The sequence below is a fragment of the Lawsonibacter sp. LCP25S3_E2 genome (genome assembly GCF_052117285.1).
In the GTDB taxonomy this organism is placed as follows: domain Bacteria; phylum Bacillota; class Clostridia; order Oscillospirales; family Oscillospiraceae; genus Lawsonibacter.
Window position 1 is genome coordinate 1 of sequence record NZ_JBQKJL010000012.1, and the last position, 57671, is coordinate 57671.

General features: G+C 58.1%; 49 protein-coding genes and 1 pseudogene (1 of these 50 running past the window's edge). 37 read left to right on the forward strand and 13 right to left on the reverse strand.

The genetic code is table 11. From position 1 onward, the window contains the following. Nucleotides 1–255 precede the first annotated feature (255 nt). The 5 genes from ACTQ3R_RS11005 to spoIIP all read right to left on the reverse strand — a co-directional run bounded on the left by ACTQ3R_RS11005 (nucleotide 256) and on the right by spoIIP (nucleotide 7938). Complete coding sequence (locus ACTQ3R_RS11005; RefSeq protein WP_441779366.1) at nucleotides 256–1347, reverse strand: GerAB/ArcD/ProY family transporter; 1092 nt, start codon at nucleotides 1345–1347, stop codon at nucleotides 256–258. 18 nt (nucleotides 1348–1365) lie between these two features. After that, nucleotides 1366–2445: a Ger(x)C family spore germination C-terminal domain-containing protein gene (locus tag ACTQ3R_RS11010; RefSeq protein ID WP_441779365.1), complete on the reverse strand. Its 1080-nt coding sequence runs from the start codon at nucleotides 2443–2445 to the stop codon at nucleotides 1366–1368. Then, entirely contained in the window at nucleotides 2442–3950 is a 1509-nt protein-coding gene (locus ACTQ3R_RS11015; RefSeq protein WP_441779364.1) for a spore germination protein, read from the reverse strand. Before ACTQ3R_RS11015 ends, ACTQ3R_RS11010 begins: the two co-directional genes overlap by 4 nt. Before the next feature lie 59 nt (nucleotides 3951–4009). After that, a complete protein-coding gene (locus ACTQ3R_RS11020) occupies nucleotides 4010–6661 on the reverse strand; it encodes a cation-translocating P-type ATPase (protein WP_441779363.1) in 2652 nt (883 codons plus the stop codon). 101 nt (nucleotides 6662–6762) lie between these two features. Continuing rightward, nucleotides 6763–7938, reverse strand: a complete 1176-nt coding sequence (gene spoIIP / locus ACTQ3R_RS11025; protein WP_441779362.1) for a stage II sporulation protein P — start codon at nucleotides 7936–7938, stop codon at nucleotides 6763–6765. Nucleotides 7939–8145: 207 nt separating this feature from the next. Between spoIIP and miaB the strand changes: the two genes are divergently transcribed. After that, the gene (gene miaB, locus ACTQ3R_RS11030) at nucleotides 8146–9558 is read left to right on the forward strand and encodes a tRNA (N6-isopentenyl adenosine(37)-C2)-methylthiotransferase MiaB (RefSeq protein ID WP_441779361.1); all 1413 of its coding nucleotides are present in this window, start codon (nucleotides 8146–8148) and stop codon (nucleotides 9556–9558) included. On the opposite strand, the gene ACTQ3R_RS11035 is transcribed toward miaB, so the two are convergent. Further along, a complete protein-coding gene (locus ACTQ3R_RS11035) occupies nucleotides 9551–9811 on the reverse strand; it encodes a hypothetical protein (RefSeq protein WP_441779360.1) in 261 nt (86 codons plus the stop codon). The two genes, miaB and ACTQ3R_RS11035, sit on opposite strands and share 8 nt — an antisense overlap. 96 nt (nucleotides 9812–9907) lie before the next feature. Between ACTQ3R_RS11035 and ACTQ3R_RS11040 the strand changes: the two genes are divergently transcribed. From ACTQ3R_RS11040 to ACTQ3R_RS11095, 12 genes and pseudogenes are all read left to right on the forward strand, one after another. Continuing rightward, complete coding sequence (locus tag ACTQ3R_RS11040; protein ID WP_441779359.1) at nucleotides 9908–10117, forward strand: helix-turn-helix domain-containing protein; 210 nt, start codon at nucleotides 9908–9910, stop codon at nucleotides 10115–10117. A gap of 205 nt (nucleotides 10118–10322) precedes the next feature. Next, nucleotides 10323–12929 (forward strand): DNA mismatch repair protein MutS, encoded by a 2607-nt coding sequence (gene mutS / locus ACTQ3R_RS11045; protein WP_441779358.1) that lies wholly within the window; start codon nucleotides 10323–10325, stop codon nucleotides 12927–12929. Between the two features lie 24 nt (nucleotides 12930–12953). Then, nucleotides 12954–15014 carry a DNA mismatch repair endonuclease MutL gene (mutL, locus tag ACTQ3R_RS11050; protein WP_441779357.1) on the forward strand — a complete coding sequence of 687 codons (2061 nt, stop codon included), beginning with the start codon at nucleotides 12954–12956 and terminating at the stop codon, nucleotides 15012–15014. A gap of 27 nt (nucleotides 15015–15041) precedes the next feature. Continuing rightward, entirely contained in the window at nucleotides 15042–15704 is a 663-nt protein-coding gene (locus tag ACTQ3R_RS11055) for a hypothetical protein (protein ID WP_441779356.1), read from the forward strand. A 61-nt stretch (nucleotides 15705–15765) separates the two neighbouring features. Continuing rightward, a complete protein-coding gene (miaA, locus tag ACTQ3R_RS11060) occupies nucleotides 15766–16707 on the forward strand; it encodes a tRNA (adenosine(37)-N6)-dimethylallyltransferase MiaA (RefSeq protein ID WP_441779355.1) in 942 nt (313 codons plus the stop codon). Nucleotides 16708–16757: 50 nt separating this feature from the next. Beyond that, nucleotides 16758–16994: an RNA chaperone Hfq gene (gene hfq / locus ACTQ3R_RS11065; RefSeq protein ID WP_441779354.1), complete on the forward strand. Its 237-nt coding sequence runs from the start codon at nucleotides 16758–16760 to the stop codon at nucleotides 16992–16994. A 41-nt stretch (nucleotides 16995–17035) separates the two neighbouring features. Next, nucleotides 17036–18304 (forward strand): annotated as a pseudogene (locus ACTQ3R_RS11070) (HlyD family efflux transporter periplasmic adaptor subunit); the annotation flags it as partial. A gap of 34 nt (nucleotides 18305–18338) precedes the next feature. Continuing rightward, a complete protein-coding gene (locus ACTQ3R_RS11075) occupies nucleotides 18339–19049 on the forward strand; it encodes a YggS family pyridoxal phosphate-dependent enzyme (protein ID WP_441779353.1) in 711 nt (236 codons plus the stop codon). A 47-nt stretch (nucleotides 19050–19096) separates the two neighbouring features. Next, entirely contained in the window at nucleotides 19097–19564 is a 468-nt protein-coding gene (locus ACTQ3R_RS11080) for a cell division protein SepF (protein WP_441779352.1), read from the forward strand. Nucleotides 19565–19608: 44 nt separating this feature from the next. After that, nucleotides 19609–20349, forward strand: a complete 741-nt coding sequence (locus ACTQ3R_RS11085; protein WP_441779351.1) for a DivIVA domain-containing protein — start codon at nucleotides 19609–19611, stop codon at nucleotides 20347–20349. 171 nt (nucleotides 20350–20520) lie between these two features. Continuing rightward, nucleotides 20521–24024 (forward strand): transcription-repair coupling factor, encoded by a 3504-nt coding sequence (gene mfd / locus ACTQ3R_RS11090; protein ID WP_441779350.1) that lies wholly within the window; start codon nucleotides 20521–20523, stop codon nucleotides 24022–24024. An 86-nt stretch (nucleotides 24025–24110) separates the two neighbouring features. Beyond that, nucleotides 24111–25373 (forward strand): peptidylprolyl isomerase, encoded by a 1263-nt coding sequence (locus ACTQ3R_RS11095; protein WP_441779349.1) that lies wholly within the window; start codon nucleotides 24111–24113, stop codon nucleotides 25371–25373. Between the two features lie 90 nt (nucleotides 25374–25463). On the opposite strand, the gene ACTQ3R_RS11100 is transcribed toward ACTQ3R_RS11095, so the two are convergent. Further along, nucleotides 25464–26039, reverse strand: coding sequence for a xanthine phosphoribosyltransferase (locus ACTQ3R_RS11100; RefSeq protein ID WP_441779348.1), 576 nt, complete (start codon nucleotides 26037–26039; stop codon nucleotides 25464–25466). A gap of 173 nt (nucleotides 26040–26212) precedes the next feature. Further along, on the reverse strand, nucleotides 26213–27469 hold the full coding sequence (locus ACTQ3R_RS11105) for a dicarboxylate/amino acid:cation symporter (RefSeq protein ID WP_441779347.1): 1257 nt from the start codon (nucleotides 27467–27469) through the stop codon (nucleotides 26213–26215). Between the two features lie 311 nt (nucleotides 27470–27780). Here ACTQ3R_RS11105 and ACTQ3R_RS11110 point away from each other — a divergent pair, with 311 nt between their 5' ends. The 14 genes from ACTQ3R_RS11110 to ACTQ3R_RS11175 all read left to right on the forward strand — a co-directional run bounded on the left by ACTQ3R_RS11110 (nucleotide 27781) and on the right by ACTQ3R_RS11175 (nucleotide 41576). Continuing rightward, on the forward strand, nucleotides 27781–28587 hold the full coding sequence (locus ACTQ3R_RS11110) for a ParB/RepB/Spo0J family partition protein (protein ID WP_441779346.1): 807 nt from the start codon (nucleotides 27781–27783) through the stop codon (nucleotides 28585–28587). 197 nt (nucleotides 28588–28784) lie between these two features. Next, nucleotides 28785–29537: a ParA family protein gene (locus tag ACTQ3R_RS11115; RefSeq protein WP_441779345.1), complete on the forward strand. Its 753-nt coding sequence runs from the start codon at nucleotides 28785–28787 to the stop codon at nucleotides 29535–29537. A gap of 49 nt (nucleotides 29538–29586) precedes the next feature. Next, nucleotides 29587–30480 carry a ParB/RepB/Spo0J family partition protein gene (locus ACTQ3R_RS11120; protein WP_441779344.1) on the forward strand — a complete coding sequence of 298 codons (894 nt, stop codon included), beginning with the start codon at nucleotides 29587–29589 and terminating at the stop codon, nucleotides 30478–30480. Next, entirely contained in the window at nucleotides 30473–31039 is a 567-nt protein-coding gene (locus ACTQ3R_RS11125; RefSeq protein ID WP_441779343.1) for a hypothetical protein, read from the forward strand. The genes ACTQ3R_RS11120 and ACTQ3R_RS11125 overlap by 8 nt, the downstream gene beginning before the upstream one ends. Nucleotides 31040–31111: 72 nt before the next feature. Beyond that, nucleotides 31112–32413, forward strand: coding sequence for a serine--tRNA ligase (gene serS / locus ACTQ3R_RS11130; RefSeq protein ID WP_441779342.1), 1302 nt, complete (start codon nucleotides 31112–31114; stop codon nucleotides 32411–32413). A 226-nt stretch (nucleotides 32414–32639) separates the two neighbouring features. Continuing rightward, nucleotides 32640–33008, forward strand: coding sequence for a hypothetical protein (locus tag ACTQ3R_RS11135; RefSeq protein WP_441779341.1), 369 nt, complete (start codon nucleotides 32640–32642; stop codon nucleotides 33006–33008). Nucleotides 33009–33030: 22 nt separating this feature from the next. Next, nucleotides 33031–33738, forward strand: coding sequence for a 16S rRNA (guanine(527)-N(7))-methyltransferase RsmG (gene rsmG / locus ACTQ3R_RS11140; RefSeq protein ID WP_441779340.1), 708 nt, complete (start codon nucleotides 33031–33033; stop codon nucleotides 33736–33738). Nucleotides 33739–33846: 108 nt separating this feature from the next. Next, the gene (locus ACTQ3R_RS11145) at nucleotides 33847–34581 is read left to right on the forward strand and encodes a nucleotide-binding protein (protein WP_441779339.1); all 735 of its coding nucleotides are present in this window, start codon (nucleotides 33847–33849) and stop codon (nucleotides 34579–34581) included. A gap of 39 nt (nucleotides 34582–34620) precedes the next feature. After that, the gene (locus tag ACTQ3R_RS11150; protein WP_441779338.1) at nucleotides 34621–35037 is read left to right on the forward strand and encodes a methylglyoxal synthase; all 417 of its coding nucleotides are present in this window, start codon (nucleotides 34621–34623) and stop codon (nucleotides 35035–35037) included. A gap of 470 nt (nucleotides 35038–35507) precedes the next feature. Next, nucleotides 35508–36875, forward strand: coding sequence for a histidine--tRNA ligase (gene hisS, locus ACTQ3R_RS11155; RefSeq protein ID WP_441779337.1), 1368 nt, complete (start codon nucleotides 35508–35510; stop codon nucleotides 36873–36875). Nucleotides 36876–36905: 30 nt separating this feature from the next. Then, entirely contained in the window at nucleotides 36906–37424 is a 519-nt protein-coding gene (locus ACTQ3R_RS11160; protein ID WP_441779336.1) for a hypothetical protein, read from the forward strand. A 155-nt stretch (nucleotides 37425–37579) separates the two neighbouring features. After that, nucleotides 37580–39394 carry an aspartate--tRNA ligase gene (gene aspS, locus ACTQ3R_RS11165; RefSeq protein WP_441779335.1) on the forward strand — a complete coding sequence of 605 codons (1815 nt, stop codon included), beginning with the start codon at nucleotides 37580–37582 and terminating at the stop codon, nucleotides 39392–39394. Between the two features lie 142 nt (nucleotides 39395–39536). Next, nucleotides 39537–40397: a fumarylacetoacetate hydrolase family protein gene (locus tag ACTQ3R_RS11170; RefSeq protein WP_441779334.1), complete on the forward strand. Its 861-nt coding sequence runs from the start codon at nucleotides 39537–39539 to the stop codon at nucleotides 40395–40397. A 6-nt stretch (nucleotides 40398–40403) separates the two neighbouring features. Then, nucleotides 40404–41576 (forward strand): glycoside hydrolase family 3 N-terminal domain-containing protein, encoded by a 1173-nt coding sequence (locus ACTQ3R_RS11175; RefSeq protein ID WP_441779333.1) that lies wholly within the window; start codon nucleotides 40404–40406, stop codon nucleotides 41574–41576. A 140-nt stretch (nucleotides 41577–41716) separates the two neighbouring features. Here the strand turns inward: ACTQ3R_RS11175 and ACTQ3R_RS11180 are convergent, their stop codons facing one another. Beyond that, entirely contained in the window at nucleotides 41717–42559 is an 843-nt protein-coding gene (locus tag ACTQ3R_RS11180; protein WP_441779332.1) for a helix-turn-helix domain-containing protein, read from the reverse strand. Between the two features lie 596 nt (nucleotides 42560–43155). Here ACTQ3R_RS11180 and ACTQ3R_RS11185 point away from each other — a divergent pair. From ACTQ3R_RS11185 to ACTQ3R_RS11230, 10 genes are all read left to right on the forward strand, one after another. Further along, nucleotides 43156–43380 carry a phosphoribosylglycinamide formyltransferase gene (locus ACTQ3R_RS11185; RefSeq protein WP_101691721.1) on the forward strand — a complete coding sequence of 75 codons (225 nt, stop codon included), beginning with the start codon at nucleotides 43156–43158 and terminating at the stop codon, nucleotides 43378–43380. 1 nt (nucleotide 43381) lies between these two features. Further along, nucleotides 43382–43993, forward strand: a complete 612-nt coding sequence (locus ACTQ3R_RS11190) for a recombinase family protein (protein WP_441779368.1) — start codon at nucleotides 43382–43384, stop codon at nucleotides 43991–43993. A gap of 199 nt (nucleotides 43994–44192) precedes the next feature. After that, entirely contained in the window at nucleotides 44193–45302 is a 1110-nt protein-coding gene (locus ACTQ3R_RS11195) for a DNA cytosine methyltransferase (protein WP_021919700.1), read from the forward strand. A 12-nt stretch (nucleotides 45303–45314) separates the two neighbouring features. Beyond that, a complete protein-coding gene (locus ACTQ3R_RS11200; protein ID WP_021919699.1) occupies nucleotides 45315–46376 on the forward strand; it encodes a restriction endonuclease PLD domain-containing protein in 1062 nt (353 codons plus the stop codon). Then, on the forward strand, nucleotides 46373–48268 hold the full coding sequence (locus tag ACTQ3R_RS11205; RefSeq protein ID WP_021919698.1) for a Z1 domain-containing protein: 1896 nt from the start codon (nucleotides 46373–46375) through the stop codon (nucleotides 48266–48268). The genes ACTQ3R_RS11200 and ACTQ3R_RS11205 overlap by 4 nt, the downstream gene beginning before the upstream one ends. 22 nt (nucleotides 48269–48290) lie before the next feature. Next, nucleotides 48291–48716, forward strand: a complete 426-nt coding sequence (locus ACTQ3R_RS11210; RefSeq protein WP_021919697.1) for a very short patch repair endonuclease — start codon at nucleotides 48291–48293, stop codon at nucleotides 48714–48716. 305 nt (nucleotides 48717–49021) lie between these two features. Beyond that, on the forward strand, nucleotides 49022–49330 hold the full coding sequence (locus ACTQ3R_RS11215; RefSeq protein ID WP_021919696.1) for a DUF3847 domain-containing protein: 309 nt from the start codon (nucleotides 49022–49024) through the stop codon (nucleotides 49328–49330). Nucleotides 49331–49332: 2 nt separating this feature from the next. Then, nucleotides 49333–50805: a MobQ family relaxase gene (gene mobQ / locus ACTQ3R_RS11220; RefSeq protein WP_441779367.1), complete on the forward strand. Its 1473-nt coding sequence runs from the start codon at nucleotides 49333–49335 to the stop codon at nucleotides 50803–50805. 14 nt (nucleotides 50806–50819) lie between these two features. After that, a complete protein-coding gene (locus tag ACTQ3R_RS11225) occupies nucleotides 50820–51434 on the forward strand; it encodes a hypothetical protein (protein WP_021919694.1) in 615 nt (204 codons plus the stop codon). A gap of 77 nt (nucleotides 51435–51511) precedes the next feature. Further along, complete coding sequence (locus ACTQ3R_RS11230; protein WP_441779331.1) at nucleotides 51512–53149, forward strand: recombinase family protein; 1638 nt, start codon at nucleotides 51512–51514, stop codon at nucleotides 53147–53149. A 74-nt stretch (nucleotides 53150–53223) separates the two neighbouring features. Here ACTQ3R_RS11230 and ACTQ3R_RS11235 read toward each other — a convergent pair whose 3' ends face one another. From ACTQ3R_RS11235 to ACTQ3R_RS11250, 4 genes are all read right to left on the reverse strand, one after another. Then, nucleotides 53224–54168: an AEC family transporter gene (locus ACTQ3R_RS11235; protein ID WP_441779330.1), complete on the reverse strand. Its 945-nt coding sequence runs from the start codon at nucleotides 54166–54168 to the stop codon at nucleotides 53224–53226. A 66-nt stretch (nucleotides 54169–54234) separates the two neighbouring features. Beyond that, nucleotides 54235–55443 carry a PSP1 domain-containing protein gene (locus ACTQ3R_RS11240; RefSeq protein WP_441779329.1) on the reverse strand — a complete coding sequence of 403 codons (1209 nt, stop codon included), beginning with the start codon at nucleotides 55441–55443 and terminating at the stop codon, nucleotides 54235–54237. Between the two features lie 36 nt (nucleotides 55444–55479). Continuing rightward, nucleotides 55480–56412, reverse strand: a complete 933-nt coding sequence (locus tag ACTQ3R_RS11245; protein WP_441779328.1) for a DNA polymerase III subunit delta — start codon at nucleotides 56410–56412, stop codon at nucleotides 55480–55482. Between the two features lie 24 nt (nucleotides 56413–56436). Next, nucleotides 56437–57671 carry the 3' portion of an aminotransferase class I/II-fold pyridoxal phosphate-dependent enzyme gene (locus ACTQ3R_RS11250; RefSeq protein ID WP_441779327.1) on the reverse strand. The gene runs 79 nt beyond the window's last position, so 1235 of the gene's 1314 nt are visible here — the last part of the coding sequence; its start codon lies beyond the right edge, outside the window; its stop codon occupies nucleotides 56437–56439.

Consider the following 57671-nt stretch of genomic DNA (forward strand, 5'->3'; position numbering starts at 1 on the left):
CGCTGCCCTCGCGGACAGCTTATAGAGGATATCACTGTCGGAATCATTTGTCAAGCACTTTTTTCAAGTTTTCCAAACTGATTTTCAAGTGCCGGACCGGTTTGATTCCCTGCCGAAATCCTCAAACGCCTCTCTCCCAGGGCTTTCAGGGCCCCGTGCCGGAAGCGCTCGCTTATAATAGCAAAATCTCTCCCGCTTGTCAACACCTTTTTTCAAGTTTTTTCAATCTTTTTTTGTGGCCCCTATATCTGCTCCTCATCCGCCTTTTTTCTCACAAGATATGCCTTCTTTTTGGCGCACCAGACAAAGAAGACCGGGGATGGCAAGGCCAAAGAGCAGGTTTCCCACTGGAATGATTTGTTCTCCCAACAGCGTACCCACACCATTTCCCCCCAGCAGCACCAATCCCCCGCCAGCCGCCAGCAGGACGGACAGGAGGGAAATCCAGTTGTGAAGTTTGGACGGCAGGCACGCTCTGCCCATTTCTCTTACTGCAAATACCAGGATCCCGCCCATCACCAGATCGGCAAAGGTCCACAGGGCCGCAATGATGCTCTCCACCCGCTGAAAGGCCCCCTCCACTCCCACGCTTTTTGCCAGGGCAAAGAAGGGGTTGTCCAGCTCCATGGCCAGCCCCGCCCCCAGATTCCCTATTATAATTGCCTGGGCTCCTGCCAGCAGCAGGGTTCCCCCCAGCCCCCAGAACATCCAGTGCCATCCCTGGGCCTCTCCCTGATCCCGCACCGAACCTAGCAAGAACGCTGCAAAAAGGCCCCATCCGATCACGCCCGCAGCCTGCAGCGCGGAACCAGCCGTGGGGACCCAGGTCCAATCTATGGGCAGAAGCCGTTCCGGCTGGGCCTGGCCCAGGGAGAGGCCCAGCACCACCAGAGCGGTGGTGAGCAGCGCGGCCAGAAACAGCTGCCCCGCCCGTGCAAAGGCCTCCAGCTTTCCCCGTCCCATCCACACCAGCATCCCCGCTGCCGCAATGAGAAAAAACCAGAGCGAGCCGTCCCGGTTTCCCGAGGACAACAGCCGCCGGGCGCAGGACCACAAGCGCTGGGCCAGCAGCAGCTGCGCCCATACTATATATAATAGTATAATTCCCCGGCCCACCCAGGGGCCCAGCCGCTCCACGATCCCCTGTGCAGCACCCCGGTCTTTCCCCAGCCGGTTCAGCAGCCAACCGCTTGCCAGCACCAGCGGGGCCGCCAGGGCCACCGACAGCCAGCTGTTCCTTCCCGCCTGGGGCAGCAGCAGCCCTGGCAGCAGCTCCGCCGCCGGGGCCATAATCCCGGCCCACAGAAGCGCCATCAGCTGGGTACGTGAGATGCCCTCCGTTCTCATATACTACCTCCTGCCTGTTTACTCATGCACGACCACCTGGAGATTGATATCAGGCTCCAGCTCTCCAAACCACACCGGCCACTGTTCCTGAATTTCACTCCAGGCCCGAGGGTGGAGCGCGGCCCCCCGCAGGCCCAGGCCCACACAGTCCGCCTCCCACTGCTGCAGGGCAGTCAGCGCCCCCTCCAGCCGGTCCATCAGCTTTTCTTCCATCTGCCTGGAGATCGCATCCTGCTGGGCACGGCTCAGCTCCTGATCATATTCCGTCACCGCAAGGTCGGCTCTGCATGTTATACGCAGTTTCGTGGGGGTCTTCCCCTGGACGCCCAGATTTACAGTGGTATTTACCATACTCACCCGGACCGAAACCCGGTTCTCCTCCAGCTCCAGGGTGAGCACCTCTGCCGGAGCCCGGCCCACCAGCAGTTCCAGGCCACGGGCCGCCTCACCCTCCAAGTAGCCCACCAAACGCGTCCCCTTCCATACGCCATAGCCGCTCTCCGTCAGGGATGCATCCTCCAGCTCTCCAACCGCCAGAGCAGGCACAAAGGCAGCGCCTTGCTCCATCAGGTCACTGTAGATCTCCCCGGCGGTGCGGGAGATGGACGCCTCCCCCAGCTTTCCATCCAGCTGCAGCGTGCTGAGCCGCCCGTCTACTCCGGCCTCTCCCCCGGACTCCACCGCCTGCCGGGCCGTTCCATTCCGCACCAGCCACAGCTGGGCCCCCAGGCCCAGCTCCTCATCCCGAGCAAAATAGTCCAGTACCGGCTTGATCCCCTCCTGGGCCAGCGCTTCGCCCACCAGCAGCTGGTCCACATAGCCGTAAAACACATAGCTGTCGCTGTGCCCCTGTATGGTCAAGCAGGCCGCGCTGAGGGAATCGGCCTGGGCTGACAGCACCAGGGCTTTTTCTCCCTCCGCTTGAAGTCCCTTTGCCCTGGGGCCGGTGGAGACGGTCATCTCCACCCCATCCAGGGCCTGGTCTACTCCCATGGTACGCATGAGGGCCATGTCCCCCATCTCTCTTGCCGTGGGCAGCCCGCTGCAGCCGCTGAGCAGCAGGCAGAGCGCCAGTACCAATGCCAATGCGGTTCTCAACGCTGATTCCTCCTGTTTTTGCTGTTTACTGCCCCATCCCGCCACTTCATTCTGGGAAGGGGCAGGCGCAGGAGACTGGGATGCCCACGGGGCATTTTGGTCCCCGTGGTAAAGGGGGCCAGATAGGGCACCCCAAAGGACTCCAGCCGGGCCAGGTGGTAAATGAGCCCCGCGCACCCTAAGCTCAGGCCGAACAGCCCCCCCAAACTGGAGAGAATGGCCAGCAGAAACCGCCATAGGCGCAGAGCGTTGCCAAAGTCCTGGGAGGGCTGGGTGTAGCCCGCCACCCCGGCAATGGCCACAGCGATGAGGACTGCCGGAGAGACGATGTGGGCCTCCACCGCCGCGTTGCCCACCACCAGGCCGCCCAAAATGGAGACGGTGGCCCCGATGGGGCTGGGCAGGCGCAGTCCCGCCTCCTGAATGACCTCAAAGGCCAGGAGCATGGTCAGCACCTCAAAGATGGTGGAAAAGGGCACCTCCTGTTTGGCCGCCACAATGGACAGGGCCAGCTTCGGGGGGATGGCCTCGGGGTGGAAGGTCACCAGGGCGATATAGAGCCCCGGCAGCAATACTGTGATCAGGGCGCAGAAGTACCGCACCAGGCTCAAGGCTGAGGCCACCATCCAGTGGTAGGCCCGGTCCTGTCCTGTTTTGAAAAATTGGTCGATGGTCCCCGGCACCATCCACCCCAGGGGAATCCCATCCGCAAGCAGGGCCACCCGCCCCTCCAGCAGCCCCTGGCACAGCCGGTCCGGGCGCTGGGTATAGGCCATGAGCGGAAACGGGCTTCTGGCGGTGTCGGCCAGGTACTCCTCCAGATTCCCCGCCGCCTCCAGGCCGTCAATGTCCATTTCTCCCAGCTTTTCCTCCACCTGCTTTACCGTCTCCGGGTCAGCCATGTCCTCCAAATAGAGCACATCCACCTGGGTGCGGGACTGCCGGCCCACAATGTGCTCCTTGATTTTTAGCTGGGGCGCCTTTAATTTCCGGCGGATCATGGCCGTGTTGGTGCGGATGGACTCCACAAAGGACTCCCGGCTCCCCTTCAGGGCGGGCTCGTTTTCCGGCTCCCCCACCCCGCGCTTTTCCTCAGTGGGGACGGGCAGGGTGAGCACATCCATGCGTCCGGGGAAAAAGAGGGCACAGCTGCCCAGCAGCAGGTCGTTGACCACATCGTCCAGCTTGTCCCGGCGGATGGCCGCCAGATTATAGAGGGCGCCGTACTGCAAAAGGGAAAAGAGCTCTCCCTCCGGGGCCTGGCTGAGGGAGCGGTCCTGGGCCAGGGGGCGGAGGATATAGTCGCTCAGCCGCTCATTGCGGGTCAAGCCCAGCAGATAGCACACCGTCACCGTCCGCTGCCGGTCGCCGTTTAGATAGACGGTGCGCTCCATAAAATCCACACAGCCGGTGAAGATCTCTTTCAGGTTTTCCAGGGACAGCGGCCGGTCAAACCGGGGCTCCTGGCGGGGATGGGGCTGTTCAGCCTGCTTCTTTTGGGCCATACGGAAACTCCCTCCTGTTCTGGGATAGTGTTCCAAAACGGAAGGGAGTTTATACCCATTTACCGCAGGGCCATTTCCTTTTTTTCCGCCGTTTCCCCCCTTTGTTTGCCCCGTCTCAGCCCTTTGCCCAGCTCACACACCGGGATAGGGGCAATGGCCAGGACCAGTACCCAAAACCACTGCCGGGCGTCCATGGGGACCACGGAAAATACCCGCTGCAGCGGCGGCAGCAGCAGCACCGACAGCTGCATGGCCATCCCCGCCAGAAAGGCACGGTTCATGGCGGGGTTGGACAACGGACCCTGGGCAAAGAGGGAGCGGTCCTCGCTGCGCACATTAAAGGCGTGGAAAAGCTGGCACATGGTCAGGGTGGCAAAGGCCATGGTGTTGGCCACCGCCCCCTCCATGCCCGGCCCCCCCAGGTGAAGAAAGCCTAAAAAGTAGGCCGCCAGGGTGAGCCCTCCCACCATCAGGCCCTGCCACAGAAGGCGGAAGGTAAAGCTGCGGTCAAAGAGATTGGCGCTGGCCTCTCTGGGGGGCTGCTCCATGACTCCCTCCTCCACCGGCTCCACCCCCAGGGCCAGGGCGGGCAGAGAATCGGTGACCAGGTTGAGCCACAAAAGCTGTACCGGCACCAGAGGCATCTGCCCAAAGCCCAGCAGGGTAGCTACAAAGATGGTAACGATCTCCCCGATGTTGCAGGAGAGAAGATAGTGGATGGCCTTGCGGATGTTGGAGTAGATCCCCCGGCCCTCCTCAATGGCGGAGACGATGGTGGAAAAGTTGTCGTCGGTGAGGATCATGTGGGCGGCCCCCTTGGCCACGTCGGTGCCGGTACGGCCCATGGCGCAGCCGATGTCCGCGCTCTTCAGGGCCGGGGCGTCGTTGACCCCGTCCCCGGTCATGGCCACCACCTTTCCCTTCTTCTGCCAGGCCTGGACAATGCGCATTTTGTGCTCGGGAGAGACTCGGGCAAAGACGGAAAATTTCTCAATGTCCCCCTCCAGCATCTCCTGGGGCATAAAGTCCAGCTCCGGCCCGGTCACCGTCCAGTCTCCCGGCCGGGCGATGTTCAGCTCCCGTGCCACCGCCAGGGCGGTCGCGCGGTGGTCCCCGGTGATCATCACCGGGCGTACCCCCGCCAGATGGCACTGGGCCACTGCGTAGCGCACCTCCGGCCTGGGCGGGTCCATCAGGCCGAACAGGCCCAAAAAGGTCAGCCCCCGCTCCACTTCCCCCGGCTCTGGCTGTCGGGGCAGAAGGCTCAACTCCCGCCGGGCCACGGCAATGACCCGCAGGGCGCGGGATGCCATGGCCTCGTTGGCCTCCAAAATCCGCTCCTTGTCCGCCGCCGTCATGGCCCCCCGCACCGTGGCGGTGCACCGCTCCAGCAGCACGTCCGGGGCCCCCTTTACATAGGCCGTCCAGCCACCCTGGGGATTGGTATGCAGGGTGGACATGAGCTTGCGTCCCGAGTCAAAGGGAATATCCCCCACGCGGGGCCACTGTTCCCCCTCCTTCTGCTGGTCCACTCCCTCCCTTGCGGCGGCCACCACCAGGGCGGCCTCGGTGGGGTCGCCGTCGGCAGTAGGCGCCCCCGCCTTCCAAATGAGCCGGGCGTCAGAGCACAGGCAGGCGGCCACCATGATCTCCCGGCGGCGGCTGCCGGGCAGGGCCCAAACCTCCTGGACGGTCATTTTGTTCTGGGTCAGGGTGCCCGTCTTATCCGAGCAGATGACCCCCGCGCAGCCCAAAGTCTCCACCGCCGGGAGCTTTTTTACAATGGCCCCCCGGCCCGCCAGCCGCTGCACCCCCAGGGCCAGCACAATGGTGACAATGGCGGGCAGCCCCTCAGGGATGGCCGCCACCGCCAGGGACACGGCGGTGAGGAACATCTCCAGCATGTCCTTCCCTTGAAACAGTCCCACCCCGAACATAACCGCACACACACAAAGGCACAGGAAGGACAAGGACTTTGAAATCTCCCCCATTTTCCGCTGGAGAGGCGTCTCCCCGGAGCCGCTGTCCAGCAGCAGCCCGGCAATCTGCCCCATCTCCGTCTCCATCCCCGTGGCCACCACCAGGGCGGTGCCCCGCCCGGCGGTGACGAGGGTGCCCGCGCACAGCATATTCACCCGGTCCCCCAGAGGGGTGCTCTCGGGCAGGGCCTCCCGTGCCTGTTTTTCCACGGGCACCGATTCCCCAGTCATGGCGCTTTCATCGGCCTGGAGGCGGCTGCACTCCAAAATCCGGGCGTCGGCGGGGATCTGATCCCCCGCTTCCAGAAGGATCACATCTCCAGGCACCAGTTCCCGTGCCGGAATGGTTTTGGCTGTTCCCTCCCGGATGACCTTCGCCTTTGGGGCGGACATCTGCCGCAGCTCCTCCAGGGCCTGCTGGGCATGGTCCTCCTGGGTGATGGAGATGATGGCGTTGACCGCCACAATCACCAGAATAATAAAGCCGTCCAGCCAGTCCTGTCCGCCGCTGGCCGCCAGAGACAGCCCCGCCGCCCCCAGCAGTACCAAAATCATAGGGTCTTTCAGCTGTCCCAACAGCCGGAAAAAAAGCCCCGGCCCCTCCGGGGCGGCCAGCTCATTGGGGCCCAGCTCCTCCAGGCGGGACTTCGCTTCCCGCTCCGTCAGCCCCTCCCAGCTGCTCTCCAGCTCCTTCATCACATGGGAGGCCGGCCGGCTGTACCAGTCGTCCATATCCTCACGCTCCCTTCCAGTTTGTTCCAATTATAATCTCAGGCCTGTCCGCTTTTGGGGGAATTTTGGGGAAGGAAAAAATGTAGGGGGAAGGCTTCCCCCTACCCCTCCTCCTTCAGTGTCAGCAGCGTCCGGGCCACGTTGTCCGCCCACAGCCGGGCCCCTGCAATGGCCTCGGTGAGGGTATTGCCGTGGCCGCCCACCTCCACCAGAATGGAGCCGGGGAGCAGCTGCTGGTTATAGCGGCTGTTGCGCAGGACGATGGGCCGGGCCAGACTGGTATAGCCCCGCACCAGGCTGCGCTGGAGAAACACGGCAAAGGCCAGATTGTCCTTCCACCGGGGAAAGTCCGCCCCGCCTCCGCTGGAGCCAATGACCAGCATCACCTGGGCCACCTTCTCTCCCGCCTCCGTGGACACCATTTTATAGATCTCCCCATTGCTGCCCTCCAGGGCGTCCCGGTGGACGTCCAGCACCACCTGAATGGTGGGGTACTTCTCCAGCCACTGCTCCACCGCCGCCTTGGAGCGGTCATAGGCCTCGTTGTAGGAGGGGTAATCAAAGAGGGTGGTGTCGTGGATCACCTGAAAGCCATGGGCCCGGAAAACGGTGGCCATCTCCTCGCCCACCTTCACCACGTTGTGGGTGCAGTCGGTGGTGCGGTAGGGGTCGCTCTCCTCATAGGCATCCCCGTCGTTCTGGGAATAGGCCTCGCTGCCGTGGGAGTGGACAATGAGGATCTGGGGCCCCTCCCCCAGGTTCACATCCACCGTTCCCTCCCGCAGCACCGACGCGTCCAGGTCAAAGCTGGTGCGGTTATAGACGTACACCTCCCCCTCCCGGAGATACTTGCTCCCCTCTTTTCCCTTGCCGGTCATCTCCACAATGCCCTCTCCCTGGCCCGAGGGGGTGAGCTGGGGCTGCTCCTCGTCCTCCCCGTCCTGCTCCATCAGGTCCCCCTCTCCGGACTGGTTCTCCTCCTCCGTGCGGCTCAGACGCAGGGCGCGCACCTGGTCCTCCCCCGCGGAAAGAAGGGGGCTGCTGTCCACCAGAAGCCTTCCCCAGCCGGTGAGCGCCTCCTGGCCGGGAAGCGCCCCCAGCCGGCTCTCCAGCAGAGCCACCGCCAGGGCCGGTTCCTGGCCCAGCTGGGACAGCCGTTCTCCCAGCCCGCCCAGGTCTGCCGTCAGGCTGAGACCCCAGCCCCCCACCAGCACCAGGCCCAGGGCTACCCCCCGGCGCAGGGCCCGTCCCACTGTTTTCTTCTCCCGTTCGCCCATAGCACCCACTCCTATCTTCCGTATGGACACGCTGATAACAGAGCATATGCCCCCTGGGGCGCCAATATGACCGGGGGGAGAAAAGCCGGGATGCCGCCTTGTTTTTTCGTGGGGAAAATAGTATAATATAGAATCTAAAAATGGCGGCTTGTGCCCTTTTGGGCACAGCCTTTCCAATAAAACGCGCCGCGGCGCATGGAGGTTTTTATGGAACGCACCACCACCGTCATCTCTCCCCAGGATATCCAGGCTCAGCTGGAGCACTGCCGTGCCATTGCCCAGCTCACGCAGCAGTGGCCGGAACAGCCCCTGGCCTTTGTGGACACCTATGGCTGCCAGCAGAACGAGGCGGACAGCGAACGCATCCGGGGCTATCTGGAGGAGATGGGCTATGGCTTTACCGACGATGAGGAGAAGGCCCGGATCATCGTCATCAACACCTGTGCCATCCGGGAGCACGCCGAACAGCGGGTGTTCGGCAACGTGGGCGCTCTGGTCCACGTGAAGCGCCGCCACCCGGAGCAGATCATCTGCCTGTGCGGCTGCATGGCCCAGCGGCCCCAGGTGGCGGAGAAGATCCGCCAGTCCTACCGCCATGTGGACCTGGTCTTTGGCCCCCACGCCCTGTGGAAGTTCCCGGAGATGATCCACACGCTGCTGCTCCACCGGGGGCGCATTTTTCAGGTGAACGACGAGGCGGGCTCCATTGCCGAGGGCATCCCCCTCATGCGCCAGGACAGCGTCAAGGCCTGGGTGTCCATCATGTACGGCTGCAACAACTTCTGCTCCTACTGCATCGTCCCCTACGTCCGGGGCCGGGAGCGCTCCCGCCAGCCTCAGGACATTCTCTCTGAGGTGCGCCAGCTTGTCTCCGAAGGCTATAAGGACATTACCCTTCTGGGCCAGAACGTCAATTCCTACGGCAAGGACCTGGAGCAGCCCATGGACTTTGCCGACCTGCTGGAGCAGGTCAATGCCATTGACGGGGACTTCCTCATCCGCTTTATGACCTCTCACCCCAAGGACGCCACCCAGAAGCTCTTTGAGACCATGGCCCGGTGTGAAAAGGTGGCCCCCGTGCTCCACCTGCCCTTCCAGGCGGGCAACGACCGGGTGCTGCAGGTGATGAACCGCCGCCACACCAGGGAGCAGTATCTGGAAAAGATCCGGGCCATCAAGGCCCTTATCCCTGATATCGTCCTCACCTCCGACGTGATCGTGGGCTTCCCCGGAGAGACCACCGAGGAATTTGAGGACACGTTGAAGGTGCTGGAAGAGGTGCGCTTTGACGCCCTGTTCACCTTTATCTTCTCCCCCCGGCCGGGCACCCCTGCCGCCCAGATGGACGACCCCATGAGCAAGGAGGAGAAGCTTGCCAACTTCAACCGCCTCACCGCCCTGCAGGACGCCATCTCTGAGGAGAAGCACCAGGCCTACATCGGCAAGACGGTGCGCTGTCTCATGGACGGCCTCAGCGACGACGAGCGCTGGGACCTTACCGCCCGCACTCCCGGCAACCGCCTGGTGCGCGTGGTGGGGGACAAGAGCGCCCTGGGCCAGTTCCGGGAGGTCAAGATCACCGATGCCAACAAGTGGTCCCTCTTCGGGGAGCTTATCTGAGCTCCCCCAGCGCAAGACCGATGGACAGCCCGGCCAGGAACACCGCCTCCTGCTCAAAGGCGGCCTGGGTCTCCAGCTGGGTCCACAGTCTCCGCCCGCACTTCCCCGGCTCCTCCCCCAGTGCGCGAAGCTCCTTGCCCAGCCGCTCCGCCTCCCGGCGGGCCTGGGACAGGGTCTCGTAGTTGGGGGCCTCGAAGCGGGGGAAGAGGTGCTCCCGTGCGTACAAATAGATTGCTTCTTGTAATTCAGTCATAGTATTATCCTCCTAGTATCACATTTTACGCATAAATGTGCGTTTTCACCGTTATCATATACGCATTTTTATGCGTTGTCAAGGGGTGGTCCTGCCATGTCCGTATTCTCGGAACGATTAATTGATCTGCGCAAAACGCGCGGTTTATCTCAGGCCCAGGCGGCAAAGGAAATTGGCGCGGCACCCAGGGCCTATCAAAATTATGAATACGGAACGGCCGAACCCCGCCTCTCCACCCTCGTCCGCATCGCCGACTTCTACGGTGTATCTCTGGACTATCTGGCCGGGCGGACGGACACCCCATAACCGCCCCCAAAAGCCCTCCCGCAGGGAGTTTCGCCGCCCGCAGGCGGCGAAAGAACATGAAATCCGTTTTTTCGGCGGCTTTGCCGAAGCGAAAAAACTCTGCTCAATCCGCAAGTGCCCGTTTTAACGGGCGCGCGGCGGATTGCAATCTTTATCATTGGAATGGCTCTGCCATTCCAATGACGAAACGAAAGTCGGTGTCTCCATGGCAGAAATCACCCCCATGATGCAGCAATATCTGGATATGAAGGCCCAGAACCCGGATTCTATTCTCTTCTTCCGCCTGGGCGACTTCTATGAGATGTTCAACGAGGACGCCAAGCTGGTGTCCAAGGAGCTGGACCTCACCCTCACCACACGGGACCGGAACAAGCCCCCGGAGGAGCGCACCCCCATGTGCGGGGTGCCCTACCACTCCTGCGACAGCTACATCGCCCGGCTCATCGCCAAGGGCTACAAGGTGGCCATCTGCGAACAGACCGAGGACCCCGCCCTGGCAAAGGGCCTGGTGGACCGGGACATCATCCGGGTCATCACCCCCGGCACCGTCATCGCCTCCTCCATGCTGGAGGAGAGCAAAAATAACTACATCTGCTCCATCCTGGCCCAGGAGGAGGGCTTTGGCCTGTGCCTGTGCGACATCTCCACCGGAGAGGTGTACGCCACCTCCCTCCCCGCCGGGGAGGAGGGCCTGGGCCACCTGAAAAACGAGCTGGGCCGCTTCCACCCCACCGAGGCCGTCCTCTCCCCCACCGCCTTTGAAAACCAGGAGCTGCGGGAATTTTTAAAGGAGCGGCTCCAATGCGCCTGTGAGCGCGCCGGGGAGGAGCCCTTTGCCCTGGACGCGGCCCAGGAGCTGGTGAAGGGGCAGTTCAAAGCGGGCCTGGACACCGTCCCCCAGGGGGACACGGCGGCCATCCGGGCCGCCGGGGGTCTGCTGCGCTACCTCTACGAGACCCAGAAAACCGACCTGGGCCACATCGCCAGTTTTACGTACTACACCTCCAGCCACTTTATGGAGCTGGACCTCACCGCCCGGCAGACGTTGGAGCTCACCTCCACCCTGCGCTCCAAGGACAAGAAGGGCTCCCTGCTGTGGGTGCTGGACAAGACCAAAACCGCCATGGGCGGACGGCTCATGCGGGGATGGATGGAGCGCCCCCTCCTCTCCCCGGTGCAGATCGCCCGGCGGCAGCAGGCGGTGGGCGACCTGGTGGAGGACGCCATCACACGGGAGGAGTTATCCTTAGCCCTCCGGGAGGTCACCGACCTGGAGCGGTTAGTTGGCCGGGTGGTCTACGGCTCGGCGGGCAGCCGGGACCTGGCCGCCCTGTCTGGGGGCCTGGCCAAGCTCCCCCACATCCGCGACCTTTTAAGCCACTGTCCCAGCGCCCTGCTCTCCTCGCTGAAGGAGGAACTGGATGACCTGCCCCAGCTCCGGACGGAGCTGGACCGGGCCCTCATGGACGACGACAAGCTCCCCTTCTCTGTCCGGGAGGGCGGCTTCATCCGGGAGGGGTACAGCCCCGACGTGGACGAGCAGCGCGACCTTATTGACCACGCCTCGGAGAAGCTGGCCGACCTGGAACGGCGCACCAAGGAGCAGACGGGCATCAAGAACATGAAGGTCAAGAGCAACAAGGTCTTTGGCTATTACATCGAGGTGGCCAAGTCCCAGATCGACCTGGTGCCCGCCGACTGGGCGAGAAAACAGACCACCGTCAACGCCGAGCGATATATTTCCCAGGAATTAAAGGAGCTGGAGCACGCCATCCTCTCCGCCCAGGACAAGGTCACTGCTTTGGAGTATCAGCTCTTCTGCCAGCTCAAGGAGCTGGTGTGCCAGCAGGTGGACCGCATCCAGGCCACCGCCGCCGCCGTGGCCCAGGTGGACGTGCTCATGTCCCTGGCCACCGTGGCCGCCGCCAACGGCTATTGCATGCCCCAGGTGGATGACTCCGACGCCCTCACCATTGTGGAGGGCCGCCACCCGGTGGTGGAGAAGGTGCTCAAAGGCGCCCCCTTTGTCCCCAACGACACCCACATGGACGGCGGGGACGACCTGTGCGCCATCATCACCGGCCCCAACATGGCCGGTAAATCCACCTACATGCGCCAGGTGGCCCTCATTACCCTCATGGCCCAGATGGGCTCCTTTGTCCCAGCCAAGTCCGCCCACATCGGGGTGGTGGACCGGATCTTCACCCGCATCGGGGCCAGTGACGACCTGTCCGCCGGACAGTCCACCTTTATGGTGGAGATGACCGAGGTGGCCGCCCTTTTGAACCACGCCACCAAAAAGTCCCTGCTCATCCTGGATGAGATCGGCCGGGGCACCAGCACCTATGACGGCATGGCCATCGCCCGTGCGGTGCTGGAGTACTGCGCCGACCGCAAGCGCCTGGGGGCCAAAACCCTCTTTGCCACCCACTATCACGAGCTCACCGCCCTGGAAGGCCAGATCTCCGGGGTGAAAAACTACAACATCGCCGCCAAAAAGCGGGGCAGCGAGGTCATCTTCCTGCGGAAAATCGTCCGGGGCGGGGCCGACCAGAGCTATGGCGTGGAGGTGGCCAAGCTGGCCGGGGTCCCTGACCGGGTGGTCCGCCGGGCGCGGGACATCCTCCAGGAGCTGGAGGAAAACGGCTGCGTCCGGGTGGAGGCAGCCGCCGCCCCTCAGGAGCAGATCTCCCTGATGGATCTCGGGGGCCAGACGGTGCTTCAAAAGCTCCGCATGACCGATGTGAATATCCTCTCCCCCATCGAGGCGCTGAACCTCCTGGCGGAGCTGAAGCAGGATCTGAACGGATAACCATTTTTGATTTCGAGGTAACCTATGCCTACCATTCAAGTATTAGATTCCCATGTGGCCGACCTCATCGCCGCCGGTGAGGTGGTGGAACGGCCGGCCAGCGTGGCCAAGGAGCTGATGGAAAACGCCATCGACGCCGGGGCCAGCGCCATCACCGTGGAAATTACCCACGGGGGGATGACCTATCTCCGGGTCACCGACGACGGAAAGGGCATCCCCGCCGATGAAGTGAAAACCGCCTTTCTCCGCCACGCCACCAGCAAGCTGCGCACGGAATATGACCTGGAGGCCATCGGCACCCTGGGCTTCCGGGGGGAGGCCCTGGCCGCCATCGCCGCCGTCAGCCGGGTGGAAATTCTCACCCGCACTGCTGACGAGGAGCTTGGCACCTCTCTCTCCCTGGAGGGAGGCGTTTACGGCCCGGTGGAAGAGGCGGGCTGTCCCCTGGGCACCACCATGGTGGTCCGGGACCTGTTCTTCAACACCCCCGCCCGGCTGAAATTTATGAAAAAGGACGCCGCTGAGGGGGCCGCTGTCTTTGCCACCGTCCAGCGCTTGGCCCTGTCCCACCCGGAGGTGAGCGTGAAGTTCATCCGGGACGGGAAGCAGGAGATGCTCACCCCCGGCGACGGACAGCTCCAAAGCGCCGTCTACGCCGTCTTGGGCCGGGAGCTGGCCCTGGGCTTCCGGCCGGTGAAGGCCAGCGGGGAGGACATGACGGTATCCGGCTATGTCTCTCTGCCCGCCTGCTGCCGGGGCAGCCGGAATTGGCAGTTTTTTTTCGTCAACGGCCGCCAGGTAAAGTCCAAGCTTATGATGGCCGCCCTGGAGGAGGCCTACAAAAACCAGAAAATGGTGGGCCGTTTCCCCGGCTGCGTTCTCCATCTGGAGACCAAGCTCAACGCCGTGGATGTAAACGTCCACCCGGCCAAAACGGAAGTGAAGTTTGGAAACGAGCGCCAGGTTTTTTCCGCTGTCTACCACGCGGTCCTCTCCGCCCTGGAGGCTGACCGCTCCCATCCCAAGGCGGAGCTTCGCAACGAAGTGATCCCCGCTTTCAAGGCTTCGGATTCCGTCACCCCCCATCAGACTCAGATCCCCCTTTCTCTCCACAAGGAGGAGGCAAATGGTGGAAAAATCCCGTCCGGCGGCTCCGGGGCAGTCCAGCAGCCTGCCCCCGCCCCCGCTCCGGCCGCCGGGGTAGCACGGGTACATGACAGCGCCTATCCGCTCCAGAAACCTGCCGATTTCAGGCCCGTTTCTCCGGCACAGCCTCCCCATTCCTTCTCCTACGTCCACCCCATCGCCCCCCGGCCGGCGGTTTCCACATCCACAGCCAAAGGTTCTCCTGCCCAGGAAATTGTCCACAAAAATCCAGCGGCTGTGGAGAAATCTTCCCCCGCTCCCCAGCCTGTGCAGCCTATCCACTCTGCCCCCGCTCCGGTGGCGGAGGTTTCGGCCGCTCCGATGGACCCGGCCCCTTCTGTGGAACACGCTCCCGAGCTGCCCTTGCTCGAGCCCACCCCCACCTGGCGCTTAGCCGGGGAGGTCTTTAACACCTATATTCTGGTGGAGCAGGGGGACACGGTGTATCTCATCGACAAGCACGCCGCCCACGAGCGGATGAATTTTGACCGGATGAAGGCCGCGGGCTATGACCCCATGGCCCAGAGCCTGCTCTCCCCCGTCCTGTGCCGCCTGGACCCCAGCCAGCGGCAGGTGCTGCTGGACCATCAGGCGCTTCTGGAGGAGTTTGGCTTTGAGGTGGACGAGCTGGGCCAGGACCTGGCCGTGCGCCAGGCCCCCTTCGACGTGGCGGTGGAGGATATTCCCGCCACCCTGGAGGACCTGGCCCAGAAGCTGCTCACCACCGGCAAGGCCGACCCTGCCGCCGCACGGGACGAGCTTCTTCACACCATGGCCTGCAAGGCGGCCATCAAGGGCGGCTGGAAATCCAGCCCCCAGGAGCTGGAGCGGGTGGCCAAGGCCGTCATGGACGGCACCGTAAAATACTGCCCCCACGGCCGCCCCGTGGCCATTGAACTGACCCGCAAGGAGCTGGAAAAGCAGTTCAAGCGGGCGTAAGCACTTTTTTCGGGAGGTGTTTTTTCCATGGCAGACTGGAACCTGTACCTTTCCCGCTATCAGCATACCCACGGCGGCTTTTTCTTTGGAGGCGGCGATACCTCGTGTGACAGCCAGCTTGTGCTGTCAGAGGGAGAAGCATCCCCCCTGCTGGTCTGTATGAGCAACGATCCCGCCGGCCGCTCCACCGTAGAAGCCTTACGGGCCCGCACCATGGTCACATTGGACCGCCCCTATACGCTTCATATCCGCGCCCGCGGCCTGATCGGCAGCGGCGTCAGCGGTGTTGCCAGCCTGGTGGGCAAGGCCATGGACTTTGGCTTCTCCGAGACCAAGGGACGGGTCATTACCACCGACAACAAGGCCTTTACCAAGCTGGTGCTGGGGGACCTTGCCTTGCGCAATGCCATCACCACACGGAAAAAAGATGCCCTTTGGATCCGTCCGGGGCCCCAGGGCGACGGTCAGCATATCGTGGAAGTCTTTGCGACCAATTTTGGGGGAACGCTGAATGATGAGAGCCCCTGGTACAACGATGCCATGCTGACCGATTTGATGTATGTTTCGGATGAGGATAAGGAACCCATCCTCCGGGCGGGCAGCAAATATTTTGACGCCCAGATGGATGCTTTTCTGGATTTTCTCCGGGCGGCGCGGGATGCGGTCACCCGGTGGCCCGTCTCTTCATAAAGCGTATCACCTTTACAGGCAAAACACCTTACCTCGACACACAACGACAGGAGGAGCGCCTATGCCCCCGAAAATTTTAGTGGTCAGCGGTCCCACCGCCTCGGGCAAGACCCGGCTGGCCGTGGAGCTGGCCCTTTCCCACAACGGCGAGGTGGTCTCCGCCGACTCTATGCAGATCTACCGCCGCATGGACATCGGCACCGCCAAACCCACTCCCGAGGAAATGCGGGGGGTGCCCCACCACATGATCGACGTGGCCGACCCGGAGGAGGACTTCTCCGTGGCCCGGTATGTGGACCTGGCCGCCCAATGGGTGGACGACATCCTCGCACGGGGCAAGCTGCCCATTCTGGCGGGGGGAACGGGGCTTTATATCGACTCCCTGCTGTCTGGACGGACCTTTGCCCACTTTGACGAGCAAAGCCCCCTGCGGGGCGAGCTGGAGGCACGTATGCGCACCGAGGGGGGCCAGGCCCTGTTGGAGGAGCTGGGCAAGGTGGACCCGGACAGCGCCGCGCGCCTTCACCCTAACGATGAAAAGCGCATTGTCCGGGCCCTGGAGGTCTACTACTCCACCGGGAAAACCATCACCCAGCACAACGCCGAGACAAAAGCCATCCCGCCCCGGTATGAGGCCCTTACCCTGACGCTGGCCTTCTCCCGCCGGGAGGATATGTGGGCGCGCATTGACCGCCGGGTGGACGAGATGATGGAGGCGGGACTGGTTCAGGAGGTGGAGCAGCTGCTCCACAGCGGCGTGCCCCAGCGGTGCACCGCCATGCAGGCCATCGGATATAAGGAGATGGCCGCTACCCTGCTGGGAGATGGGGACACCGCCGCCGCCGCGGAGGAGATCAAGCTGCGCTCCCGGCAGTATGCCAAGCGCCAGCTCACCTGGTTTCGCCGCAATTCCGCGGCCAAGTGGCTCTATTGGGACAGCGTGCCTGATTTTGCCGCCGCGCTCCAGGCTTCGACAGGATATATGAAAGAATTCGGTATATGATAGTGGCACTCAGGCCGGGCCACCGGCCAAAGAAAAAAGGAGTGCTACATATGCAGAAAACAAATAACCTTCAGGAGATCTTCCTCACCCAGGCCCGCCGGGACCGCAGACCGGTCACCATGTTTTTGATGAACGGCTTTCAAATGCGGGGCTATGTCACCGGCTTTGATGCCTTCACCGTGGTACTCACCAGCGACGGTAAACAGCAAATTATCTATAAGCACGCCATCTCCACCATTGTTCCCGAGCGGCCCATCCCCCTGTACGAGCCGGGCGAGCTGAACTGAAGCTGTTTTTCATTTGACCGAAGAGAAAGAAAAGGAATCATCCCATGAAACAAGGAAAACCCCTCATTGCCTTTGTTATGACCGCCATATTTGTCGTTCTGGCGATCTATATGGGCGTATATGCCTTTCGCGCCTTTCAGGAACCCTACCGCACCACCCTGGCTTATACCTACACCGCTGTGGACAGCGTGGAGGCCGACGGCCTGCTGGTGCGGGACGAGGTCGTGTTCCCCAGCCAGTCAGGGATTGTAGAGTTGACCCGCAGTGAGGGGGAGAAGGTGGGCGTGGGCCAGACGGTCGCCCTGGTCTACCGGGACACCCAGGCCCAGGCGGACCAGGCCCAGATCCAGGCCCTGACCCAGGAGATCCAGCTGCTGCAGTACGCCGTGGGCCAGAGCGGAAACGTGGAGTCCGCCGCCCGGCTGGACGAGGAGATCCTGCAGAGCATGGTTGCCATCCGCTCCAGCTCTGCCCTGGGGGATTATAACGACCTGGAGGATCAGATCCGGGAGGTAAAAAGCGACATTCTGAAGCGGGGCTACACCTACGGCGACGGCCTCACCGCCGCCGACCTCACAGCCCATCTCCAGGAGCTCAACAGCCAGCTCACCTCCCTCAATCAGCGCTCCGCTGCCGCCACCACACGGGTAACGGCCAGCCAGTCGGGGATTTTCTCCAGCCTTGTGGACGGATATGAGTCCTCCCTCACCCCCAGCTCCGTTCTCACCATGACCCCCTCCTCCCTCACCACCCTGATGAGCGGCGGAGATGGGGCGGTTTCCGCCACGGGAAAGCTCATCGTCTCCAACCGGTGGTACTTTGCCTGTGTGCTGCCCCTGTCCTCCGCCCAGCGCCTGCAGGAGGGGGGCACCGCTCTGCTGCGGTTTACCGGCGACTTTACCCAGGATGTGGAGATGTCCGTGAATTACATCAGTGAACCCGAGGGGGACCAGGCCGTGGTGGTATTTTCCACAGACAAGTATCTCTCCCGCACCACCCTCCTGCGCCGCCAGACCGCCGAGCTGATTTTTGACAGCTGGTCCGGCCTGCGCATTCCCAAATCCGCCCTTCGCCTGGTGGAGGAGGAGACCACGGACGAGGAGACCGGAGAGGTCACCCAGACCACCCGCCTGGGGGTCTATGCCCTAGTCAACGGCCGCACGGAGTTTAAAGAGGTGGACGTGGTCACCGAGGGCAGCGACTACTATGTGGTCTCCCCTGTGGGCACCGGGCGGAAAATCCTCCGCTCCGGCGACGAGATCATTACCCAGGCCACCGGTCTGCAGGATGGACAGCTTCTGATGAAATAACCGGTATGTTTCCAGATAGAAATGGGGGATTTTCATGGATTTAAGCAGCAACATCGCATTGGTACAGTCAAAAATTGCCGCCGCGGCCCTCGCTGCCGGCCGCTCGCCGGCAGAAATTACCCTGTGTGCCGCCACGAAGGTACAAAGTGATGACACCATCCGCCAGGCCATTGCCGCCGGCATCGCGGTATGCGGAGAAAACCGCGTCCAGGAGCTCACGGCCCACCTGGCCGCGGACGCCTACGCCGGGGCCCGTGAGGTCCACTTCATCGGCCACCTGCAGACCAACAAGGTCAAGCAAGTGGTGGGCAAGGTGGATCTCATCCAGTCGGTGGACTCTCTCCACCTGCTCCAGGCCATCCACACCCAGGCGGACAAGCTGGGGATCGTCCAGGACATTCTTCTGGAGGTGAACATCGGCGGGGAAGAGAGCAAGAGCGGCTGCTCCCCCGAACTGCTGCCTGAACTGGTGGAGCAGGCAGGCCAGCTTCCCCACATTCGCCTGCGGGGACTGATGGCCATCCCCCCCATTTCCGCGGCTCCTGGGGCAAACCGAAGATATTTTGCACAAATGCGTCAGCTTTTTATTGACATAACGCAAAAAATGTCGGATAATCAAAGTGTTATGGACTGTCTGTCTATGGGCATGAGCGCGGATTACGAGGACGCCATCGCCGAGGGAGCCACCTTGGTGCGCGTGGGTACCGCCCTGTTCGGCCCACGGCCCCCCATGGCCCATCGCTGAGCGCCTGCCGCCCATCAATTTCACTGGAAAAGAAAAGAGGAACTATCATGGGTATCTTTGACGAATTTAAGCGCCTGGCCCATCCCTATGAGGACGAGGAAGAGGACGACTTTGACGATTTTGACATCTCCCCCCGCCCGGTGGAACGCCGGGAGCGCACCGAGCGTGCCCCCCGCAGCGAGGCCCCTATGACCGAGGAGGAGCGCCGCAGCAACAAGGTGGTCAATATCCGGGCCGCCACCCAGCTGCAGGTGGTGCTGGTGAAGCCCGACAAGTTTGAGGACGCTTCCGCCATTGCCGACCACCTGCGGGAAAAGCGCACCGTGGTGCTGAACCTGGAGTCCACCAACAAGGAGATCGCCCGGCGGCTGCTGGACTTCCTGTCCGGCGTGGCCTATGCCAACGAGGGCAAGATCAAGAAGGTGGCCATCTCCACTTACATCATCACCCCCTACAATGTGGACATTCTGGGCGACCTGATTGATGAACTGGAGAACAACGGGCTGTATTTCTAACCGGAAATACTACCATTTGTAGATAAAACTGGAGGGAATATACTATGCTGACTCCGCAGGAAGTATCGGAACGCGCCTTCCAAAAGGCCTCGTTCGGCGGTTACAACATGTCTCAGGTGGATGAATTTTTGGATATCCTCACGGGGGACTACTCCGCCCTGTACAGCGAAAACGCGGTCTTGAAGAGCAAGATGAAGGTGCTGGTGGATAAGGTGGAGGAGTACCGCTCCACCGAGGAGGCCATGCGGAAAGCGTTGATGACGGCCCAGCGTATGGCCGATGAGCTGGTCCAGGAGGCCGAGCGGAAGAAGGAAGAGATCCTGAAGGAAGCCGAAGCTCAGGCCTCCGCCCGAAAGGCCAACATCTCCAAGGAGCTGGAGGCAGAGGAGTTCCGCCTGCAGCAGGCTCAAAAGGCCACCGCCTCCTTTGTGGAGCAGGTGCGTGCCCTCCACGCCCAGCACAGCGACTATCTGGACCACCTCCAGGAGCTCTATCCCCCTGAGACCACCCCTGTGGTGGACGCGGTGGAGGAGACCGTCTCGGAAATCGACGACAATGTGCAGCGTCTGCTGGCCCAGGCCATGAAGGACGCCACGGAGGAAAACCTCCGCTCCAAGGCCGCCCAGGAGGCTTCCCAGGAGGACCTGGACGACACCGCGGAGTTTGACCCCGTCTCCGACCAGGAGGACGGGGATGAGGACGACGAGGACGACGACCACTCCTTCCGGGGCAGCCGCATTGACTTTGGTGAGCTGCAGTTCGGACGGGATTACGAGATCAAATAATCATACCGGGAGGCCATTCACCAAAAGGGTGAGTGGCCTCCCTTTCTTCTCCCTCCTTCCCCTTGACGGCCCTCCTTGGGACGGATATACTGAAGGTACCAACCCCTCCCCCTCTTGGGGGCAGGGGCATTGCCGCGTTGCCCAACGATTCAAAACATTGAGGTTTTTCCCATGAAACTGCTTACTGCCGCTCTAAATCGACTGCCGGAATTTCAGCAGCTCCTGACCTGTCTGGAGGGAGGACGCTGCCCTGTGGCCCTGTCCGGAGTATCGGCCATTCACCGGGTCCATATTGCCGCCGGGGTGGGACTTCTCACCCAGCGGCCCGTGGTGCTCCTCTGCGCTGACGAGGGGGAGGGCGAGCGGCTGGCCCAGGATCTGGCCGCCTTTGTGGAGGGACCGGTGCCGGTCCTTACCCCCCGCTCCTTCACCTTCCATAACGCAGCCTCTGTCTCCCGCCAGTGGGAGCACAAGCGCCTGTCCCTTATGCGCTCCATGGAACAGGGGCAGCACCCCTATGTGGTGGCCACGGTGGAGGCCCTTTTGCAGCGCACCCTGCCCCCCGATCTTCTGAAACGCTGCTGCCTGGAGCTGAAGCTGGGGCAGAGCTATGACCTGAATGAACTGTCCGAGACCCTGTCTGCCGCCGGATACGTCCGCTGCGAACAGGTGGAGGGCGTGGGGCAGTTTGCCCTCCGGGGCGGAATTTTGGACGTCTTCTCCCCCGCCCTGGACCACCCGGTCCGGGTGGAGTTCTTCGGGGACGAAGTGGACGCCATGGGCTTTTTTGACCCGTCCACCCAGCGCCGTACGGAGAACACAGAGCAGGTCCTCCTCCTCCCCGCCGCTGAGGTCCTGCCCCAGATGGCTCCCGGCGGACTCCAGGGCCTGGCCGCCAAGGTGGAAAAGCTGGCCGCCAAGGCGCTGCGGGCAGGCAACGCCCCTCTGGCCCAAACTCTGGAGCGGGATGGGGAGGCCATTGCCCAGGGGCGCACCTTCCCCGCCATGGACCGGTACCTGTCCCTCATTTATCCTCAGGCGGCCACCATGGCCGACTACCTCCCCCCGGATGCCTGTCTCATTTTCTCGGAATGCCCCCGGATTGCCGAGCGGGCCAAAACCTACCAGTGGCAAATGGAGGAGGATATCAAAATTCTGATGGAGCAGGGGGAGCTGGACGGCTCCTGCGCCGACCTGGCCCTCACCTTTCCCCACCTGTGTGAGCGGCTGGAGGACTGGGCCTGCATCTATCTGGACTCCTTTGCCGCTTCCGGCTATCCCACGCCCCCAAAGGCCCTCCTCTCCCTCACCGCCAAACAGCTCTCCTCCTTCGGCGGGAGCCTGGAGACGGCGGTGCAGGACCTGGCCCACTATCAAAGCAGCGGCTTTGCCAGCCTGGTGCTGGTGTCAGGGGAGCAGCGGGCCTTGGACCTGCAGACCCTTCTGCGGGAGCAGAAGGTCAAGGCCGCTGTGGAGTTTCAGCTCACCCAGCTGCCCAAGCCCGGCTCCATCACCATTACCATCGGCGGGCTGTCCAGCGGCCTGGAGTACCCCTCCCTCCATCTGGCGGTGCTCACCGAGGGAAACAAGAAGGCCATCCGCCGCAGGCGGCCGGTAAAGGACTCCACCAATCGCCAGAAGCTGAAATCCTATGCCGACCTCACCCCCGGAGACCTGGTAGTCCACGAGCACCATGGCGTGGGCCGGTTCGTGGGCATGGTGAAGATGCCCATTGACGGGGTGGAGCAGGACTATGTGAAAATTGCTTACGCGGGCACGGACGTGCTCTATGTCCCGGCCACTCAGCTGGACCTGGTGAGCAAGTACATCGGCGGCGGCGAGGACGCCGCCCAGACCAAAAAGCTCAACCGCCTGGGAGGCGTAGAGTGGGAAAAGGCCAAAACAAAGGCCAAAAAGGCGGTCCAGGACCTGGCCAAAGGGCTCATTCAGCTCTATGCCCAGCGCCAGCGCCGCCCCGGCTATGCCTTCTCCCCCGACTCCCCCTGGCAGCGGGAATTTGAGGAGCAGTTTGAATACACCGAGACCGACGACCAGCTGCGGTGCATCCAGGAGATCAAAACCGACATGGAGCGCCCCATCCCCATGGACCGGCTGCTGTGCGGCGACGTGGGCTATGGCAAGACGGAGGTGGCCTTCCGGGCCATGATGAAGTGTGTACTGGACGGAAAGCAGGCGGCCATTCTGGTGCCCACCACCGTCCTGGCCCGGCAGCACTATCTCACCGCCCTGCGGCGGTTTTCCAAGTACCCGGTGAACATCGACGTGGTCTCCCGCTTCCGCACCCCCACCCAGATGAAGGAGACCCTGCGCAAGGTGGAAACCGGCGAGGTGGACATCCTCATTGGCACCCACCGGCTCTTTAACCGGGACGTGCGGTTTAAGGATCTGGGCCTTCTGGTGGTGGACGAGGAGCAGCGCTTTGGGGTGCAGCACAAGGAGAAGCTGAAGGAGACCTTCCAGCAGGTGGATGTGCTCACCCTCTCCGCCACCCCCATTCCCCGCACGTTGAACATGGCCCTCTCGGGCATCCGGGACATGTCCACTCTGGAAGAGCCCCCCTCTGACCGCCAGCCGGTTCAGACCTACGTGCTGGAGCACGACTGGAACGTGCTGGGGGATGCCATGCGCCGGGAGCTGGAGCGGGGCGGCCAGGTCTATTACCTCCACAACCGGGTGGAGACCATCGACCGCTGCGCCGCCCGCATTCAGCTGCTGCTGGGAGAGGACGCGGTCATCGGCGTGGCCCACGGCCGGATGACCCAGGAGGCCATTGACGACGTAATGAGCCAGATGACCGACGGGGAAATCAACGTCCTGGTGTGCACCACCATCATTGAGACGGGCATCGACCTGCCCAACGCCAACACCCTTATTATTGAGGACGCCGACAAGCTGGGTCTGGCCCAGCTCCACCAGATCCGGGGCCGGGTGGGCCGGTCCAACCGCCGGGCCTTTGCCTACCTCACCTACCGCAAGGGCAAGGTCCTCTCGGAGGTGGCCACCAAACGCCTGGAAGCCATCCGGGAATTTGCTGAGTTTGGCTCGGGCTTTAAAATCGCCATGCGGGACCTGGAGATCCGGGGGGCGGGCAATGTACTGGGCCCGGAGCAGTCGGGCTTCCTCCTCTCCGTGGGCTACGACATGTATCTGAAGCTGCTGGAGGAGGCGGTGCTCACCGAGCAGGGCCAGAGCCTCCCCACCCGCACCGAGTGCGCCGCCACCCTGTCCGTGGCCGCCGCCATCCCCGACCGCTATGTGGCCTCTCCGGAGCAGCGCATGGACCTCTACCGGCGCATTGCCGCCATCCGCAGCGAACAGGATGCCGACGAAATCATGGATGAGCTCATCGACCGCTTCGGCGAGCCTCCCAGACAGGTCAATAACCTCATTTCCGTGGCCCTTCTGCGCTCCACAGCTGCCCAGTGCCGCATCCGGGACATCGCCCAAAAGGGCGGCAAGCTGGTCTTTACCCTGGACGAATTTCAGCTGGAACCCTTCTCCCAGCTATGCGCCCAGGAGAAGTACCAAAAGCGTCTGGTGCTCATCCCTGGGGAAACGCCCCGCTTTTCCCTGGCTCTGGGCAAGGAAGAGAATTCCCTTCGGGCGGCCAGCGGCCTGGTGGAGGCCTATGCCAAAGCACTGGGAGAAATCTGACCTCCCATATTGCCCCATGGCTTTATTTGTGCTATGATGAAGCTTACGATCTTTTATTTTTCCATCCGAGAAAGGAACCTGTATTCATGAAACCAATCAAACGATTCCTGGCTGCGGCCCTGGCCCTGGTTATGGGGCTGTCCGCTCTGGCCGGCTGCGGCGGAGGCTCCAGCTCCTCCTCCAGTGCAGCCAGCTCCTCCGGCGCTTCTTCTTCCGCTAGCAGCAGCACCTCTGAGGTGGAGGCCATGGACCTCACCGGGGTGACCGACCCCTACCTGGCCACCTCCGGCATGGCTGGAGACACGGTGGTAGCCCGTGTGGGCGAGACAGACATCACCGCCGCGGAGCTGCTCTACTGGATCAATTACGGCATTGAGCTGACCTTGTCCCAGTACAACGGCTACATGACCGAGCTGCCCTGGGACACGGACCTGGGCGATGGCATGACCCTGTCTGACCAGATGAAGAAGAGTGCCCTGGAGGCTGCGGCCCTCTATGCCCTGCTCCCCACTCTGGCCCAGAAGGAGGGGCTCTCCGTCACCCAGGAGACCCTGGACCAGCTGGAGAGCCAGCGTGCCCAGGCTGTCGAAACCCTGGGCAACGAGGAGCTGGCGGAGCGCTCCTTCTGGTACCAGATGCTCACCTGGGATCTGCTCTCTCAAATGAGCACCTGTGCCGACCTGCACCTGCAGCTGCAAAACCTCTACTTTGGCGAGGGCAGCGAGGGCTATCCCACCGACGCGGAGGTGCTGGCCTACGCCCAGGACGAGCTGGGGGTCTACCGGGCCAAACACATCCTCCTGGCCACGAAGAACGTGGAGACCGGCGAGGCCCTGGACGAGGAGGCCGCCGCCCAGAAGAAGGCCACCGCTGAGGACCTGCTTGCCCAGCTGCGTGCTGCCGAGGACCCTGTGGCCCTGTTCGACGAGCTGATGAACGAGTACAGCGAGGACCCCGGTCTGGCTTCCTATCCCGACGGCTATACCGCTTATAAGGGGCAGATGGTCCCTGAGTTTGAGGAGGCTGCCCTTGCCCTGAAGGACGGGGAAATCAGCGACGTGGTATACAGTGAATCTACGGGCTATCACATCATCCTCCGCCTGCCCCTGGACCCGGCGGACTACCGCAATCAGCTGGTGGCCCAGCTGATGCAGGGGAAGACAGACGCCTGGCTGGAGGAATATGGCCTGGAGACTATGGATGCCTATGACCAGCTGGATCCCGCCGCCTTCCGGGAAAAGGTCGTTTCCATGAAGGCTGCCGTTCAGCAGGAAGTCAACGCCGTTTTGGAGGCCAAAGAGCAGGAGAGCTCTGACAGCTCCTCCGCCGCGTCCAGTCAGGAAGGCTGATTTTTTCCCAAACAAAATGCCCGGTGGAAGCCATCGCTTCCACCGGGCATTCTTTCTGCAGATGATCGGGACGGAAACCAGGCTTTGGCCTCAGTCCACAAATTCCACTCCTGTCTCTTCCGACATGGATTTCACCCTGGCCAGGGACTCAATGCGGATTCCCTTTGCCCGCAGGCGGGCGCCTCCGGGCTGGAAGGCCTTCTCCACTACGATTCCAGCGCCTACCAGCTCTGCACCGGACTGGCGGATCAGGTCAAACAGCCCCTCCAGAGCGGCGCCGTTGGCCAGAAAATCGTCAATGACCAGCACCCGGTCCCCAGGGCCCAGGAACCGCTTGGACACGATCACATCGTAGATTCTGCCGTGGGTAAAGGACTCCACCTGAGTGGTGTAGACCTCCCCGGCAATGTTTTTGGTCTGGGTCTTTTTGGCAAAGATCACCGGGCAGTTAAAGTACTGGGCCGTAATACAGGCAATTCCAATGCCCGATGCCTCAATGGTCAGGATCTTGTTGACGCCGCTGTCTGCAAAACGCCGCTGAAACTCCTTCCCAATTTCTCCAAACAGGGTAATGTCCATCTGATGATTGAGAAAGCTATCCACTTTCAGCACGTCTGTCCCCTTGACTACGCCATCTTTGCGAATGCGCTCCTTCAGCATCTCCATGGGATCCTAACCGCCTTTCTTAGCGTAAGAACGGCCCGGAATGCGGGCCGTCTCTCTCAAAATATACTAGTATTTTACAAAAAATTTTCTTTACCTGCAATCCCTTTTTTGAATTTTACACTTCCCTGTGAAAAAAATTGCCGGGCCGCCCCAGCGGCCCGGCAAACGTTGCTTTAGCCCAGCACGCCCTTGGTCCGGGCGGCCTTCCGGTCCTCCATCTTGGAGATGATCACCGCGCAGGCGGCGTCACCGGTGATATTCACGGTGGTGCGTCCCATGTCAAAGACCCGGTCGATTCCGGCCACCAAGGCAATGCCCTCCACCGGCACGTTGACACTCTGGAGCACCATAGCCAGCATGACCATGCCCGCGCCGGGAACACCGGCAGTGCCTACGGAGGCCAAGGTGGCGGTCAGTACGATGGTGAGCATCTGTCCAATGCTCAGGTCAATGCCATAGGCGGTGGCAATAAACACCGCGCACACGCCCTGATAAATGGCGGTTCCATCCATGTTAATAGTAGCGCCCAGAGGCAGGACAAAGGAAGATACCTCCCGGCGGGCGCCCAGCCGCTCGGCACACTCCATGTTAAAGGGCAGCGTGCCCACGGAGGACGCGGAGGAAAAAGCCATCATCATAGCCGGAGCCATTCCCTTAAAGAAGGCGGTGGGAGAAACGCCCCCCAGCACCTTTACGGTGGTGGAGTATACCACCAGCGCGTGGACCACATAGCCCACATAGGCCACCGCCAGGGCAGCCACCATGTACTGGAGAATCTGAGGCCCGTTCTCCGCCACCACCGGGCAGATGAGGCAGGCCACACCGATGGGCGACAGGCGAATGATCAAATCCATGATCTTCATGGACACCTCGTTAAAGCTGTCCACGATCTGAGCCGCCACCAGTCCCCTCTCCCCAGCCAGCAAAATGCCAAAGCCCAGAAGCAGGGAAATCACAATGACCTGGAGCATGGTGGAATTCAGCAAAGGCTGCACCACATTAGAGGGGAAGATGTTGACGATCACCGTCATAAGGCTCTGCCCTTCCGGCGGGGTATATTCCAGTCCTGTGGTATTCATTTCCACAAACAATCCGGCGCCCTTGGCCAGGCTGGCCAAAATCAGGGCCAGAATCACCGCAAAGGCGGTGGTGCACATGTAATAAACCACGGTCTTTCCGCCCACGGAGCCCACCTTGCTGATGTCCTGCATGGAGATGACGCCGGAGGCAATGGAAAACAGCACAATGGGCACCACGATAAACTTCAGCAGATTCAGGAAGATATCGCCCCAGGGTTTAATATATGCAGCGGCAAAGTCTTTCCCCGCCATGCCGCCGATATTCATGGGAATCAGCAGCAGTCCAGCGACAACGCCCACCAGCAGTCCCACAAAAATCCAGAAGGCAAGGGGCAGTTTCTTACTCTTCATAATACACTCTCCTTCCTTTTGCTCAGGGACCGGCATCTCTCCTGTTTGACAGGCCCCAGCCGCTCCCGGCAGACCTGCCCAAACCGGGCCCTTATGGGTTTATTATAGTCGCTGTCTCCATTTTTTACAAGTACTACGGTCTTGTTTTCTGTTTCATTAGAAATTATCACCAAAGCCGCTGTGTTTTTTAGGCAAATAGCTTGACAGAATTTCCTTGGAAATAAAATTTTTTCCCGCCCCCTGTTTTCGACGGTATATTTTCTATTTTATGGTAATCTATTGGTACAAGCTATTGGAAAGGCGGGATTTCCATGCGGCTGCTGCCGAAGAAAGGACTATTTGACAGCGGGAAGGTCTTGTTTTTGCCCATCGACGCCATTGTGCCCAATCCCAACCAGCCCAGAAGTGTGTTTACAACCCCTGAGCTGGAGGAACTGGCCGACTCCATCCGCTCCCTGGGTATTTTACAGCCCCTTACCGTCCGCCGAAGGGAGGGACAGTGGGAGCTGGTGGCCGGCGAGCGCCGCCTTCGGGCCGCAAAGCTGGCCGGGCTGGAACAAGTCCCCTGCCTGTCCGTCCAGGTGGACAGCCAGTCCTCCTCCCTGCTGGCCCTGGTGGAGAATCTGCAGCGCCGGGACCTGGACTTCTGGGAGGAGGCCCTAGCCCTGCGGCAGCTCATGGATACCTATCACATCTCCCAGGAGGAGACGGCCCGGCGGCTGGGGAAAAGCCAGTCCGCCATTGCCAACAAGCTGCGCCTGCTGAAACTATCGCCTCAAGTGCTGGGCCTGCTCCGGGAGCACAAGGCCACCGAGCGCCATGCACGGGCCCTGCTCCGGCTGGAGGACCCCCAACAGCAGTTGGACGTGGCACAGCGCATTGTCAGCCAAAAGCTGACCGTCGCCCAGACGGAAGCCATCGTCGAGCAGGTACTCTCTGCCGCTCCCTCTCCCCGCAAACGCCCTACCTTTATCGTAAAGGATGTGCGTCTGTTCCTGAATACCCTTACCCGCAGCCTGGACCTTATGCGCTCCGCCGGAGTAAACGCCCAGTGCCGCCGTCAGGATTCCGATGACGAAATTTTGCTTACCATTCACATTCCCCGAAAATCCTCTTAAGCCTCCCCTGCTGCGCCCCAAACGCACCCTTGCGTTTGGGGCCTTTCTTATGGGGTTGTGAAAATGTTTCATGTGAAACATTTTCTCTTTCCGTCTCCTGGCACAAAAAGCGGAAAAACAGTTGAAATATACTGGGGGCGTTGATATAATGAAGTGCTGTGAAGTTTACCATATTGTCCGCTGCAAGGAGGCGCCCCATGGCTAAGATCATTGCCGTTGTCAATCAGAAAGGCGGTGTGGGCAAAACCACTACCACCGTAAATATCACCGCCGCACTGAAGAATTTGGGGAAACGGGTTCTGCTGTGCGACTTTGACCCCCAGGCCAACGCCACCTCCGGGATGGGTGTGGACAAAAATACCGCCTCCCCCAACGTCTATGACGTGCTGATCAACGGCGCCGATCCAAAGCGGGCCGTTGTGTCCACCAAGTACGGGGATGTGCTCCCCTCCAACAAGGCCCTAGCTGGGGCGGGGATCGAGATGATCGCCATTGAGAACCGGGAAAAGCTGCTGAAAAATGCCCTGGATTCCCTGAGTGATGGCTACGACTACATTTTCATCGACTGCCCCCCCTCTCTGGAATTGCTCACGGTCAACGCTCTGTGTGCAGCCCACTCCCTGCTGGTCCCGGTGCAGTGCGAGTACTACGCTCTGGAGGGCCTGAGCGATCTGCTGGCCACCGTCCGGCTCATCAAGCGGGGACTCAATCCCCACCTGGCCCTGGAGGGTGTTCTGCTGACCATGTTTGACAGCCGGACCAACTTGTCCCTTCAGGTGGCGGAGGAGGTCAAGCGGCATTTCCCCGGACAAGTATTTGCCACGGTAATTCCCCGGAACGTCCGTCTGTCCGAGGCCCCCAGCCATGGAAAGCCTATTTCCGCCTATGATCCCTATTCCAGGGGCGCGGAGGCCTATCGCCTTTTGGCGGAGGAAATGTCCCACACCTGACCGAAGCAATTGAAATCCAGGCTATCCTATATAAGAAAGGTATCATGCTATGGCAAAGCGAAATACAGAATTGGGCCTCGGCCGGGGACTGAACGCCCTGTTGGGCGACCCGGCTTTGCAGCCCCAGGGAGAGGGCTCCGTCTCCCTTCCCATCTCCCAAGTGGAGCCGGGACTGAACCAGCCCCGCAAGCGGTTTGATCAGGAGGCCCTGGACGACCTGACCGACTCCATCCGCACCCACGGGATCATTCAGCCCCTTACCGTACGCCGGCTGGCCTCCGGCTACTATCAGATCATTGCCGGCGAGCGCCGCTGGCGGGCCGCCAAAGCCGCGGGACTGGCCGAGGTCCCGGCGGTGATCATTGAAGCCGACGACCGGAAGGTCATGGAGCTGGGCCTCATTGAGAACCTCCAGCGGGAGGACCTGAACCCCGCCGAAGAGGCCCGTGGTTATCAGGTTTTGATGGAGGACTATGGTCTGACCCAGGAGCAGGTGGCCCAGCAAATGGGAAAATCCCGCCCCGCCATCGCCAACACCCTCCGACTTCTGGCGCTTCCTCAGGAGGTCATGGCCATGCTGGAGGAAGGAACCCTCTCTGCCGGTCATGCCCGTGCCATTTTGGGCGCTCCTACTGCTGATCTTCAGCGTCTGGCCGCCAAAAAGGTGGTGGAAGGGCAGCTCTCCGTGCGTCAGACCGAGGCACTGATCAAAGCCCTCCAGCGGGAGAAGAAGGAAAAACCCGTCACCCAGGGTCCTGACCTGTCCCTCTACCTGGGCGAGCTGGAAAAAGATCTGTCCGGACGGCTGGGCCGGAAGGTCAAAATCGCCCACAAAGGCAAAAAGGGCAAGATCGAGCTGGAATATTACAGCGATCAGGACCTGGAGGCCCTGCTTTCTCTGCTCCAACAGCTTCAGGAGAAAGGAGGCGACTTCCATGGCTGAGCCCGCAAAAGACCGGAAGGCCTCCTCCCCCGCCCCGGAAAAGGCCGGAGAACACAAGCCCTCCGCCCGTTCCCGTGCCAGAGGACAGCAGCGCCGCAGCCAGCGGTCAGTCTTCCAATACATCACCGTTCTGTTTGCCGCCGCCTTTCTGCTGCTGCTCATGACCTATATGATGCAGCAGCGGCTCAACAAGGCAGAAATTGACGACCTGCAGCAAAGTTCCAACTCTACCCTGCAGACCCTGGAAAATATCATTGCCGAGCGGAATCAGCTGCGGCAGGAAAACCAGGAGCTCTCCGACCAGCTGGAGGATGCCATCCAGGCAGCGGAAAACTCCTCGGATACAGCAAAAGAGCTGGAGCGCTCCCTTCAGGCGATGGACTGGTTCTGGCGCATCCAGCGGCAATTTTCCCGAGGCTATACCCGAGCGGCCAGGGAGCTGGCCGAACAGTTTGAGGCCTCCGGCCTGGTGGACGCCCTGCCCGACCAGTCCTACGCGGAGCCTGACGGCCCCTCCCCCAAGCAGCAATACGCAGAGCTGTACGATCTGCTCTTCTGATCTTACCGGCAATGTTTCACATGAAACAATTTATTTGATATTACCTTATGATAAAAGGAGCGTAACAATACTATGCTGGACATGAAATTTATCCGGGAAAACCCCGATGTGGTGAAGGAAAACATCAAAAAGAAGTTCCAGGACGAGAAACTTCCCCTGGTGGACCAGGTTCTGGCTCTGGACGCGGAGAACCGCGCCTGTGTCAGCGAGGCCAATGAGCTGCGGGCCAGCCGCAACACCCTGAGCAAGCAGGTGGGCATGCTCATGGGCCAGGCCAAGAAGGACCCCTCTAAGCTGGAGGAGGCCGAGGCCGTCAAGGCCAAGGTCAAGGCCAACGCCGACCGTCTGGCCGAGCTGGAAGCCCGTGAGACCGAGCTGGCCGCCCAGATCCGCAAGATCATGCTGGTCATCCCCAACATCATTGACCCCTCTGTGCCCATCGGTCCTGACGACTCCGCCAATGTAGAGGTAGAGCGCTTCGGCGAGCCCAAGGTGCCCGACTTTGAGATCCCCTACCACACCGAGATCATGGAGTCCTTCAACGGCATCGACATGGATTCCGCCGGCCGGGTGTCCGGCAACGGCTTCTACTACCTGCTGGGCGATGTGGCCCGCCTCCACGAGGCGGTGCTGGCCTATGCCCGTGACTTTATGATCAACAAGGGCTTCACCTTCTGCATTCCCCCCTTCATGATCCACGGCAACGTGGTGGAGGGCGTCATGTCCCAGACCGACATGGAGGCCATGATGTACAAGATCGAGGGTGAGGACCTCTACCTCATCGGTACCAGCGAGCACTCCATGATCGGCAAGTTCATTGACCAGATCATCCCCGAGGCCTCCCTCCCCCAGACCCTCACCTCCTACTCCCCCTGCTTCCGCAAGGAGAAGGGCGCCCACGGCATCGAGGAGCGCGGCGTCTACCGCATCCACCAGTTTGAGAAGCAGGAGATGATCGTGGTCTGCAAGCCTGAGGACTCCATGGACTGGTACGAGAAGATGTGGCGCTACTCTGTGGAGCTGTTCCGCTCCCTGGACATCCCTGTGCGCCAGCTGGAGTGCTGCTCCGGCGACCTGGCTGACCTGAAGGTGAAGTCCTGTGACATCGAGGCCTGGTCCCCCCGTCAGCAGAAGTACTTTGAGGTCTGCTCCTGCTCCAACCTGGGCGACGCCCAGGCCCGCCGCCTGAAGATGCGTGTCAAGGGTGAGAACGGCATGTACCTGCCCCACACCCTGAACAACACCGTGGTGGCTCCTCCCCGTATGCTCATCGCCTTCCTGGAGAACAACCTCCAGGCCGACGGCTCCGTGGTCATTCCCCAGGTCCTGCGTCCCTACATGGGCGGCCTGGAAGTGATGGTGCCCAAGAAGTAATAGACCGGACGATACAGTTCGTATTTCAACTTGTTGTTTTTTCTTAAAATATAACTATATGTTTTACCTGTCTCCAGCCGTTTTTACCGCCCTGGGACCTATCCTGGGTCATTTTTGCCTCTGAAAACGGCTCCAGAACGGTCAACGCCTGAACCCCTTGCGCCGCAAGGGGTTCAGCGCTCCTAAACGCAACCGACCATTCCAATCTAAAAAGTGAGGAACTGCTATGCCCGAATCCAACCATTTGAACAAGCAGGACCGGGACGAAAAAGGCTACACCCCCGCCTCCCCAGTCAAGCGCACCCTGGCCTGGATCGCCCTGGTCTATGTGCTCATCCTCCTGGGGCTGACGACCTATTACTTTTATACCGGCACCACCCTGGGCAACCTGGCTCCCCTGCTCACCGTCCCCGGTCTCATCGGTCTGGGCATCCTGTCCCTGGTCAGCTGGCGCTCCACCGGCCGGCCGGGTAAGTGGATGGCCATTCTGGCCGCCGTGGTGTGCTGGCTGCTGGCCCTTGCTACCCTTCCCATCGGGATCGTAGGCCTTTTGTCCAACTTTGGGATGGTAGGGGTAACCATCATTGGCTTTTAACGGCTGACAGGGAGGAACCATTATGAAAACCATCATTTCCGACGGTCTGGCCCAGCTGGGCTTGGACGCCAATCCCCAGGCGGCAGAACAATTGGCCCAATATGGCCAAATGCTCCTGGAGAAAAACCAGGTCATGAACCTGACCGCCATCCGGGAGCCGGACCAGGTGGCCCGCCTGCACATGCTGGACTGTGCCGCCCTGGCAGGGATGGCGGACTTTGCAGGCAAGACCCTCCTTGATGTGGGGACCGGTGCGGGCTTTCCCGGCCTGCCCCTGAAAATTCTGGTCCCCTCCCTGGAGCTCACCCTGCTGGACAGCCTCAACAAGCGGCTGGACTGGCTGGAGGAGGTGGCCGCTGCCCTCCGCCTGGAGGGTGTGCGCACCGTCCACGCCCGCGCCGAAGAACAGGCCCTGGTGAAAGGCTTCCGGGACAGCTTTGACTTTGCCACGGCCCGAGCTGTGGCCGACCTGCGGGTGCTGTGCGAGCTGTGCCTGCCCTATGTGCGCCCCGGCGGGACCTTTTTAGCTATGAAGTCCACCAGCAGCGACCAGGAACTGGCGGACGCCGCCCACGCCATCCAGCTATTGGGCGGACGGGTCCGGGAAGTGCGGGATTATACCATTCCGGGCACCGATGTGGTCCACCGGGTGGTCCTCATTCAAAAGGTCGCCCCCACCCTGAAGGGCTATCCCCGCCGGTGGGCAAAAATACAAAAAGCGCCCCTGTAAACTCCGTTTTTTTACAAAATGTAAATTTTTCCAAAAAGATTTTGGGGAAACGGTTGACGGCGGACAGATTTGTGGTACACTTGAATTGTGATGTTAGGAGGATTTTCCATGGGAACTGTGGTAACTATTACCTCCGGCAAGGGAGGTACTGGAAAAACCTCGATTACCGGAGGCATCGCCGCATCCCTGGCCCTTATGGGCCGCAGGGTACTGTGTATTGACATGGACATCGGCCTTCGCAACCTGGACATTTCTCTGGGATTGAGCGACCGGGCCCTGATGGACTTTTCCGATGTGGCTTTGGGGCGGTGTCCCCTGGCCCGTGCGGCTGTGGATCACCCGGATTTAAAGGGTTTGTCTCTGCTCACCGCCCCCATGTCCCTGCCGGCCAACCTCACGCCGGATAAGGTCCGGGCCCTTTTGAATACCGCCCGCACCATGTATGACTATGTTTTGATCGATTCCCCCGCCGGATTGGGGGCCGGATTCCGGCTGGCCATCTGCGGGGCGGACCGGGCCCTGGTCATTGCCACCAACGACACCTCCTCCCTGCGGGATGCTCAACGCACCGTAGAGGAGCTGGAACACATCCGCCAGGTCCACCTGGTCATGAACCGCATTCAGGTCAAACTTCTGCGCCGCCTGCGCGCCACCATTGATGACGCCATGAATACCGCCGGGCTTCCTCTTCTGGGAGTGGTCCCGGAAGATCCCCAGGTGATCCTGTGCGCCAATTTGGGCCAACCGCTGACCTCCCGTGGAAAGCGGGGCGCCGCCCAGGCCTGCTGGAACATTGCCCTGCGGCTGGAGGGCAATCGCGTTCCCATCATGCGAATTCGATAATTTTTTTGATACATAACGCTGTAAGGAGGTATCGCCCCCATGAATATTGCCATTATGTGCCACACCAAAAAGCAAGACTTGATGGTCCAGTTCTGCACTGCTTACTGTGGCATTCTGTCCAAGCATACCGTCTGTGCTACCAATGCTACAGGACGCATGGTGGCGGAAGCCACCGGTCTGCCCGTCAACCTGTTTTTGTCCCACGAGCACGGCGGAATTGAGCAGATCGGACAGCGCATCATCTATAACGAGATCGACATGGTCCTGTTCTTCAACTCCCCCCAGGATAACGAAATGGACAAGGACATTTTGTATATCACCCGCCTGTGTGACCAGCACTCCGTCCCTGTGGCCACCAATGTGGCCACAGCTGAGCTGCTCATCCACGGCCTGGCTCGGGGCGATCTGGACTGGCGTCTGGGCTTAAATCCCAACCGGGTCCCCTTTGCCCTGTAAGATGCGGCACTTGACATTTTTGCTGTTTTAGGTTAGCATACTAAATAATTCACCGTGATGACGGCGTACAAGTACCCGGCACACCCCCCGACAGAGAGAGGCCCCATTGGGTTGAGAGGGCCTCAGGGTGCGGTTCCGGCGAAGACGGCGCTACCAGCGGGCCCGGAGACGGGCGCGGTCCCCTTTCCGCAACAAAAGGCAAAAGGAGCGCAGTACCGCGCTTGAAATTGGGTGGCACCACGAAGCGTATGCGCTCTCGTCCCAATCTATGGGATGAGAGCGCCCGTTTTTTCCCGCACACAAGCAAAATCTGTGGAAGGAGTTTTTTATGATGACGCTGATGCCTGCACTGCGACACAAATTCCATCTTCCCCCAGGGGAAGAATAATTTGAATCAGCCGCCGTCTCGGCGCCGCGGGCCCCTGCCCCGCTATAAAAACACAATTCCACAACAGAAAGGATTTTGACTTATGGCTAAAGTACAACCCCGTACCCTCTCCGGTTTTATGGAACTGCTTCCCGGCCGTCAGATTCAGTTTGACCGTATGGCCGCTATCATTCGTGAATCCTTCTCCCTCTATGGCTTTACTCCCCTGGACACCCCCCTCATCGAGGCCAGCGAGGTTCTGCTGGCCAAGGGCGGCGGCGAGACGGAAAAGCAGATCTACCGCTTTAACAAGGGCGACAGCGACCTGTCCCTGCGCTTTGACCTGACCGTCCCTCTGGCCAAATATGTGGCGCTCAACTATGCCAACCTGGCCTTCCCCTTCCGCCGCTTCCAGATCGGCAAGGTGTACCGGGGCGAGCGTGCCCAGCGGGGCCGCTTCCGCGAGTTCTATCAGGCTGATATCGACATCATCGGCGATGGCAAGCTGGACATCTCCAACGACGCGGAAATTCCCGCCATCATTTACCGCACCTTTACCGCCCTGGGCCTGCGCCGTTTCCAGATCCGGGTGAACAACCGCAAGATCCTCAACGGCTTTTATGGCATGCTGGACCTGACCCGGAAGTCCGGTGACATCATGCGCACCGTGGACAAGCTGGAAAAAATCGGCGAGAAAAGCGTGCGCGATCTGCTCACCGCCCCGGAAATTGGCCTGACTGATGAACAGGCAGCCGAGATCCTGCGCTTTATCGACATCAAGGGCAGCAATGCTGAGATCCTCGCTTCTCTGGAGCAGTACCGGGGCCGGAACGAAAAGTTTGACGAGGGCCTGGACGAGCTGGGCGCCATGGTGAAAAACCTGGCTGGCTTTGGTGTGCCCGAGGCCAACTTTGCCCTGGACCTGACCATTGCCCGCGGCCTTGACTACTACACCGGCACCGTGTATGAGACCACCATGCTGGATCACCCGGAGATCGGCTCCATCTGCTCCGGCGGCCGGTATGACAACCTGGCAGAGTATTATACGGACAAGCAGCTGCCCGGCGTGGGCATCTCCATCGGCCTGACCCGGCTGTTCTTTGTCCTGGAGGACCAGGGCTATCTCAACGATTCCCTCAACACCGCCCCTGCCGACGTGCTCATCCTCCCCATGACTGAGGATATGGGCCCTGCCATCTCCCTGGCTACCAGCCTGCGGGGCGCCAATATCCGTACGCAGATTTACGGCGAGCAGAAGAAGTTCAAGCAGAAGATGTCCTATGCCGACAAGATCGCCGTCCCCTATGTGATTTTCCTGGGGGAGGACGAGATCAAGGACAACGCCGCCGCCGTGAAGAATATGCGCACCGGCGAGCAGGTGAAGCTGCCCGTCAGCGAAGCGGTAGCCGCCATTCAGGCCGGTCTGGTGGAGCTGAACCAGGGTACCCCCATTCTGGATAAAGGCGAGTAACAAGCCCCGCACGCGGGAAAGGAGGGCCCTATGAAGAAATTCTTTGTCCGGCTCTTTTTGCTCCTTGCCGTACTTTTGGCCGGGCTGGCTGCGCTGTGGTACACCCGGCCCATGACCCTCCAGCAGCTGTGCCCGGAACTGGATCTGGCCCAGTGCTCCGCTATCACCATCTACTATGAAGTGGTACCCAGTGCCGTGGGAAAGGAGAAACTGGTTTTGGAACGGGGCGACCCCGCCTTTGACACTTTGTGGAAGGAACTTCAGGGCCGGACCTTCTCCCGGTCCCTCACCAGCTTTCTGCCCCATGGGACCCGGTATGTGCAAACAGAGGACGGAGATTTCCAGTGGGAGCTTCTCCTGGAATTTGACGCCCATGTGGTAACCCCGGATGGAAATGGGCACCAGGGAATGTTGGTTCGGCTCAGCAACTTCTTCGGTTCTCTGAGCCTTGACCATATGCTTGCCTGCCGCACCTGGGACGTGACCACCAACGAGCAGGAGGCCTGGGTATCCCAGGTGATGGACACCATCGTCTCAGCGGTGGCGTAGCCCCGATTCTTGATACGAATCAGAATGGTTTATTAGGTGGGACCGGGTTTCAGCAGCAGGTGGCAGATCTTCTTTCCTCTTGTCCTGATGTGGAAGTCGACTAAGCTTGAGGAAAATTGATTTTGCTTTGCTATATTTCTTTTCAATAATACAAAATGGAGTTGATTTTTGTGGATAATCTTCAGGGTTTCCACCGCAGCCATTACTGCGGGGACCTGCGTGCCGCTGACGCGGGCAAGACCATTTCCGTATGCGGCTGGGTACAGCGCCAGCGTGACAAGGGTGCGCTGATCTTTGTGGATCTCCGGGACCGCACCGGCATCCTCCAGCTGACCTTTGACGATGCCACCGCCCGAGACGTCTTCGAGAAGGCCAAGAGCCTGCGCTCGGAGTATGTGGTGGCCGCCACCGGCAAGCTGAAGGAGCGTGAGGCCAAGACCGACAAGATCGCTACCGGCGATGTGGAGCTCTACGTCACTGAGCTTCGCCTGCTGGCCAAGGCTGAGACCCCGCCCTTTGCCATTGAGGAGGACAGCCAGGTCAACGATATGCTCCGGCTGAAGTACCGCTACCTGGACCTGCGCCGCCCGGACATGCAGCACGCCATCGCCACCCGGCACAAGATCACCAAGATTGCCCGTGACTACTTTGACGAGCAGGGCTTTTTGGAGATCGAAACCCCCATTCTCACCAAATCCACCCCCGAGGGCGCTCGGGACTACCTGGTCCCCTCTCGGGTCCATCCCGGCAAGTTCTATGCCCTGCCCCAGTCCCCCCAGCAGTATAAGCAGCTGCTGATGCTCTCCGGCTTTGACCGCTACTTCCAGATTGCCCGGTGCTTCCGGGACGAGGACCTGCGGGCCGACCGCCAGCCGGAGTTCACCCAGATCGACCTGGAGATGTCCTTTGTGAACGAAGACGACATCATGGCCATCCAGGAGGGCTTCCTGAAGCGGGTCTTCAAGGAAGTTCTGGATGTGGACGTGCAGACTCCCTTCCAGCGCATGCCCTGGCAGGAGGCCATGGACCGCTTCGGTTCCGACAAGCCCGACCTGCGTTTTGGCTTTGAGCTCAAGGACATCAGCGACATCGTGAAGGACTGCGGCTTTGGCGTCTTCTCCGGCCCTGTGGCTGAGGGCGGCTCCGTGCGCCTTATCAACGTCAACGGCCACGCCGCTGACTTCCCCCGGAAGAAGATCGACAAGCTGGTGGACTTTGTCAAGACCTATAAGGCCAAGGGCCTGGCCTGGGCCCGGATGATCGACGGCCAGGTGACCAGCTCCTACCAGAAGTTCCTCACCGAGGAGGAGAACAAGGCCATTCTGGAGCGCGCTGAGGCCAAGGACGGCGACCTCATTCTCATTGTGGGCGATGCCAAGAACACTGTAGTGTGGGCCGCTCTGGGCGCTCTGCGCTGTGAGATCGCCCGAGAGCTGGGCATTCTGGATCCCAAGGACTTCAAGTTCCTGTGGGTCACCCAGTTCCCCATGTTCGAGTGGAGCGAGGAGGAGGGCCGCTACCAGGCCATGCACCACCCCTTCACCGCACCCATGGTGGAGGACGAGGACAAGATCCTCTCCGACAAGGCCAACTGCCGGGCCCGTGCCTACGACATCGTCCTCAACGGCACCGAGCTGGGCGGCGGTTCCATCCGCATCAACACCCCCGAGATGCAGGAGAAGGCCTTCCAGGCCCTGGGCATCAGCGACGAGGACATTCAGGAGCGCTTTGGCCACCTGGTGGGCGCCTTCAAATTTGGCGCACCTCCTCACGGCGGCCTGGCCTACGGCCTGGACCGGCTGTGCATGCTCATGGCGGGCGCCGGCTCCATCCGGGACGTGATTGCCTTCCCCAAGGTACAGAATGCCTCCGACCTGATGATGGCCTGCCCCGACTTTGTGGATGACAAGCAGCTGGACGACCTGTCCATCGCCGTCACCCGCAAGGAGCAGGAGGAGTCCGAAGTCTGAATTCTTCCCCCGTCATCCACAAAGGGGCCCCATGGCACATGGGGCGCGCCCTTTGGCGGGTAAAATTTCCTTATATATCTTCTGACCCAATCCGGGGCCGGCTCCAGAACGGGCCGGCCCCCGTTTTCTAGGAGGAATGTTTATGAAGCTCACCCAATTCTGGCGAAATGGCCAGCCCGCCCTGGGCCTCTGGACCGACCGGGGCATCGTGGATGTGGCCGCCGAGGCCACCCAAAAGGGCTGCACCGTGCCGGACACCATGGCCGCGGCCCTTCCTCTGGGCAGTGAGGCCCTGAACCGGCTGCTGAAGCCCCTGCTGGAGGATGCCCAGTGCTTTACCGATGCCCCCCTGGCCCCTGTGGTCACCCAGCCGGGGCGCATTCTGTGCATTGGCCTCAACTACCGCCAGCACGCCAAGGAGTGTAACCTCCCCCTCCCCCCTGCCCCGGTGCTGTTCAATAAATTTTCCAACGCCCTGGCTGCCCATGGGGATGTCATTTCTCTTCCCGGTGATTACAAAGAGTATGATTACGAGGCAGAATTAGTCGCTGTTATGGGAAGACCCGCCCGGAATGTGGATCCGGGCCACGCTCTGGACTACGTCTTTGGCTACACCTGCGGCAACGATCTGTCCACCCGCGATCTGCAGTTTGCACGGGGAGGTCAGTGGCTGCTGTCCAAAACCTTTGACGGCTTTGCTCCCATTGGTCCCTGCCTGGTCACTGGGGACAGCCTGGACCCGGAGCATCTGGACATCTCCAGCACTGTAAACGGAGAGGTGCGCCAGCACTCCAACACCTCGGATATGATTTTTTCTCTCCGGGATATCATCGCCGACCTGTCTCACCACTTTACCCTCCAGCCCGGCGACCTGATTTTTACCGGCACGCCCCAGGGGGTCATGCAGGGCTACCCCGCCGACCAGAAGCGCTGGCTGCGGCCCGGTGACCGGGTGGACATCTCCATCCAGGGCATTGGGACCCTCTCCAACACCTTCTGCTAAAAGCCTATGAAGCGCCTTTTCGTTTTTTTATTGGCTCTGGGCCTGCTTGCAGGCTGCTCCTCCGCGCCCGCGCGCTTTTTTCCCTATGAACCGGCCCAATCTGCCTTCTCCCTTCTGCCGGTACGCAGTAAGCGTCCGCCGCCGCCTGAAGAACCGCAGCCCGATCCCCGGCAGGAGGTCATTGATGCTCTTCTCTCCACCATGACGGTGGAAGAAAAGGTGGGACAGCTCTTCTTTGCCCGCTGTCCTCTGAACGATGGGGCCGCCCTGGCCCAGGAGTATCACCTGGGAGGCTACCTTCTCTTTGGCCGGGATTTTAAACACAAGACCCGTGAGCAGGTGCAGGAGACTATCGCCTCCTACCAGGCTGCCGCCTCCATCCCCATGCTCATGGGTGTGGATGAGGAGGGTGGGACCGTGGCCCGTGTCAGCACCAATCCAAATCTTCGCGCCCAGCGCTTTTCCTCTCCCCAGGAACTTTACGCCCAGGGAGGACTGGAGGCCATTGTGGCCGATACAGCGGAAAAGGATGCCCTCCTGCAAGACCTGGGCATCCACGTAAACTTTGCCCCGGTAGCCGACCTTTCCACCAATCCGGAGGACTTTATTTACCCCCGCACCCTGGGCCGGGGTGCTCAGGAGACGGCAAATTACATTTCCGCTGTGGTGTCTCAGATGGAATCGGACGGCATGGGCAGCGTATTAAAGCACTTCCCCGGCTATGGCCCCAATGAAGACACCCACACCGGCTCCGCCCTGGACGAGCGGCCCTTGGATCAGTTCCGGGCCGAAGATTTTCTCCCCTTCCAGGCAGGGTTCCAGGCCGCGCAAAAAGGCCACACCGCCGTGCTGGTCTCCCACAATATTATGGCGGCGGTGGATGATACCCTGCCCGCCTCCCTCTCCCCTGCCGTCCACCAGCTTCTGCGGGAGGAACTGGGCTTTCCGGGGGTCATCCTCACCGATGACCTTGCCATGGCTGCGGCGGCCGAATACGGCACTTCTGCGGCGGTATTGGCCCTGCTGGCAGGAAATGATATGCTGGTGACGACGGATTTTGCCTCTGAAATCCCACAGGTACTCTCCGCACTTCAGGAGGGTACACTCACCATGCAGCAGATCGACCAAGCCGCGGCACGGGTGCTGGGCTGGAAATATGACCTGGGCCTTCTCTCATAAAAAAATCCCGCCGTTTAGACGGGTGCTCGTAAGAAAGTAATTCACTCAAAATTACACTTACGGCATCTGTCAGACGGGATTGGGTAAATGAAATATGCTGGACATGGTTGATTTTAACCGTGTCCAGCATATTTTTTTGCCTATTTGCGTTTTCTTTTCCCTTTTCCGTGGGTCATATTGGTTTTCCCTCGTTGGTTAATAGAGGGTTTCAGGTGTTTGGACAGTTTCAAAACCTCTATTAGATTTACAAACTGCTCCATCGTGATCGCATCATAGTCAATACCAAAGGTTGCGAGGAAAATGCGGGCCTGCTTTTCTGCATTGCTGCCTTTGTAGTTCGTGGCTTCCTGCAAACTCTTTTGCACATCCAGCGCCGGAGAATGGCTGTCCGCAGTGGTTGCATCATTTTGATGGGCTTCCCGAATATCCTGAAGGATCAGTTTCAAATCGTCAGAAATAACATGGCAAAAATACTCGTCCTCTTGTATTTGTGCAAGTTCCAGTGTCCGCAGATACAGATCATTTTCCGTTTCTCCCTGCTGCATCAGTACCATTTGACGAACGGCTTGCAGTACAGCGTTCATATCGCTAATCCGCATATCAGCGATCCGATCCACATAAATCTCCGCATCCAGCATCATTTTCTGAAAATCATGGTGACTGATAATTTCCGACAGCAGCCGGGGGTTGAATTTCCCGGCTTTCAGAACATCAATCGCATCATCACTCAGGTGCAGGGCACTCAGCTCTGTGTCTGAGTGATTTTTTTGTTCTGACACCCCTAACAGATAATCCGTAGTCACATGATAAAACTTTGCCAGTGTGACGATGGCAAAAGGGCTTATGTCCTTATAATCATCATTCTCGTATTTGCCGAGCGCAGATTTGGAAAGCCCGGTCTGGTCGGCCAGCTGTTCCAAGGTAAGTCCGTGCTCCACCCGCAAATCCTTCAATTTTTCTTGAATAGTTAAGGTCGTATTCATGCCAAGCCTCCCCACCGCTCTATTTCTTTTATTATAACACAGCTTGTCCATAAGCGTGGAAATTGCTGCTTTTTCAGAGCCTTTTCCATCCTTTTGGATATACGGGAATGGTCATGTTTTTTCGCTAAAATGTACTTGTCGCAAGACTCCGTAGCTTGAAAAGTACATGACCGTCCGAATGGGATATGTTCTCCGGCGAAGTATCGCCACGACATGAGCGTACCAAAGAGAACAAAACGCTGGGGTGAGATTCCCGGGCAGGAACGGCATTCGGGAAAAACGGCGCTTAAAAACGCAGGCAAAAATCAATCCATGTGAAATCAGCGAACAAACTGCAATTTTAGTATTGCTACCCACACCAAAAAGCGTTGCACCGCACAGCGTACACAGTACAGCGTTCTGTGTGGATATTCGCTGTTTTACTTGATTTCGCACAAACCAGCAAAACGGAAAAGCGGGGGCTGTGAACAGGGCATCACAAGCAAAAATTCCAGTTTGAAATTGAGTTTTAGCAAAACAAAGCTTTGCAGCAAATGGAGTTTATCACGGAATAGATTCTGTTCGCCGCAGAGCCAACAAAACAGGAGGACTTTTCTATGAGCAATCACGAGAATTACAGGAACGAGATCAAAGCCTACATTGTCAGGGCTGGCATGACCATGAGCGAGGTAGTGGAGGTTTTGGCTGACGAATACGGATGGAGCAGCAGCGTCCCCAACCTGTCCGGGAAATTAAAGCGTGGTTCTTTACGCTATGGCGAGGCGGTGGAGTTGGCGGATGTGCTGGGGTACGACATTGTGTGGCAGAAACGGAGGAAATAAGATCGAGCAGAAAATTTATGGGTACATCCGTGTTTCCACCAGAGAGCAAAATGAAGATCGCCAGGTCATTGCCCTCCGGGAAGTGGGCGTACCTGAGAGAAATGTTTATATCGACAAACAATCCGGCAAGGATTTCAAGCGTCCGCAGTACAAGAAACTGCTGCGAAAAATGAAAAAAGACGATCTGCTCTATATCAAGAGCATTGACCGTCTGGGACGCAATTACGCCGAAATATTGGAGCAATGGCGCTTTCTCACAAAGGAAAAAGGCATTGACATTGTGGTGCTGGATATGCCGCTTTTGGATACACGGAGAGGCAAGGATTTGCTGGGAACCTTCCTCAGCGACATTGTGCTGCAAGTGCTGTCCTTTGTGGCAGAGAACGAGCGCACCAACATCCGGCAGCGGCAGGCTGAGGGTATTGCTGCGGCCAAGGCCAAGGGCATTCGGTTTGGGCGGCCGCCCAAACCGTTGCCCGAGAATTTCCACTCCGTTTACCAGCGTTGGAAAATGGGAGAAATCACCGGGACGGCAGCAGCAAAGGAATGTGGGATGCCCCTTGCTACCTTCCGTTACCGGGCAGAGATTTACGAAAAAGCCAAGTTGTTGTAAAGGGGGTGTTTTTACAGGAATGTGTACTTTCCTGTAAATAGATACACCTTTCCATAATATTTTTATTATACCTCTTTTAACAGAAAAAGTCTATCAGTAAAATTCCTTTTTCGCTATTAGGCAAACAACTACAAGTTATCTAAATCTCCTACAAAAAAGTACACCTTCATGTAAAGGATTCTAATGGAGGGTACTAAAAGTGGGAAATACCAATGAGACTTTAAGAAAGCCGAGAATTGTTTCTATCTTTTCCGGCTGTGGAGGCCTTGACTATGGCTTTCACATGGAAGGATATGAAACAATATGGGCTAACGATTTTGCAGAATGGGCGTGCAAATCCTTTGCCGCCAATTTCGGCGATGTTATTCACTATAAGGATATTACCAAGATAGATCCTTACACCGACACCACTATCCCAGAATGTGACATTGTTCTGGGTGGTTTTCCGTGTCAGGACTTCTCTATTATCTGGAAACAGCCCGGTCTGAACGGCACCCGTGGCGGTCTGTTCAGACATTTTGCAGAATTTGTTGATGCAAAGAAACCGAAAGCGTTTGTTGCTGAGAATGTTAAGGGGCTAATTACGGCCAATAACGGGAGGGCCATTGACACCATTATCAAAGACTTCGAAAGCATCGCTCCCGGCTATGTGGTAAAGCCCCATCTGTATAACTTTGCGGAATACGGCGTGCCACAGTTCAGAGAGCGTGTCCTCTTTGTCGGTGTCAGAATTGATACGGGATTTGACTTTGTTCATCCCAAGCCTTCTCATGGCCCGAACGGTACACTTCCTTATGTGACAGCAGGCGAAGCGCTGGAGGGTGTTGAAAAGGTTCCTACTAATAACGAGCATATCAACATCAAGGAAAAGACACGGAAGGTTCTTGAACTAATTCCCGAGGGCGGCAACTTCACGGATATTCCAAAGGATAATCCACTGTATGTTAAGGGCATGATTAGCCATGTTTACCGCAGAATCAAGAGAGATGAGCCAGCTAAGACAATTATTGCTGCTGGTGGCGGCGGGACATGGGGATATCACTATCCTGAACCTCGTCCTCTGACTAACAGAGAGCGTGCACGGCTGCAGTCTTTCCCTGACGATTTTATTTTTGAAGGCAGCGTCACGGAAGTACGCAGACAAATCGGCAACGCTGTTCCTCCTGTGGGTGTGCGGGCTGTTGCTAAGCGCTTACTCCCCTTGTTTACAGGGAAATATACCCCTGTCGATTTGCTGCCGGAATACGAGAAGATGAAAGCCATGACGGTTAAGCAAAGACTTGAGTATGTAACATTACAAATGAACTAAGGGGGACAGAGTATGGATTTTTTGTTTTCCAACTATCCTCCGATGAAGACTGGAAACAAAACATTCGCGGAGGCGTTCTACAGCCTGCTCCCGAAAACTTCAAAATTAGATATTGCCGTAGGTTATGTGTCTGCCGATTCATTGATTGAGTTGCAAAAAACTATCGAATTGAACAGCAATATTCGCACATTGAACCTCATTATCGGGATGCATTATTTTGACCATTTTACCAAAGTACAGTACGATGCGGCAATGCACCTAAATGATTTCTTGGCGGGTAATCAGATGGGTGGCGTCCGGCTTGTCAATGCTTTCCGCTATCACGGAAAACTGTATTCTTATAGCAATGCTACTGGTCCGTTTGCAGGAATTGTAGGATCGAACAACCTAAGCAGCATTGTAGATGGCGGCGTTCGTATGTATGAGAGTTCTGTTTTATTGAACGATGAGGTATCTGCTAAACAGATAAACGCGTTCATCCGTCAGCTTATGCAAACCTCTACAAGAAACATTGCCGAGTTGGAAATTGACACATTCAATAATGAAAATGCACTGCTGGATGGACACGAATTTGTTGAAAAAGTGGCTCCTCAGAATCTTGCAAAAGCAATAAATGCGAAAACAGACATTTCTTTTGAAATACCCATTAAACCATATGAAGTGTCTCCGCAAAGCAACTTGAATGCATTTTTTGGAAAAGGCAGAGAATCCAAAAACGGTCTTGTCAAACCACGACATTGGTACGAAGTTGAGCTGATTGTACCCAAAAATGTGACAAGTCAGCCTGGATATCCGCAAAGCCAAACCGATAATGCAGTTTTCACAGTTATTACCGATGATGGATGGTCATTTAAGTGTAAGGTCAGCGGTGATTACAGCAAAAATTTCCGTTCAGAAGGCGATTTGAAAATTCTTGGGAAATGGCTGAAAGGGCGCTTGGAAAACGCAGGTGTACTGGCCGTCGGTAATCCGGTTACCGCAGATACGCTGAGGCGTTATGGGCGCAATTCATTTGCACTTACAAAGACAACCATACCGGGAATCTGGTTTCTTGATTTTGGGGTGGGACAATGAGTTACTTGCAATCTTATTTAGATAGAATCCGCGGCAAAGGAAACCCTGCTCTTGCAGATGCAATCCATAAAACAGTTGAGGATATAGTTCCGCAGTACATTTCCAATTTTTCTTTTACTGATCATGTTGTAAGCCTGTTAGTGGGTGATGTTCAAAGCGGTAAAACGAGCCATATGTTTGGACTTATGTGTGCTGCTGCTGATGAAAGTTTTATGAATTTTGTTCTGCTGACAACAGACAATATTCTGCTACAACAGCAGACCTATCAAAGAGCGCAACGGGATCTTTGTGATTTCTGCGTTTGCGATGAAAATGATTACCTAAAATTTGTTCAGAACAATCTGCACAAACCCGCAGTAATTGTTTTGAAAAAGAATACTTCTGTGCTGAAGCAGTGGAAAAACAATTTCTCTTCAACCAATTTCTGCGCCGGTAATCCGCTGTTTATTGTAGATGATGAGGCCGATGCTGCCAGTCTGAACACTCAGGTGAATAGAAATAAGCAAAGTACCATCAATAAAAATTTGGAAGCCATCAAGAAAACAACTTCCAGTAGTATTTATATGCAAGTAACCGGTACACCGCAGTCTATTCTTCTGCAAACAGCCAAAAGCGGTTGGAAACCCTATTTTATCTATTATTTTAGGCCGGGCAAGGGTTATATGGGAGGGGATTTCTTTTTTCCACCGGAACCACCGAAACAGGTTATTCTTACAGACAATGATGAAGCCGAAGAACTTTTGAATGACGATGAATTTCCAGAAAATGGACTAAAAACTGCGTTGATCATGCATTTGATTTCCTCCGGTCATATTATGCTGAACGGTGGAACGGTCTGTAATTTTCTAATTCATCCGAGCATGAAAACCAGCCAGCATTCCTGTTTTGCAAATAAAATCGGGAACTATTTGAATGAAATTTCTCATTCCCATAACGAGGCGGAAACGAGAGAGGCATTTGAACGCGCCTATGAGTCATTGAGAGAAACAAAAACGGACATTCTGCCGTTTGAGCAGATTTATGGCTTTATAGCAGAGCAGCTTCAGGAGGATAAAATCGGTATTCTAATGCTGAACTCTATCGTATCTTATGATGAAAATACGCAGTATGAAAAAGGCATCAATGTTATTGTTGGAGGCAACAGTTTAGGCCGTGGAGTGACTTTCCCGCAGCTCCAAACAATTTACTATTGCCGTGTTGCAAAAAGTCCGCAAGCTGATACTATGTGGCAACATGCAAGAATGTTTGGCTATGACCGTGATCCCTGCCTGCTCCGTGTATTCATGCCACCGAAACTGTTCAAGTTGTTCTCTGATATTAACAGAACTAACAACAGTATCATCAAGCAGATTGAAAACTCCAGCAACGGATGTGACATTAAGATTTTCTATCCTACTGGCCTGAAGCCCACCAGAAAAAATGTGCTGGACAAAAAAGCTGTTGGAATCTATTCAGGTGGAGTCAACTATTTCCCGTTTTATCCTGTGAATAAGGATGTTGCATCCATTGATATGTTGCTTCAGTCGTTTGGGGATGACTTGTATACTGTTAGTTTGAAACTAATTAAAAAGGTTATGGAGCAGCTTGATTCTGAAACAGCAGACGATTGGAATGCAAAAGCCTTTATTGGTTTTGTCAACACGCTGTTGGCTACCGACCCGACAGCTCAAGGAAAGCTGATCGTCCGCAGAAATAGAGATATTGGTAAGGGAACCGGCACTTTGCTTTCTCCCACCGACCGCAATCTGGGCGATACCTATCCCGATGATCTGGTACTTACCATGTACAAAATTACAGGCAATAAGGCCAAGGGGTGGGACGGAACACAACTTTGGATTCCTAATATCAAATTGCCTGGTGACTGTGCATACTACACTGGGGAAACCATCTGAGTATAGATGGAGGTGATTTCCAATGGCTGATACCAAAACTCCCGCTGAACGCAGCGAAAATATGTCTCGAATCCGCAGCACCAACACCAAGCCGGAGGAAATCGTAAGGAAATATCTATTCAGCCACGGTTTCCGTTACCGCAAAAATGACAAACGCTATCCGGGAAAGCCCGATATTGTCCTGCCAAAATACCACACTATCATTTTTGTCAACGGATGCTTCTGGCATATGCATGGTTGCTCCCGCTCCAGACTTCCTCGTTCCAATCAAGAATACTGGAAGCCCAAAATTGAACGAAACATCCAGCGGGATGCAGAAAATCAACAAAAACTGGAGGCTGACAGTTGGAAGGTGATTGTAGTCTGGGAATGTGAATTGAAAAAGCGTACAGCCGAAGAACGACTATCCCGATTATGCGATGAAATTCGAAAAAGCAATGATTATTAGGAATCTCGAAAAGCCCTTAGGGACTAAGGGCGCACTTCTATACAGGGTAAACCCTGTATGTGTGCGCTCTGCGAGGCAAACAGCCCGGACGATGGAAGTCCGGGCTGTTTTGCGTCACTGCGTTCCGTACAAGGGGCTGCACCCCTTGCGCCGCTTATGCGGCTATCCCTACCCGCTTTGGATGGGAAACAATCTGTTTGCACAGACAGTTTCCCATCCAAAGCCTAAAACTCAACACGCAAATTTTACCGCTTGTCCGAAAGACAGGCGGTATTTTTTATCTGCAAATAAAGGAGGAATCTACGATGCCAACAACCGAAAAACTGAAACAGGAGATCGCAGACGCAGAAAAGAAGTTGGCGCAGGAGCGCAGCAGGCTCCAGCGGCTGGAAAACCGAAAATCCTATTATGAGAAGGGAGACAGGAAGAAACGGGCGCACCGCCTCATTACCAGAGGGGCTGCCGTGGAGAGCATTGCACCGCTGGTAAAGGCTTTGAGCGAAACGGAGTTCTACGCTTTTACGGAAAAGGTTTTTACCTTGCCGGAAGTCAGGGCTTTGTTGATGGAGGCAGTCAATACACACAATCAAGAAAGCCAGAAAGGAAAGGGATAAGTATCGCACTATTTCACTTCCATGTTACCCAGATAAAACGCAGTGCAGGGCAATCCGCTGTTGCGTCCGCTGCTTACCGATCCGGGGAAAAGCTGCACAGCGAGTATTACGGAGAGGACAGCGACTACACTCAGAAAGGCGGTGTCCTCTGTTCTGAAATCCTGCTGCCGCCCCACGCTCCACCTTCCTTCGCAGACCGGCAGACCCTGTGGAACGAGGTGGAAAAGGCAGAACGGGGCAAGAAAGCCCAGCTTGCATACAGTTTTGACATTGCCTTGCAGAACAAGTTTTCCATGCAGGAGAACATCGGCCTTGCAAGGCAATTTTTATTGGAGCAGTTTGTGAGCCGGGGTATGGTGGTGGATTTCTCCGTTCACGCCCCCGACAAGGGAGATGGCGGCATTACCAACCCGCATTTTCATGTCATGTGTCCTATCCGTCCCCTGTTGACGGATGGGAAATGGGGCAGCAAACAGCGGCGGGAATATCTCTTGGATGAAAACGGGGAGCGCATCCGGGATGAAGCAGGAAATTATGTGTTCAACGCTGTCCCCACCACGGACTGGGGTAAACCGGAAACGCTGGAACATTGGCGGGAACAGTGGGCGGCAATGTGCAATGCTCGATTTGCCGAAAAAGGGCTGAATTGCCGCATCGACCACCGCAGCTACGAGCGTCAGGGCGTGGAGCAGCTGCCTACTGTCCATGAGGGACCGGCGATCCGCCAGATGGAGGCCAGAGGTATTCGTACTGATAAGGGCGATTTCAACCGCTGGGTCAAGGCGACCAATGCGTTGATCGGCAAACTGAAAAAGAAAATTACGGCGCTGCTTGACTGGCTGAAAGAAGCGCATGAGGAATTGAACAAATCGCAAGCCCCCAATCTGGCGCAGCTGCTCAGCGAGTATTACACCAACCGTAGCACAGGGGCATGGAGCCGGAAAGCGAAAATCGGAAATCTCAAAGAATTCAATGAGATTTGTAATTATCTCATGCAGAACAATTTGACAACGCCGGAACAGTTGCAGGAGCGTGTATCTGCGTTGAGTGACCGCATTGACACTTTGAAAAGTACCTTGTCTGGCAAATCTGACCGCAGGAAGGAGTTAGATGAGCTTCTCCGCATGGTACAGTTTTACGCTGACGGAAAACCTGTTGCTGACAAACTGGCAGCCATCAAGTGGAAAGGTAGGCGTGAGCAATTCATGTCTGAAAATGAAAATGCACTCCGCCTGTATCACATGGCAGAGCGCAAATTAAAGCCGCATTTTAAGGATGGGAAATTGCCGGTCACTGCATGGCGCAAGGAGCATGACCGTCTGGAACAGGAATACAAGACGGGGCAAGCGGAACTTTCGCCCATTTATGCGGAGGTGAAAAAACTCTGGCAGATCAAATACAAGGTAGAACAGGTTGTTCGTGCGCAGGAAAATCCCGAACAGAGCCGCAGGAAACAGCACCAGATCGACCATTAAGGAGGATTTCAAAAATGGAACTCAACTGGAAAGAGGATAGCAACCTCATAAGGAAACTTGCAAAAATACTTCTTGGAGATACGCTGCCCAATGGTAAACCTGTAAGTTCAATCATATTGCTTGATGATACTTCACGGGCTGAATTGCAGCGGTGGGCAAATATGAATGATGCGGAATTTGCAGCCGCACAACGCAGCGGCGATTCCGTCCGCATTGATGTGGATGATGTCATCAGGCAGCTGGAAGAAAAATATGCTCTTGACCCACAGTTACTTGATGATTTGCTTTCGGTGTTTGATGCAGATGATTTGGAACTTTGGGAAGAAATCAGTCAATGGGAAAATTCTGACCACGACGAGCCAACGGAATATGTTTTCTCCAATCCCTATTTTAAACTCGAACCGCTGTCGCCTGACCGCCCCAAACACAATTTCTGGTTTGACGAGACTGGACATATCCGTGTGAAAAATCCATCTGCTTTCTGGCTGCCGGAGTTTACTTTACAGCGTGAGATCGGCGGCACCATTTACACCATCACGGGCAGCTATGACGGGACAGAAACGCTGGATAGAAAAATGGAGCGCATTCTGACAGAAAAGTTTACAGAAAATACGGAGGATGATGAATGACAAATACCGGGAATCTTGGTACAATAGAAGCAACCAATCCTGTACTGACAGTTGCCCCTTTGAAGGAGGATACAGAAATGTTACGGGCAACTGAAAAAATTACGGCTCTCTATTGCCGCCTCTCCCAAGAGGATGCCAACGAGGGCGACAGTAATTCCATCACCAACCAAAAGGACATCCTGCTCCGATACGCAAAAGAGCACCGCTTCCCGAATCCAACATTTTTTGTGGATGACGGATACAGCGGCACAAACTATGACCGTCCCGGATTTCAACAGATGCTGTCAGAAATTGAGGCGGGGAAAGTGGCTGTTGTGCTGTCGAAAGACCTGTCCCGGCTGGGTCGAAATTCTTCCCTGACAGGCTTGTATATCAACTTCACTTTTCCCAAGTATGGTGTGCGCTATATCGCCATCAACGACCACTTCGACACCATTGACCCCAACAGCACCGACAACGATGTTGCGGGGATCAAAAACTGGTTCAATGAGTTTTTTGCCAAGGACACCAGCCGCAAAATCCGTGCGGTACAGAAGGCCAAGGGCGAGCAGGGCATCCCGCTGACGACCAATGTCCCCTTTGGCTACCGCAAAGACCCGGAGGATCGGACAAAGTGGGTCGTGGACGAGGCAGCCGCTCTTGTGGTCAAGCGTATCTTTAAGCTGTGTATGGAAGGCCGGGGGCCGATGCAGATTGCCAAACTCTTGCAGGCGGAACAGGTGCTCAACCCTACCGCCTATAAGCGGAGAGAGGGCATTAACACCCCAAGTCCTGAAACCGCTGATCCGTACCACTGGAACCCCAATACCGTTGTTCATATTCTGGAACGGCGGGAATACACCGGCTGTACGGTTAATTTCAAGACCTACACCAACTCCATCTGGGACAAGAAGCAGCGGGAAACACCCATTGAGAAGCAGGCGGTATTCTACAACACCCATCCGGCTATCATTGAGCAGGAAGTCTTTGACAAGGTGCAGGAGATCCGCAAGCAGCGCCACCGAAGGACAAAAACCGGAAAGAGTAGCCTGTTCTCCGGCATGGTTTACTGTGCTGACTGCGGGGCAAAGATGCGCTACTGCACCACCAACTACTTTGAGAAGCGGCAAGACCATTTTGTATGCGCCAGCTACCGCAGCAACACAGGAACCTGTTCGGCCCATTTCATCCGGGCAGTTGTACTGGAAGAATTGGTCTGGATGCACATGAAAACAGTAATCTCCTATGTAACCCGGCATGAATCCCATTTTCGGACAGTTATGGAGCATAGACTCCGGCTGTCCAGTGAAGAAGCTGTCCGGGGATACAAGAAGCGTCTGGCGCAGGCAGAACGCCGTCTTGGGGAACTTGACCGGCTGTTTATCCGTATCTATGAGGATAATGTGGCCGGGAAACTTTCTGATGAACGGTTTGCACTGATGAGCAAGACCTATGAGGACGAGCAGGCGCAGCTTAAAGTGGAAATCCAGACCTTGCAGCAGGAAATCGAAGTACAGGAACGACAGATTGAAAATTTGGAGCAGTTCATCCAGCGGGTACACAAATACGAGGATTTGCAGGAAATGACCCCTTACGCCTTGCGGGAGCTTGTCAAAGGAATCTACATCGAAGCGCCTGACAAGAGCAGTGGGAAGCGCAGACAGGGTATCCGAATCTCCTATGACCTTGTGGGCTTTATCCCCGTGGAGGAACTGATGAAACAGGAAACGGCATGACCGAAGCCATGCCGTTCCTGCAAAAAGCAATATTACTTTCTTATGCCCCCCGCTCTTTACCCGGCGGGATTTTTTTATCCTAAGATCAACATCAGGATGGGAATGGTGATAAAGCTGCAGAAAATGGACAAGCAGGACCCGGTAGCGGCATATTTCTCGTCGGCGCCATAGGCTCCGGCCATGACAGTGATCTGGCTGACCACCGGCAGGGCGCTCTCTACCACGAATACGCTCCGTGCAAGACCCGTCACCCCAAAAAGGGTACAAAAGCCCAGGCAGACCATGGGCGCCGCTACCAGCCGCAGCACCAGCATCAGAGCATGGCCGGGCAGCAGGCGCAGGTTTTTCAATCCCACCTCATAGACAATAAATCCGCAGTAAATGAGGGCCAGGGGGGTCACGGAATCGCTCACATAGCCCGCAAAGCGCATCAGGGGATCGGGCAGGCGCAGGTTCAGCACCAGCAGGCAGATGGAAAAGATCACACTCAGAATGGGAGGCTTTGTAAAAATATCCTTTAAAAATCCAAACACAGTGGCCTTTTCCGTGGAAACCGTCCCGGAGCGCTCCACAAGCAGAATCCCCACCGACTGGAGAAAGGTAGTATTGGATAAGTAATAGACCATCAAATAGGGCATACAGGCCTCTCCGAAGAGCTGGGTGCACACGGGTATACCGATAAACAGAGTATTGGACAGGCCCGCCATAGCCACAAACACACCCCACCGCTCTCGGGGCAGACGGAGCAGGGTAGCCGCTCCCATGGAAATCAGCAGTGTCATACCAACACCCAGCAGCCCCGCCACCAGCATCCAGCCCGCATGGGCCAGGCTGTCCCGGTCCAGGTTATTGAGCAGTCCTACAATGCAGTTGCAGGGCACCGCGATGTTGACAATATATTTGCTTACAAACCCTTTCTCCTGAGCCGTCATCCAGCCCAGCTGTCCCATAAAATACCCCAGGGACATAATCAGCAGCAGCACCAGGCAGGCAGACACCGCGTTGAAAAAGCCAGCCATGGATATCACTCTCCCCTAAATGATGTGGGCCCCGGCGCATTCTCTCCCCCGCCGGGGCCCACGGTTTTATTCACTCTTGGTCTCAGGGGCCTTCCCGCCGCTGCCCTTGGAACGGTGACGGCGGCGGCGCCGGTTGGGCTTGCGCTCCCCCTCTTTTGCCTCTCCGCCCGGTTCCTGATGCTTGGGCTGAGGCTGCTTTGCCGGGGCCGGTTCCTGTACAGGCGCCCCTTCTCCCAGCTCTGTTTTGGGCTTGCGGTGGCGGCTTCGATTGCGCCGGCGGGGCGCTTCCTCCTTGTTTTCCACTTCCTGCTTCTGCTGGGGCTCCTCCCGGCTGGGGAAGGCGGCCTCCAAAGCTGCAGACAGGCGCTCCTCCTCATTGAGGACGGTTCTCTCCTCCGGCTCCCGGCGCAGCTTTGCCAGCTCAGACAGGGGGGGCTCCACATAGCCCTCCGGCCGTTTTCCTTTTCCGTTGCGAATGACGCACAGCTCGCAGTTGTGGTAACACTTGGGGGACTCAGGGGCGGAATCCAGCCGCACTTGCACCGTCTGGCGCAGCAAATTGACGCTGCACACCGTACCCGCGCCGTCAGGGGTCTCCACAAAGGACTCCTGCTTGGGAGTAGTTTTCACCAGATCCTCATAGGCGTCCTGCTCATACTTTAAGCAGCACATAAGCCGCCCGCAGGTGCCGGAGATCTTTGTGGGGTTGAGGGACAGGTTCTGCGTTTTGGCCATCTTAATGGACACAGGCTGAAAATCATCCAAAAACTGAGAACAGCAGAAGGGCCGTCCGCAGATGCCCAGACCGCCCAGCATCTTTGCCTCATCCCGCACACCGATCTGACGCAGCTCAATGCGGGCATGGATGGCGCTGGCCAGGTCCTTCACCAGGGCACGGAAGTCCACTCTCCCCTCGGAGGTGAAGAAAAACAGAACCTTGCTGCCGTCAAAGCTATATTCCGCGCTGACCAGCTTCATATCAAGGCCATGCTCAGCAATCTTCTCCTGGCAGATGGAAAAGGCTTTTTTCTCCTTTTCCTTGTTTTTTTCCACCATGTCGGCGTCCTCCGGTGTGGCCAGGCGGACCACCGGGCGCAGAGGAGCGGTAAGCTCGATCTCGTCGATCATGGTGTTTCCCTGGACACACTGGGCATACTCCTGGCCACGGGTGGTCTCTACGATGACCCCGTCCCCCTCCTGGAACGAAATCCCGTTGGGATTAAAATAATATTGCTTTCCTCCGCTTTTGAAGCGGACACTGATAATTTCAATCATCCGAACGTCTCCTTTATGAAACAAAGGGGCTCCCCGTCAGGGGTTTTGAAACATTCCCGCACACAGCCAACCCGCCAGTTGGCCGGGATTTGCGTTGAGCTGAGCGGCGCCCCTCAGCTGTTTGACCAGTTCTGCCGCCTTCAGCAGCCGCCGCCGGTCTCCGCCCCTGGCAATATTCTCCCCCAGGGCGGCCTCCAGCGCATCCAGCAGGGCGGTCACTTCCTCCCGTCCCCCCTTGTCCAGGGCCATGGACGCTTGAAATACCGCCAGCTCATCTCCATGCTCCAACGCCTGGGCCAACGCCTGCGCCTGGCTTTTCCGCTCCGGTCCGGGGCCGTTTTCCTCCAAACGCTCCACGGCCCGGCCCAAAATTCCCTGGCAGTCCTCGGCGGCCTTTTTCAGCTCCGTCTCCGGCTTTTGCGGATAGCGGCTTTTCAGCCACAGCAAACACTCTCCTGGGGGCACAGGCGCCAAGGCCAGCTGCTCACACCGGGAGCGTATGGTCTGAAGCAGTCCTCCCGCATTGCTGGCCAGCAGCAAAAAGGAGGCATAGGCGGGTCCCTCCTCCAGCAGCTTCAGCATGGCATTTTGGGCGGAAGGATTCATCTGGTCGGCCTGTTCCAGCCAATAGACCTTTCGCTTTCCCTCATTGGGACGGATATAGGCGTCGGTACGCAGCGTGCGCACCTGATCCACGGTAATGGGTTTTCCCTCTCCCGGCCCGGAAATCACGGTCACATCGGGATGGATGCCCCGCAGTACCTTTTTGCAGGGGCCGCAGCTTCCACAGGGGCGGTGGGATGCCGGGGCTTCACAGAGCATAGCCTGGCTCACCAGCCGGGCCAGCGTATGGCGGCCTGACCCAACCGGGCCGCAGATGATATAGGCATGGGACAATCCCCGGCCCTCCTCCCGAAGGGAGAGCTGATCTTTGATTCTGCGGTTGCCCGCCAGTTGCGACAATTCCATAAAATTCCTCGCTGCTCTGCCGTTTTACAATGAGGTTACAACCCTTACCTCTGACTTTACATTATATCCTATTTGTGCAAAATAGGCCAGTTCTTTTTTTGAAATGACCTCTCCGGGGGAAACCACCGGCACACCTGGGGGATAGGGCGCGATCTGGCAGGCGGCCACCCTTCCCTCACACGCCTCCAGCGGGAACACTTCACTTTGGGCAAAGAGGGCCTGACGCACAGACAGGGCTCTCTGGGGCAGATGGGGCGCGGGCAGGGGCGGACAGGGGCCCAGGAAGGGCCGCAGCTCCTCCAGCACCTCCGCCAGCCGGTCAAAATTCCCCTCCAGGTCCTGGGGGGTGCAGATCAGCACCACATGGCCTCCGTCCTCCATCTCCGGGTAGACATTGCGCTGCTCCAGCATCCGGGCAAAGGCGGGCCCATCCTTCACACAGAGGGTCAGCCGGGTGGGGTCCAGCACCAGACCATCCCGGAGGCAGGGATACTGTTCTCGGAGAGCGGCCACGCGCCGGGCGGCCTTCCGGTAGGCCTCCGCTCCCCCGTCCTCCAGCCATTGCCGGGCGGCATCCAAGCTGGCCATGAGCACGTAGGAGGGGCTGGAAGTTCCATAGATGCTGGCATGGAGGCGGACCAGATCCTGGTCCATCCCATTGACAAACAGCAGTGCCGTCTGCCCCATGGCAGGCAAAGTCTTATGGGCGGAGACTACCACCAGGTCCGCTCCCTGAAAGGCTTCCACACCCAAAAAGGGCAGATGGGCCCCGTGGGCTCCATCCACAAAAAGTTTTCCACCATGTGTATGGACAATCCGCCCAATTTGGGAAACGTCCGATAACACACCGGCATAGGTTGGCGAGGTTATACAGACTGTTTTGATATTTGGATGCTGATGCAGAATTTTTTCCACATATTCCGGTTCAATGTGGCCAATGATCCCCTCCTCCTCCAGCCACGGCCGTTCCAGGTAGACGGGCTCCAGGTCCAAAAGGGCCAGGGCATTGAACACCGCCCGGTGGCAATTCCGGTCCACAAGCACCTCATCTCCGGGGCGGCAGCACAGGGAGAGGGCCGTATGAATGCCCATGGTGGAGCCCCCAGTCAAAAACTGGCAGCAGTCAAAGCCAAAGCGCTGGGCCCACAGATGCTGGGCAGAATCAAAGGGCTCTCCCCGCTGATAGAGGTTGCCGGTGGAGGAGATCTCCGTCACATCCAGCGCTGCCGCCTTCCGAAGCTCGGGAATGGGCAGAAACA

Coding starts and splice junctions, on each gene's coding strand:
- ACTQ3R_RS11005 (WP_441779366.1), bottom strand. CDS start 1,347: ATGAGAACGGAGGGCATCTCACGTACCCAGCTGATGGCGCTTCTGTGG.
- ACTQ3R_RS11015 (WP_441779364.1), bottom strand. CDS start 3,950: ATGGCCCAAAAGAAGCAGGCTGAACAGCCCCATCCCCGCCAGGAGCCC.
- ACTQ3R_RS11020 (WP_441779363.1), bottom strand. CDS start 6,661: ATGGACGACTGGTACAGCCGGCCGGCCTCCCATGTGATGAAGGAGCTG.
- spoIIP (WP_441779362.1), bottom strand. CDS start 7,938: ATGGGCGAACGGGAGAAGAAAACAGTGGGACGGGCCCTGCGCCGGGGG.
- miaB (WP_441779361.1), top strand. CDS start 8,146: ATGGAACGCACCACCACCGTCATCTCTCCCCAGGATATCCAGGCTCAG.
- ACTQ3R_RS11035 (WP_441779360.1), bottom strand. CDS start 9,811: ATGACTGAATTACAAGAAGCAATCTATTTGTACGCACGGGAGCACCTC.
- ACTQ3R_RS11040 (WP_441779359.1), top strand. CDS start 9,908: ATGTCCGTATTCTCGGAACGATTAATTGATCTGCGCAAAACGCGCGGT.
- mutS (WP_441779358.1), top strand. CDS start 10,323: ATGGCAGAAATCACCCCCATGATGCAGCAATATCTGGATATGAAGGCC.
- mutL (WP_441779357.1), top strand. CDS start 12,954: ATGCCTACCATTCAAGTATTAGATTCCCATGTGGCCGACCTCATCGCC.
- ACTQ3R_RS11055 (WP_441779356.1), top strand. CDS start 15,042: ATGGCAGACTGGAACCTGTACCTTTCCCGCTATCAGCATACCCACGGC.
- miaA (WP_441779355.1), top strand. CDS start 15,766: ATGCCCCCGAAAATTTTAGTGGTCAGCGGTCCCACCGCCTCGGGCAAG.
- hfq (WP_441779354.1), top strand. CDS start 16,758: ATGCAGAAAACAAATAACCTTCAGGAGATCTTCCTCACCCAGGCCCGC.
- ACTQ3R_RS11075 (WP_441779353.1), top strand. CDS start 18,339: ATGGATTTAAGCAGCAACATCGCATTGGTACAGTCAAAAATTGCCGCC.
- ACTQ3R_RS11080 (WP_441779352.1), top strand. CDS start 19,097: ATGGGTATCTTTGACGAATTTAAGCGCCTGGCCCATCCCTATGAGGAC.
- ACTQ3R_RS11085 (WP_441779351.1), top strand. CDS start 19,609: ATGCTGACTCCGCAGGAAGTATCGGAACGCGCCTTCCAAAAGGCCTCG.
- mfd (WP_441779350.1), top strand. CDS start 20,521: ATGAAACTGCTTACTGCCGCTCTAAATCGACTGCCGGAATTTCAGCAG.
- ACTQ3R_RS11095 (WP_441779349.1), top strand. CDS start 24,111: ATGAAACCAATCAAACGATTCCTGGCTGCGGCCCTGGCCCTGGTTATG.
- ACTQ3R_RS11100 (WP_441779348.1), bottom strand. CDS start 26,039: ATGGAGATGCTGAAGGAGCGCATTCGCAAAGATGGCGTAGTCAAGGGG.
- ACTQ3R_RS11105 (WP_441779347.1), bottom strand. CDS start 27,469: ATGAAGAGTAAGAAACTGCCCCTTGCCTTCTGGATTTTTGTGGGACTG.
- ACTQ3R_RS11110 (WP_441779346.1), top strand. CDS start 27,781: ATGCGGCTGCTGCCGAAGAAAGGACTATTTGACAGCGGGAAGGTCTTG.
- ACTQ3R_RS11115 (WP_441779345.1), top strand. CDS start 28,785: ATGGCTAAGATCATTGCCGTTGTCAATCAGAAAGGCGGTGTGGGCAAA.
- ACTQ3R_RS11120 (WP_441779344.1), top strand. CDS start 29,587: ATGGCAAAGCGAAATACAGAATTGGGCCTCGGCCGGGGACTGAACGCC.
- ACTQ3R_RS11125 (WP_441779343.1), top strand. CDS start 30,473: ATGGCTGAGCCCGCAAAAGACCGGAAGGCCTCCTCCCCCGCCCCGGAA.
- serS (WP_441779342.1), top strand. CDS start 31,112: ATGCTGGACATGAAATTTATCCGGGAAAACCCCGATGTGGTGAAGGAA.
- ACTQ3R_RS11135 (WP_441779341.1), top strand. CDS start 32,640: ATGCCCGAATCCAACCATTTGAACAAGCAGGACCGGGACGAAAAAGGC.
- rsmG (WP_441779340.1), top strand. CDS start 33,031: ATGAAAACCATCATTTCCGACGGTCTGGCCCAGCTGGGCTTGGACGCC.
- ACTQ3R_RS11145 (WP_441779339.1), top strand. CDS start 33,847: ATGGGAACTGTGGTAACTATTACCTCCGGCAAGGGAGGTACTGGAAAA.
- ACTQ3R_RS11150 (WP_441779338.1), top strand. CDS start 34,621: ATGAATATTGCCATTATGTGCCACACCAAAAAGCAAGACTTGATGGTC.
- hisS (WP_441779337.1), top strand. CDS start 35,508: ATGGCTAAAGTACAACCCCGTACCCTCTCCGGTTTTATGGAACTGCTT.
- ACTQ3R_RS11160 (WP_441779336.1), top strand. CDS start 36,906: ATGAAGAAATTCTTTGTCCGGCTCTTTTTGCTCCTTGCCGTACTTTTG.
- aspS (WP_441779335.1), top strand. CDS start 37,580: ATGGAGTTGATTTTTGTGGATAATCTTCAGGGTTTCCACCGCAGCCAT.
- ACTQ3R_RS11170 (WP_441779334.1), top strand. CDS start 39,537: ATGAAGCTCACCCAATTCTGGCGAAATGGCCAGCCCGCCCTGGGCCTC.
- ACTQ3R_RS11175 (WP_441779333.1), top strand. CDS start 40,404: ATGAAGCGCCTTTTCGTTTTTTTATTGGCTCTGGGCCTGCTTGCAGGC.
- ACTQ3R_RS11180 (WP_441779332.1), bottom strand. CDS start 42,559: ATGAATACGACCTTAACTATTCAAGAAAAATTGAAGGATTTGCGGGTG.
- ACTQ3R_RS11185 (WP_101691721.1), top strand. CDS start 43,156: ATGAGCAATCACGAGAATTACAGGAACGAGATCAAAGCCTACATTGTC.
- ACTQ3R_RS11200 (WP_021919699.1), top strand. CDS start 45,315: ATGGATTTTTTGTTTTCCAACTATCCTCCGATGAAGACTGGAAACAAA.
- ACTQ3R_RS11205 (WP_021919698.1), top strand. CDS start 46,373: ATGAGTTACTTGCAATCTTATTTAGATAGAATCCGCGGCAAAGGAAAC.
- ACTQ3R_RS11210 (WP_021919697.1), top strand. CDS start 48,291: ATGGCTGATACCAAAACTCCCGCTGAACGCAGCGAAAATATGTCTCGA.
- ACTQ3R_RS11215 (WP_021919696.1), top strand. CDS start 49,022: ATGCCAACAACCGAAAAACTGAAACAGGAGATCGCAGACGCAGAAAAG.
- ACTQ3R_RS11225 (WP_021919694.1), top strand. CDS start 50,820: ATGGAACTCAACTGGAAAGAGGATAGCAACCTCATAAGGAAACTTGCA.
- ACTQ3R_RS11230 (WP_441779331.1), top strand. CDS start 51,512: ATGTTACGGGCAACTGAAAAAATTACGGCTCTCTATTGCCGCCTCTCC.
- ACTQ3R_RS11235 (WP_441779330.1), bottom strand. CDS start 54,168: ATGGCTGGCTTTTTCAACGCGGTGTCTGCCTGCCTGGTGCTGCTGCTG.
- ACTQ3R_RS11240 (WP_441779329.1), bottom strand. CDS start 55,443: ATGATTGAAATTATCAGTGTCCGCTTCAAAAGCGGAGGAAAGCAATAT.
- ACTQ3R_RS11245 (WP_441779328.1), bottom strand. CDS start 56,412: ATGGAATTGTCGCAACTGGCGGGCAACCGCAGAATCAAAGATCAGCTC.